This window comes from Cryobacterium sp. Hh11 (genome assembly GCF_004404045.1).
GTDB classification, from domain to species: Bacteria; Actinomycetota; Actinomycetes; order Actinomycetales; family Microbacteriaceae; genus Cryobacterium; species Cryobacterium levicorallinum.
This window is the reverse complement of the sequence record NZ_SOHF01000005.1, coordinates 1-57671: the sequence shown is the minus strand read 5'-3', so window position 1 is coordinate 57671 and position 57671 is coordinate 1. Positions and strand designations below refer to the sequence as shown.

Genomic DNA, 57671 nt, shown 5'->3' with positions numbered 1-57671 from the left:
GTCCCGACGACCAACGATCCGCACGAGTTCGCGATCGTGGTTACCAGCGCGGCCACGCCCACCAAACCACCCAGCGGGCACGCGAGCACAAGCACCACGACGAGTCCGATGAGTTTCTTCATCGCGAGGCCTATTCCAGCGGATGGTCGAGCTTCGACAGCCGCAGCAACGTGCACGACTCTTGGCCCGGGCACACGACGAACACCGTGAACGACACCGGACGCTCCGTGCTCTCGACATCGGTGTCCCACGTACCCGCACGATGCCGCGTTCCCACGACCGTGAGAGCCGAAGTACCCCGCGAAATCTGCCCCGCCGCGGCCTGCTCCAACGCCGTCGCCCACGCGGTTGGCACGGTCACCGACTCCACGTCGAGCCATTGCCGCGTGCCGTAAGAAGCGAGTCGCTGCCACATTTCGGCGCCCGGCAAGTACTCCCGCACGTCGGCGGCCAGCGCAGCCGCTTCCTCCGCATCGGCCACGTCCACCAGCACCTGCGCCCAGTCGGCGAGACCAGCATCCTGCCGCGTGTCCCAATCAAACAGCGCGTGCGCAACGCTGCGAGCAAACAGCTCCGGGCTCGACGTTTCAAGTACCGGCTGCGGCTGGTCGGTTGGCACGACCTCCACAGCGGATGCCGTCGGCGCCGGCCGCTCCGGCGAGCTCGCTTTCCCAGGCCCACGCAGCAGCCCAAACAACCCAATGACTGCCAGCACGATCAGCGCGAAGCCAGCGCCCACGATGGCGATGACAAGACGGCGGCGGCGGCGAAGGAAACGCATGGTGGGGTCCTAACGAATGTGTGAAACGGTGGCGGAGACCGGCGCGACGGCGGGGGAGTCGCGGAGGGTGCGCATCCGCTCGAAGAAGGCGACGGTGCCGGCGAGGGTCGCATCGAATTGGTGCCATTGATCGTCGGTGAGTTCGGCGGCGACCTCGGCGTCGTCGTAGCGCAGCCACCAGTCATGCAGGTCGTTCCAGAGGAAGACGAAAGAACGCGTGGGCAATATCGAGTCGGCCGCAGCCACAGGACGGGCCTTCTTGGCGCGCTTCGCGGTCTTCGCGCGAGCGATTGCGTCCCGGGCCAGCTGCTCGAGGTCGGCGGAACGCCCAGCGGTCGGCACGGCGGGAACCAGCGAGCGAATGGGCGGCGCGGACGCGACGCGGTCAACCTCGGCAGCAACCCGACCGTGCGCCGCCGCCACCGATCCGCCGTTCTGAATCACCGCCAGTTCCTCCCTCGCGCGACTGCGCAGCGTTTCGTCGAGATTCTCGTCGTCCGCCATTCGTTGCAGACGGTCGATGCGTTCCAGCGTTGTGTAGGAGCGCCGCCCGGTTACGAGAAGGGCCGCTTGCGCGCGGACGCGATCAATCGGCTGCGGTTGTGCCACCGTGGCACCACCGTCTGATCTGGGCTTTTCCGTACCGAAGCGTGTGGCGACCTGCCGCCGCTGGGCGTCCTCAGCGAGAAGCATCTTCACCTCGCGATACAGGGCGGCCGCTTCGGTCGGTGCAAAGGCCTTGTGCAGGGCGTTGTCGTCCTGTTCCGCGAGCAGCTGGGCGAGCTGGTCCGAAATGCCCGCGCGAACCCAGACATGGAGCTTGCGTACCCCGAGCTGCCGAAGCGCCGCCAACCGGCGGGCACCACAGATCAGGGTGCCGTCGGGCGTCACCGTGATTGGCTGCAGCAGCCCCTGCCGCTCGATCGAGGCAGCGAGTGCGTCGATGTCGCCGAGGTCAGTGCGATGCCGCGAACCGATCCGGATGGAGTCGATCGACCGCTCCAACTCGATGTGCCCGGGGGTGACGGTCATGCGAACACCCGTGGCGAGTTCAGAACAATGTCGGAGACCAGGTCGTCATCGCCGAGCAGCGCGTGCAACGGCTCGCCGACCAGCAAGCGCAACAGGATGCCACGCCCGGCCGCGGTGTGCGCGTGCAACGGGTTGCCGGATCCCAAAAGTGTCCGCAGCATGCTCATCCAGGCCGGCTGCGACACGTCGAGCAGAGCACGGGCGGCATAGTCGCGCCGCAGGGACTCAAAGGCCGACGGGCGCGACGGGGCATTCGCTAACCGGCTGCACACGTATTCGACGCCATCGCGGGTGCGGTCCACCGGCCAACCGAGCAGGATGAACAGCGAGATCGCACGCTCAACCGCGAGAGACACCTCAACGAGTGGCTCCGGTTCGGCCAATCTGTCAGCCGGATTGACGCTGAACGCGGGGTGATATTCCGGCAGGGCGTGCTCGCGATCGCTTAACCGTTCGGCATCGTGAAACACCGACACCTGGGGCCGGCGCGCCTGATGCACGGAGCAGAGGAGGCCGCGGGCGCGTTCCTCGGCGATGCAGGTCACCTGCACGGCACGGGTGACGATGGCCCAGGGGTCGTCGGCCCGCAGAGTCGAGGGTGCCCGCATCGCGTCGAAGGCGGCCGCGGCGGCCTCCCACGGGTCGAGGTCGTGCTTGCGCGCTAACCCGGCGTAGCGCTGCGCGGTGAACTGCATTAGTTCGGAGGCCTCCGGGTCGTTGCGCCAGTGGGCGCCGCCATCCGCTTGCAATCGTGCGAGCAGACGGCGCAGGCCTTCGGATTCACGAAAAGTCATCGTCGCGGCACCTCCCGTCGGGTTGGTGTGTGTTGCCGTGTTCAACAGGATGCTCATGGTCACGCCCGCCCGAAACTGTCGCGGCGGATCTGTGCACGGTCTCGCACCGCTCCGAACTCGGAGAGGGGAGCCAGCCGGGCGGCCCGATCGCGGATCGCCCGCGCGGCCGTGACGGGTGCCCGTCGAACCTGCCGCACGGCGCTGGCCTGCAGGTCGATGCCGCGGCCGGCGATGCGCCCGGCGCCGAGGTTGAGCAGGTCCGCCGCGCGAATCCAGGTGACGGCGGGTCGGGAGGCCGCCGTGCCCGCTTGCCTGGCGGTCGAGGTGCCGCCTCGCGTGCGCGCTGAGAGGCGTGATCTCTCCTCCAGCACGGCATGCAGCGGATGCCGCTCGCCACCGGCATCGACGCTGGTGGCGCCGTGTGACTTATCGAAGTCGTCTACATCCATCACTTCATCTCCTTTGGGTTGGTGATCTGAACAGGGCCATTTACGACAGGCAGGGCGGATCGGCGCGTCTGGCTCCCGGATCGGCGCGATCAAATGCTTGCGCGCCAACCGTGACCCGGCGGCTCGCCGAGCTGATCGTGGCGAGAATTTCGCGGTCGTCGAGGCCGGCGGCCTGGGCGGACGGGCCGAGCGCAGCCTCGACGTCCGCAGGCGCGAGGCCCGCCTCGACGAGTCGGCAGGCCGCCCAAAACAGGCCGCTGTTGCGCTCGCCCTCCTGCAGGTTGCTCACCCATTGCGCGAGGCGACTCGGCTCCGGAGCCCGAGTGAGGGTTGCCCGCGTACCCATTCGCGGCGGCCGCGGGTCGATGAAGCTGCGCAGCGCAACGGCGTCGACGGGCTGCGCACCGGTCGCCGACAGCGAATACAGCCGATAGCTGGCGCGACCGTTGTCCGTCGTCAGTGTCGAGGGCGGCACGATCACGTAGCCACCGTCCCCGCGAAAGTCGACGTGCGCGTTCGCCGCCTGCCAACATCGCTGCGGACGATCTGCGCTCGCGGCAAAGTACACGTGCATGCCTCCCGACGGGGTGCGCACCCGCGCGAGCTCGCCGTCGACCAGCCCGGCGGCGGTGGCACGCTCGAACGCGGCGAAGCCGTTATCCGTCTTTGTCACATCGATATCTACGACATCGATGCCCGACGTGCTGCCCGTCCGCATCCCGATGTTCGCACCCGGCCACCGCGTCCACCACGCCTGCACCTGGTCGACATCGCGGCTCGCGTCATGAAACCCGGCAGACGTGAGCGGATTCTTACCCTCCGGCACACACGGAAACACCGGAATCCCCGCCCGTACGAATTCAAGAGCAGCATCCGGCACCGACAGCCGATTCGTGGCCACCAGCACCTCAGCGACGCTCATCAGACACTCCGAACGTGGAGCCATGCGTGCCAATTCACAACAATCACCTTCCCGAAGGACTGCCACGCAGGCGTGGCTCGATGACACGAAGGTGCGCCTCGCTTCGCTGGTGCGTTCGGCGAGGTAGCTCCGTGTTGAGCATGCTCAAAACAAATTCTGAGACTGTTTTAGCACCACATTTGAGCATGCGCAACCCTTGATTTGATCATGCTCAAAGAGTAGATTGAGCATTCTCAACGACCTGAGGATCCATCAATCCGAGGAAAGTACATGACCGACGACGAGAGCACGACAGCCGCGGAGGATCTCGCGAAACGCCTCCGCCTGCTGCTCGACGTCGCCGAGGCCGAGACGGGCAGCGAGGCGACGTTCGCTCAGATCGCCGCATTCCTCGAAGGGCGTGGCACGAACCTCTCGCGGTCGCGCTGGACCTACATCATTAACGGCCACCGATATGTTCAAGACCGCGCGCTGTTCGAGGGCCTCGCGGCGTTCTTCAACGTTGACGCAGAATTCCTAGCGGGCTCGGAGGGTGCCGAGATCCCCGCCAAAGTCAGCGCCCAGCTCGACCTCGTGCGGTCGATGCGAGCCGCGCGCGTGAAATCGTATGCGGCTCGCACCCTGGGCGACATCTCACCAAACGCCCTCCAGGCGATCAGCAGATTCCTCGACGCAGAGGTAGCGCAAGCTCAGGAAAGCAAGTCCGGAGGGGAGTGACGAGGCAGTGAACAGCGTAGTGAGCGCGTCCGCGGCGCTCGATCAACTCGCCCTGGGCGAAACTTTCACCTTTGACGAACTCGTCGGTGCCGTGCAGCGAAGCCGGGGGCGTCGCCTGCGCATAGTCGAACTAGTGGGCGTCACGGGTCGCGACGGCTTGTGCGCCGTCTGGTTTGAGGCGGGTGGCGACGATGTCATCCTGCATGCCCAGAGCGATTCGGTGCTGCACGAGCAACAGTTCGTGCTGCATGAATTGGCCCACATGATCCTCGGCCACGAGGTCGACGAGGACTCCGACGTTCCTGACATCCTGCTGCCGGACATTCCCCCCGAGACTCGTCGCCGATTGCTCTGCCGCCAAGACCTCAACACGGTCAAGGAAATTCAGGCCGAGACGCTGGCCGACCACCTCGCTGCAGCAATCAGGGGATCCACGATGCACCGGTCACGGTATCTGGAGGTCTTCGGATGATAGTCGTGCTCGTCGCCGCGTTCATGTGGCTGCTCGTCGCGGCCCTGCTCATCCTGCGGCGGGGTCGCACTGAGCGCAACATCACCTACGCCGCGCTGACCATCGCAATCGCGATGACGCTGAACGCCGATCAGCCGTATCGGATACTCGACAGCTACGCCGGCAGCACCAACCTGGTCACCTTCGTGTCCGACGCAACGCTCATGGTCGGTGTATTCCTCCTCGGCCGAGCAGTGCTCAGAGCCTCCGAGCACCAACCGCGGACGGTACGACTTGCGCTTGGCGGCTTCACACTCGTGGCAGCGGTCGTCGGCGCAGTCGGCACCTTCCTGCTCATCGACCGTGGCATCACAACCACGAACTTCATGCTGGTACTCGGCGAGCAGCCAGCGGCCGCCGCCTATTCGATGACCCAATTCACCTATTACGCAATCGTGCTTTCCGCGATGGCAGCACTCGCGGCGCGACAAGTTCGAACCAGCGAAGGCGCTCAGCGGATGCCGCCAGCCTCGCTGCTCCTCGGCAGTATCTGCGGGGTCGCGCTGAGCGTCGTGGTTATCACGATGGATCTCGCCCATGTGGTGCGCAACTTGAACCTGATGGCCACTGTAGCCATCGCGTATGAGCCCCTGCACCTGCTGACTTTCCTTCTCCTCTGCCTCGGATTCGCTGGCCAACCCGCCGCTGGCGCCGTGCAGGCGCGATCACGCGACCGAAATACTCGCATGCTCGTCCATGACCTCGAGCCGATCTGGGTCGCCGCGACGAAAGCACGTCCGGGAATCAGCCACACCGAACTTTCCGCATTCGATGCCGCCGACCTCGAGACGTTCCTTCATCGCCAGGTCGTCGAGATCCGTGACGCAATGATCGACACTCGAGTGGATTTTGACGTGAGCGACCGCGACCGAGAACTCGTTGAGCGCGCAGAACGACATCTGCTGGGAGTCGGATCGATCGGGGCTGGACCTGTTGCGTCGCCATCTCGACAAGGCCAGCACCAGTGATGAAAGCCGTGTGGGCATTGGTGGGCGTCGTAGTTGGAACCGGTGTGACGCTCGGAGCCCTCGGCTGGGTTATTGCCAGGCGCCTCACGGCCCCGGTAAGCGGGCGAAAGTACGACCTCACCATTCGAGGCGTCGATAACTCGGGGGAGCGCCCCGTCGTCATCCTCGATCGCACGCCCTCCACCTCTGCTCCCGGCGACTACAACCTCATCCTCGAGAACGGCGGCTGGGTCAAACTCGCGCCCAAAGTCGAGGACCGCGGGCCGAGTCTTGTCGGCCGCGAGGTCGTGGGGGAGTCGGGGCCCGGCGTGGCTGCGGGCCTGCGAGCATCCTGGAGCGGCATCTATCTCCAAAGCCCAGCCGACGCCGGCCTCACGTCAATGGACATCGAGATTCAAACCGATGTCGGCCCCGCGCCCGCCTGGCTCATTCCGTCCGAAGGCCCTCCGTCGACCACCTGGGCGATCCACATCCACGGTCTCGGAAGCACGCGCGCCGGAACGCTGCGTGGCGTGCAGGTCGCCTCGGAGGCCGGGTTGACGTCGCTCGTCGTGACCTATCGGAACGACGGCGAAGGTCCCCATGTCGGGTCTGGTAGATCCGAACTCGGTGCCGCCGAGGTCGATGACGTGCGAGCGGCCGTGGAATACGCCCGCGAGAACGGCGCAGGCAGCGTCATCCTCTTCGGGTGGTCGATGGGCGCAGCCATCGCACTGCAGCTTGCCGCCGAGCCCCAGCTTCGCGGAATTGTCACCGGGCTGGTGCTTGAGTCGCCCATCCTCGACTGGGTCGCGACGATCAAGTCGAACTGCGTGCGGGCAGGCCTTCCCGCCTGGGCTGGCGCGCTAGTCGTGCCGTGGCTCAACTCCAGGCCTTTGGCGCGACTAGTAGGTCTCGCCAACCAAATCGAACTGCGCAGCTTCGATTGGATCGCGCGCGCCGACGAACTTACTGTGCCGATGCAAATCCTTCACGGAACTTTCGACACGTCGTCGCCGTTCGCGCTGTCGACTCACGTCAGGGCGCTGCGTTCCGATATCGTCGCCCTCGAAGCATCCGACGCAGATCATACGATGAGCTGGAACTCAGATTCCGCGCGTTGGCGGGCAGTTGTCTTTTCGTGGCTCGCGTTAGAAGCAATTGAGGGTTAGATGCTGAAATGAAAGCGAGCGAGTGACGAAATGAGGCGGCTTACCTAAAGGCGTGGTGATTGAAAGGATTGGCGTGGAATTCTTAGCTGATATTGACGGCCCGACGCTGATGGTGTCTGTCGTGGTAGGGCTGCTGAGCGGAGTACTTGGCGCCATCATAGGTGCGGTCACCCAGCGCCACCTAGCACGTCAGCAGCGGCGGAACAATGCCCAGGATGCCCTGTGGAATTATCATCGCACCATGAATGATCGCTCAGCGAGTTTGTTTGAAGACGCGGACGCCGACGAGTCAGAAGCTGTGTTTGCAAGTACGAATCCATCCGATGTAGCACGGGCTCGTGAGGACGCATATAAGTACCGTGAATTCCTGCCTAAAGACGGGCAATCGCTGATTGCCCGGAACAGGGTCGTCCGGGATGATCTAAACGATCATTCTGCGACTGGCGAGGCATCAGACTGGGCGCAGCGCGCGACTCAACTTGAGAAAGTACTAAAGGAAACGTTCGGTCGTGACAAGAGATGACCGATGATTTTGAGACAAAGTTCTACTCGAAGGTTCCGATTCCGTCCGCCGAATTCTGGATGGGCTATGCGAGAACTACAGAATCCTCCTTGTCTCAGCGAAGGAGGTTTCCATTGACAGACTTGTACTCGTTCACCAGCCAGCCCAACGAATGCGGCGAGTGCACGCTTGGACACACCGTAGCCTCGGTTGGCATTCTCCCAGTGGCCTGCTGCCTGCTTGCTTTGAAGTGGGGCGCGAAAGCGTCTACCGATTCGCCCATGAGATACGCGGCCGCTTCGACGGGAATGTAATCCTTCAGCCCCATCAGGCGGCTTCCTTCCCGTCCCGGTACAGCGACCGTCCAATGAGGTCAATGATCTTCAGGAGCTTGGTGTTGCTGTTCAACGCCTCGGCCACCATCGACTCGAAGTTGGTTCCGGAAGTGATGATCGCATCCGTCACAGTGCCGCTCAGGTCAGGGCTTGAGAGAAATTGCTGCTCGCTGTTGGCAGAGATTTGCGTCGTGATCTTGTCGTTCTCCGCGGCCTTCCCCTTCACCAGCGAGAAGAAGGCCATGGTGTCGACTTCGGTGAAGGTGTCGTCGTCGAACAGCTGATTTAGCTGGTTCACCGCCTCCATGAGCCTCGTCATGGCGGGGTCCATGGGCTTGCCCGACCCCGTCGCCGACAAGGGATCAAGTTCGACATCGTTGGTCAGAGCAATGTCGAGCGCGTCGTGCTTCTTGATGCCGTACCCGATGAGCGCCACTCCGGCGAGGTCGATCGGGCTGCGCCGGTTCTCCTCGCGGATAACCTGCGCGAGCGCACGGTAGTAGATCGAGTGCTTTTCGATCGAGGTGTCCTCGTAGTTGATCACCTGCGAGAGAAAGTCATAGGCGTTCACGAAGGCGGTCAGGTCGCCACGGAACAAGTTCAGCTTGTCGATCTCGAGCCCGTCGCCGGCGAGTACGGCGGCGTCGTATCGTTTGTTGAACCGGTCCTTGCCCGGCGCCACCGCTGCAGAAAGAGCGTTGTTGCCCTTCTTGAAGACCTTGACTGAGGCTGCGGCTTCGACCTCGTGTTCCTCGTAGATGCCGGACGAGTCGAGCTTGGCCTTGATATCATGCACGATATCGGGGTCGGTCACGGACGACAGGCGAGCATCCTTGAAATACGGCTCGAAGGATTCGCGAATGACTTCGGGATCGTTGACGAAGTCGAGCACGAACGTCGTGTCCTTGCCCTTGGCCATTCGGTTCAGGCGCGACAGCGTCTGAACTGCCGTGACGCCGGAGAGCTTCTTGTCGACGTACATCGCCACAAGCAGGGGCTGATCGAAACCCGTCTGAAACTTGTTGGCGACCAGCATCACCTGGAAGCTGTCCGACTTGAACGCCTCCGGCAGAGACCTGCCTTTCAAGAGCGGGTTCATGTTGATCTCGGTGAACGGCTCCGGGTTCAGGTCCGGTTCAAGAACCTCGCCCGAGAACGCGACCAGGGCCCGCACATCCGTGTGACCGGTGCGTTTCAGGTAATCGTCAAAGGCGAGCTTGTAGCGCACGGCTTCCTTCCGGGAGCCGGTGACGACCATCGCTTTCGCCTTGCCGTTGAGGCGCCAACCTACGTTTTCGCGATAGTGCTCGATGATCAGCGCGACCTTTTGGCTGATGTTGAAGTCGTGCAGGCGCACCCACTGCATGAGCTCCTTCACGGCCTGCGTCTTCTCGACCAACGGCCCGTCGGAGTCGTACTCCTGGCCATTGTGGGCCAGCTTGAACGCCACTTTGTATGGCGTGTAGTTGCGCAGAACGTCGAGGATGAAACCCTCTTCGATGGCCTGCTGCATCGTGTACAGGTGAAAAGCCTGCGGCAGCGCCCCGTTCACGGACCGCCCGAAGAGCTCCAGCGTCTTCGCCTTGGGGGTGGCCGTGTAGGCAAAGTAGGAAATGTTCTTGGCGTTCGCGCGCGAGGCCATCTCGGCGGACAGAACCGTCTCCGCGTCGACCTCGCCACCGTCCGCGAGTTCGGCGAGTTCTTGGGCGCCCAAGACCGATTTGAGCTTGTTCGCGGTGGTTCCGGTCTGCGACGAGTGGGCCTCGTCGGCGATGATCGCATAATTGCGTCCGGCCAGTGTCCCGGTCAGTTTGTCGAGCTCGGCCATGACAAATGGGAATGTCTGGATCGTCACGACGATGATCTGGACGTCATGTAGCAGCGCTTCAGCGAGCCGGCTCGCTTTCGATCCGCTCCCGTGTTCGATGCCAACAACTACGCCGGTTTTCGCGTCGATCTGCTTGATTGCATCCTGCAGCTGGGTGTCGAGCACGGTGCGGTCGGTGACGACGATCACCGAGTTGAACACCTTGCTGCCATCGGGCCGGTGCAGCGTCGACAGCTGATGCGCGGTCCAGGCGATCGAGTTCGTCTTGCCCGACCCGGCCGAGTGCTGCACCAAATACCGGTGCCCAGGGCCCTCGACCCGAGCGGCCTCGATGAGCTTGGTGACGGATTCCCACTGCTGAAACCGCGGGAACAGAAGCGTCTCCTTGGCCTCGACTTCGCCGGTGACGAGGTCGATGTTCTTCTCAACCTGCAGGTGCATGAACTGCCCCAGGATGCCGAGCCAGGCATCCTTCTGGAACACCCGCTCCCACAGATACGACGTCGCCGACCCGGTCGGGTTCGGCGGGTTGCCGGCACGGCCCTCGTTGCCTTGGTTGAACGGCAGAAAGAAGGTCTCCGGACCGCGCAGGTGCGTGGTCATGAACACCTCGGAGTTGCTGACGGCGAAGTGCACGAGCGCGCGGTGACCGAACGAAAGCAGCGGCTCGCCCTTGGGGTTGCGGTCGGTGCGGTACTGCGAGATCGCGTCCTGCACGTTCTGGGTGAAGTCGGTCTTCAGCTCCAGCGTCGCCACCGGCAGCCCGTTGACGAAGAACACGAGGTCGATGCTTTTCTTGCTCGAGGCGGAATAGAACACCTGCCGCATCACCCGCAGGCGCATCTTGCCGTAATCAGCGGTGGTCTGAGGGTTCAGTGCGGTGACCGGCTTGAACTGCGCCATGCGAAACGACAGCGGCGTGGCCTTGAATCCGCGGCGCAGCACCGACAGGGTGCCGCCCTGCACCCCGTTGACACTGTCGAAGGGCGCATCGAGTGACTTCACAAGCCGGTCGAGCAGGGCATCACGCGATTTCTGCTGAACGGATGCCGCATCACCCGGCTTCACCGCCCGCGCCATGACCTCGGGCTGAGTGTCTTCGAGCCATCCGAACACATCCTCGGGGAAGAGCGCGCGTTCCTTGTCGTAGCCAGCGCTGGTGGGGGAGTAAAGCCACCCGTTGGCGTGCAGGTGATTGACCAGTTCGTCTTCGAACGGCTTCTCGTTGTGGTCTGCCATCAGAGTCCCCTCACGTCAATCTTTCCAGTGACTGCGGCACTGATCAGGGCCTGGCGGCGCTCCTTGAGCACTGCGATCATTTCGCCGGCCTTGGCGATTAGGGCATCAGTGCGTGTCGATGATTGTGAAAATTGCTCAACCAGATGACGTTGCTCGGCAGGAGCTGGTAAAGACAATGGTAGACGGGCAAAGGTTCCCCAGTTTCGAAAGTCGACGCTTCTCTGGCGGACATTGCCAGCCTGGGTGGTCAAGAATCCGGTTAGGCCTAAGGCGCGCAACAAGAGCGCGATGTAATTGACATCGTTCTCTCCCTCGGCCGAACAGACGTGATAAACAGGTGATGATATGCCCGACGAGTTTGATATCCCCACGGCTCCCGCGAAACCATCGAGTCCATGAAATACAAGATCACCAGGCGAAACGCCCTGATAACCGTGTTCCGTCTCGGAGAACGTAAAGCCCTCGCTTCTCCTAAGTGAACGGAGTGTGACTTGACCATCACGGAAGGCAGTGATTGTCTCAGCCCCCTCGATAGCCGGTCGCTCTAGCTTTCTCAGTACCCTCCCGAGACGACCGACCCAGTGCGCTTTCTGTGGGTGAGTGGAGTGAATTAGAAGAGCTTGATGGCGTTCGCTCAGCGTGTGGACCAGCCGCTCCTGCTTGAGAATCAGCTCGTCAATTTGCCCCGTCTCACGATCCAGATAGTCCGCAATCTTCCGTTGTTCCTCGATTGGCGGTACAGGCTGGATAACGGAGCGAACGAAGCCCCAACTAGCCCTTGGCATCATCGCGCCGTGGGTGGACCCATTGGCGAGGTCGATATATGAGCGGTTCAGAAGCAAATATTTGAGAAACGCTCCCCTATAAGCGGTCGACCGGTACACGTGGAAATCTCCCACGGCAGCACCATCGCGGTCGGCCAACCAGACTTTAGCCAGATACGGACGTAGCTTGCCAAAAAGAAGGTCGCCAGCCCGAAAGGCGATTCCTTCTCCTGCCAGTTCCTGTCCTTCAACGTCGATATATTCACCCGACCATCCTCTAATATTTTCGAGTGCGACTTTGAAGTCTGAGGTGGTTGCCTTTTCGGTAATCAGCTCGAGAGATCGTGAGAACCGAGCTATCCGCCAACGTTTAGGTGTCTTGCCGAACCAAGGAAGGGCAGGGGTAGAGTTGTCCGCGCAGGTGGTGCGATGGGTCATGCCCTCTCCACCTCGTTCAGGAGGACCGCTATTTCGGCGACAAGCTTGTTCAGATCAGAGTCGATTTCCTTGAGCGAGCGTGGGGGCACGTACTTGTAGAAGTGTCGGGTGAAGGGGATCTCATAGCCGATCTTGTCTTTGGAGCGGTCGACCCAGAAGTGTTCGACGTGCGGGGCTAACTCGCGCACGATGTAATCGTCGATCTCGTCGGTGAGCGGCACGTTTTCGGTTTCGCGGAGGTCTGTGTCGGCAATAGGCTTGCCTCTGGCGTCGGTGACGATTGGTGCGGTGTCATCGCGTTCCGAAAGGCCGCTGATGAGCGCCTTGACCTGCGGGGCGGCCACAGCGATGTCGGCGAGAGCGAGTGCGGACTTCAGCCTCCTTGTAAAGGCGGCGCTGTCGCTCGTGGTGGTACCGGCATGCTCGACCAGTGGAAGTAGGGCCACCTCGATAGAGGCTGCGAGAGAAGCGAGCGACTTCGCTGATAGCGCGTGGGCGAGGCGTTCCGGGGTGAGGGCCCAGTTCAGCTGCAGCGGGCGTTCAACGGTGATTGTCGTGTATCCAAAATCGGCGAGGGTGAAAATTTTGGAGGCGTCGGCATCCGCTTCTGAAATGTTGGACGACTTACCGTAGAGGCGCACGATGTGCTGGATCTGCTCGGGGGTAATTTGGCGGCGTTTGGAGCCGAGGCTCTTGCGCATTTTTACCCACTGGTCGGTTGCGTCGATGAGCTGAATTTTGCCGCGGCGGCTGGTGGGTTTGTCGTTGTCGAGGATCCAGATGTAGGTGGCGATGCCGGTGTTATAGAAGAGGTCGGTGGGCAGGGCGATGATGGCATCGAGCAGGTCGTTTTCGATGACGTATTTGCGGATGTTGCTTTCGCCGCTGCCGGCGCCGCCGGTGAAGAGAGGGCTGCCGTTTAGGACGATGCCGACGCGGCCACCGCCTTGCGCTCTCGGGCGCATCTTCTTGACCAGGTGCATGAGGAAGAGCAGAGAGCCGTCGGAGACGCGGGGGAGGCCGGGGCCGAAGCGTCCGTCGTAGCCTTGCAGGTCGAATTCTTTCTGCACGAAGGACTGTTGTTTCTTCCATTCGACGCCGAAGGGCGGGTTAGAAAGGCCGTAGTCGAAGGTCTTACCGTGGTGGCCGTCGTTGGTGAGTGTGTCGCCCCAGATGATGTTCTCGATGGCCTGGCCTTTGATGACCATGTCGGCTTTGGCGATGGCAAAGGATTCGGCGTTGAGTTCCTGGCCGACGAGCGTGAGGGAGGCCTGCGGGAAGTGCTCGCGCACGTAGTCGTCGGCGACGCTGAGCATGCCGCCGGTGCCAGCTGCGGGGTCGTAGACCGTGCGCACGGCGCCGGGCACGGTGAGGGAGCGGGCGGGGTCTTCGTCCAGGTGCTCGGTGAAGAGCAGGCTAACCATGAGGCGCACGACCTCGCGCGGCGTGAAGTGCTCCCCGGCGGTTTCGTTGGAGGACTCCGCGAAGCGGCGAATGAGCTCCTCGAAGATGAGGCCCATCTCGGTGTTGCTGACACGGTCGGGGTGCAGGTCAACGCCGGCGAATCTCTGCACGACGAGGTAGAGCAGGTCGTTTTCGTCTAGACGAGCGACCTGCGCGGCGAAGTCATAGCGATCGAAGATGTCGCGCACGTTGGCGGAGAATCCGTCGATGTAGTTGAGAAGGTTTGCACGTACGTTGGCAGGGTCGCCGCCGAGCTTGTCGACGGTGAACAGGCTCGTGTTGTAAAAGTCGTGCTTCGAGACGCTGGGCAGGAGCTTCTCGACGGGGATGGTGCCGTCCTTACGCTTCTCGAATTCGCCGAGAACGGCGTCTTTGGTGGGTTCGAGCACGGCGTCGAGGCGGCGCAGGATGGTGAAGGGGAGCACGACCTTGCCGTAGTCGGCCTGCTTATAGACGCCGCGAAGCAGATTCGCGATAGACCAGATGAACGCGCCGTTGTTGTTGTCAGCCATGTGATGCGGTGTTTCCCCTCGTGTTACCCAGGTCCAGCCTATTGGGAGGGTGCGACTGTGGCCCACCTGGAAGAGTTCCAGGTGACGGTCGAAACGTACAACTCGCTTGCTTGCAATACGCTTGGGGCGAGAGACAGACGAGGGAGAACGTACGAAATGGCACCTACTCGACGCGAAACTGCCTTATCGCTCGCCGAAGAACTTTTGACCGATATCGAACTCGCGCGCATGCCTCCTCCGGACTTCTTGAAGAAGGCGACTCGTTTGGCTCGACTGCTCGACGACATCGATGCAATGGCTTGGCTTTCATTCGAAATGACGGGGTACCCGTCACCGCTGAACAAGGCTGCCGTAGATGCCGCTGCGAAGTCTGGGCGCAAGGCGCCCAATGATAAGAACGACGGTGGTGCGCGCTGGTACACCACGTCTCTGAGCCAACTTCAGGCGGACGTCGACGCTGGAATGCTGCAAATCCAAGCCGCAGCCGACGCGCCGGTTAGCGTCTCATCTGCGAATCCCGCTCAGTTTGTGATGGCGCCCCCTGGCAACACGCAGGAACGGGGTGCGATTCGCAACCTCGTGGGTGTGCAGCAAGGTGTCATCGGCAAGGTGGTCGGGTCCGTGCATCAATACGTCAGCGAGCGAGAGATAGAGCTGCGGTTCGGTGCCGCAGTCGAAAGCGCATTCGCTGTTGTTCGCAATGACGTTGACGCCCGGATCGCGAAGCTCGCCCCGACGGCCGCAGTGAAGCTGGCTTCGGCGTTCGAGAACGCGTCGTCGAACAACCCGGAAGACTGGGCCAACGCGGCAGCAGCATGCCGCCGGCTGCTCAAGGCAATCGCCGACGAGCTCAGCCCCGCAGGCGAACCTGTCGGCGGTCGCCCCATGACGGATGACAAATACATCAACCGCCTCATCAGCTGGATTGTCAATCAAGGCAAAATTGGTTCGACGCTGAAAGATGTTGTAACTTCCGATCTTGAAGATTTCGGGAAGCGCATCGACGCATTCGACGACGCCGGACACAAGGGTGCGCACGCCGAGGTGACACAGTACGAAGCCTCACGCTTCATTACTGGTGCTTACCTGCTGATTGGCGACATCCTCAGTCTTTGGGCCGAAGTCACCGACGCTCCTAGCGTCCCCGAGGCAGTCGTGGAGCTTGAGGCGATCAAAGCAGATTAGGTGTGAGTCCGTGTCTTGGCGTCACGGGATTGTCTATTTCTCCGTCGCCCGCCCGCCCACTCCGACGGCCCCACTCATACGTTGCATGCTGAACGCGACGAGAACGGATACGGCCGCGAATAGCCGCCCTGACCGCATCTCCCAGACTCCACGCCTCTTGCAGATCGAGGTTGAAGATGACGAATCGCGTTGGATGCGATCTCGTCATGGTCGTTGAACGGTCTACAAGTCGTTCACGGAGGCATCGTCCACGAACCACAAGTGTCGGATTTTCGCGTCGTCACTTCGCGGAGTCGGGGCAGCATCACGAACTTTGAAAGTTGTCGGCACACTGACTGAGTTGCCGAAGATTAGTGCGTGTTGTTTTGGCAGGGACGGAAGGCGACTGAGGACCGCGTCGGAGATGAACGGAGTCATTCTGCGGACATGCTGAAGGTCTTCAGGGTTTTGAATCCTGTGTACGACAAAATTCGAGCACTGAGACAGCACAGTTTTGGACAGTTCACTCGGCCGCTGCGAGGCCAGCGTTATAAAGAGGCCGTATTTGCGACCCTCTTTTGCGACCCTCTCGAAGATCTTGGCGGCGTTCATGGCGAAGTCCGTGGGCGTGTCGGAGACATATCGATGGGCTTCCTCCAAGACTAGATTCACCGGAAGAGCATTCCGGCTGGCTGATCGCCTGAGACGTTCAAATACAAGGCGGGTGACGACGGCAGCCACCACTTCCACTATTTCGTCCTCAACTTCATTCATGTCCAGCACGGTGATCTGGGTTCTTTTGTCGTAGCCCGAGCCCGTTTCTTTCGCCTGGAGCCCGACAAGTATTTCAACAAATGCGCTTGGATTGCGTTCATGAACCGCCAAAGTGCTGGGGTCCGGTCTAAGGAACTGGAACTCCTTGCGGCTTGCGATCGATTTGAAGCGGGTTACTAGAGATGAGGTGTAATCGCGAATGTGGCGGTTCCCATGAGACTCTTCATAGAGAATCGCGAGGTCGAGCGCCTTCCCGAGTAACTCGAACTTGAAGGGGAGATTCCGATAGTCGGGCATTTCCACCTCGTCCTGGAGAAAGGGTTGAAGTGTGTCCGGTAAGTCTTGTGGGCGCACGAAATTGCCGTAGTTGAATTGCATTGGAACTGCCAACGTTTTCCGCGACAGCTTGTCAGTGCTGAACGAGGACATAAGTCCCTGGATCCGGCCGAGACTTGCCGTTGGGCTTTCCGAGCTGGCGAGAATGGCAAGGATGGCGGACGCCAGGATGTGATTCTTGAGCACGGCGAGGTCGGGGTCTGCTGCGGCGAAGAGGCTTGTCAGTCCGAGGGCGGTTCGGAGGATGGGTCGTTGCGTTCTGTCGCTGGCCCGAAGTAGCATTTCCCACTCATCGGACGACATGAACCAGTGTGGTAAACGGAACCTCATTGCGATTTCTTGGCCGTCGATCGGGACGGGATCTGGCAAATGATCGTCGTATCCTGGAACGGATGCGTATAGGCGACCGATGGGTGCGGGGAGCTTCGCGAAGGCCTGCCTGTATTCGCCGTTTGTGTCGAAGAAAATGAATGAGGCGCCTTGGGCTGGATTCGCTGATTGCTTCTCGAAAACAGACTGGACGATAGCCGCTACCGTGCACGACTTGCCGCTGCCAGTGTTGCCAAGAATCGCACTATGGCCACCAAAGAATTCATCGATTTTCACCTTCACCTTGTAGTTGTCGAAAACTACCGAGGTACCTATGTCGAATGCTCTCAGGCGCGTTGGAATTGGTGTCCCCCCGTCTTCGGTTTCTTCTTCAGCCCCGCTGACTTCCAAGATGCGGTCGAGGTCTTCAGTCTGCGTATAGAGGACGTCGGAGTACAAAGGTGGGTAGATGGAAACACCGAACCGAAAGGGCTCGTTGGGCCGAAAGGGCAACGAACCCAGCGGAACGACATCCAGAAACTTGATGGCTCGCAAAGATTGAGCGTCATGGATATCGGTTTGCAACTGCTCGCCTGACGAAAGCTCCCGTTCTCGAAGGCCCACGACTTCGGCAACCACGTACTCAGTCTGCAAGGGGATGAGGACAAAAGACCCAATACGCGCCACGTAATGTTGCCCGTCAAATCCTACGAGAGTGAAGCTATCCGCAGTAGAACTCAGCTCGACAGTGAAGTCATTGGCAGACACGGCAACAACTTTGCCCAAGGCCCGACGATGATCGGCCCTACTCATTCGCAGCTTCCGGAACGGTCGGACGTGCTAGAAGCCGACTGAGGACTCGCTCGACCGCCTCGTCAGAAGCATCTGGGCCTTCGGCAGACATGAATTCATCGACAAAGTTGGCGAAAAAATGGCCCTGCCATACAGCTTTCGGTTCTTCTGTGCCTATAATCCAGATTCGCGGATCATTGAGGGCCCGAAGCTTTGTGATCATGGTGTTGGCGTCGGGGTCCACAAATGCCACTAGCCGAAACGTTGGGATCGTCAACGCTTGAAAGATGATGTTGTTCACGTGCTCATCGCTGAAGCTGTACCCGACAGTGATGAGGACACTCTGGTCGCGGGCGACTCGTGTCTGAAACTCCCTGAACATATCGGAGTAGGGCGCAGCGAAGCTCGCGTTCTGCTTCGCAGGAGTGGGATATATAAGTAGGTGTTCCTTTTGAATCAGTTCAGGGGAGGTCTCTACGACCGGGAACAGGCCGTCTTCCCTTGATTCCCAGCTGACGGAGCCATGCAATTTCGCGAAGTACACGAGACTGTCAACCGAACTCCACTTTCGGCTAGAAATGTCAAGCTGCTGCGAAAGCGAATACCTGAATACGGCCGGGTTGAAGCGACGTTCTACTGAACCCATGAACCCATTGATGTAGGGAATGCCCAAGCGGTCCATCGCTGTTTCGTTGAACAGGTCATAGTTAAGCGTAAAAACCCAAGGTCGCGCTAACGCTCGATCACGTTGCACCAGCCGTCGGTAGAACTGCTGGTAGGTATCGAGAACAGTCCGATCATGCCGGGTGAATGGCCCATTAGTGCACCTGTCCAAGACGTAGCCCTTGACAAGCCCGATAACCTTCTCCACGGTGCTGAGAATGTTCTGCAATGCGGATCTTTTCGACGTCCGAAGGGCGAATTGGTAGCCGTAGAGTACCTCCATCAAGGCCTCCAAATTGTTGGCGAATTTAGGGTCATCTAGGTCAAGGCCAAGCGCGGACTTGAGTCGGGCACGGTCCGTTTTCGTCACTCTAAACTTGCCGTCGGTTGCGCTCAAGAAATCTCGAGCCAGGGGTTGCATGGTCGGAATCCCGACCTCGGTGCCATTTTCGTCGCGCGAGGATGAGCAGCCAGAACCAAAAAGAAATGCCAAGTTCTTAGCATTCATGACATCGGCGACATCCCTCCGCACGGCGGCCAGTTTTTCGATTTCGGTTCGGTCTGGGTCATTGGAAAGGTTATGTGAGCCTTTAAAGAGGCTTATCGTCTTGACCAGGGCGATGTCGGTAAGAGCCAAACGTGAATCCAAAGTTGCCATTCCAAGCCCCCGTCTAAATGCTGGGAGGAGTACGCCCCCAGGCAATATGAGGCTATCTGTGTTTACCTTCGTAGTAGCGCGGCCGCCCCATCTGCCAACCGCTGGCAAGCTTCAATAGAACAAGGCGGCACCCCTTCAGCCACGTCCAGGGCCCGTTGGGCCACGATGCCCTGAATGCGCTCGCAAGGGTCACTAATCACCCTGTTCTATGAGGATCGCTGTGACGTGGACGCGCCAATCGAACTCCTTGTGGATCACTGCGCACCTCCCTTGTGACGGTGAAGGTGGGCGCGGTGACCGTATCCATGCGGGTGATGAGTGCCGGCGACGGGTACAAGTACCTGCTACGCACGGTCGCCGCTGGTGACGGCAAACGACTGCTGTCGACTCCGCTGACGCGCTACTACACCGAGGAAGGCACGCCGCCGGGTCGCTGGATGGGCGGTGGCCTCCGCGACCTTGGCGACGGGCTCATGGTCGAAGGCGACGTCGTCACCGAGGCACAGCTGCAACTGCTCATCGGGTTGGGCCGCGACCCGGTCACTGGTGAACCCCTCGGGCGCGCGTACCCGGTGTATCGCACCGCCGACGGACTCGACCTGGACCGGCCACGCGCCGACGGCGGTGGACCGACCGATCGGGCCGCCGCATCCGCTGTGGAACAACCGGACGCGAAGCGGCGTCGCGCCGTCGCCGGCTATGACTTCACGTTTTCGATTCCGAAGTCGGCGAGCATCCTCTGGGGTGTGGGCGACGCAGCCACACAGGAGCGAATCGCGGCGGCCCACCATGCGGCGGTGGCCGAGGTGCTGGCGTACATGGAGCGTGAGGTCGCGGCGACGCGCACCGGTACGACCGCGCAGGGCGGCGCGGTGGCGCAGGTGGACGTGACCGGCCTGATCGCGACGGCGTTCGATCATTTCGACAGCCGGGCCGGCGACCCGCACCTGCACACGCACGTGGTGATCAGCAATAAGGTGCAGACCGTGCTCGACGGCAAGTGGCGCTCGCTCGACGGCCGGCCGATGCACGAGGCCGTGGTGGCGCTCTCCGAACTGCACGAGAGTCTGTTTGCCGATGAGCTCACGCGATCGCTCGGCGTGCAGTGGCAGCAGCGCGAGCGAGGGCGAGATCGCCACCCAGCCTGGGCTCTGACCGGCGTGCCTGAGGCGCTCGTCGCGGAATTCTCGACCCGGGCGCGGCATATTGATGTCAAAGCGGACCGGTTGATCGAGGCCTACGTGGCCAGTCATGGGCGGCGTCCGAGGCCGGTGACGATCATGAAGCTGCGGGCGCAGGCCACGCTCGCCACGCGGCCGGCGAAGCAGGTGCACTCGCTGGCGGATCTCACGGCGGCGTGGCAAGAGCGCGCTTCTCGGGTGCTCGGGCATGAAGTGTTGACGGTCGCTGGGTCGTCTCCGGTGTTGCTGCGTGCGGAGGACCTGCCGCGCGAGGCTCTGGATGCGCTCGGGGTGAGTGTGATGACGGCCGTCAGTGAGAAGCGCGCCACCTGGCGGCACTGGAATCTCACCGCCGAGGCAGCCCGCCAAACGATGCTGTACCGGTTCGCGTCGGCATCCGATCGGGAAGCCGTCATCGGCCTCATAGTGGATGCTGCCGAGCGCGCGTCCCTGCGCCTCACGCCGCCAGAGCTCGCCGTGAGCCCTGTGGAGTTTCAGCGGGATGACGGGACGTCGGTGTTTCGGCCGAAGCATTCCGTCGTGTTCACGTCGACCGAATTGCTGGACGCGGAGTCTCGGCTGCTCGAGCGAGCCGCGCTTTTGACCGCACCACGGGTGACGCTCGGGTCGGCTGCTGATTCTCGGTTGCCGGGTGGCGGCCGCCTTGCCGATGACCAGCTCGCGGCGCTTTCCTCGGTTGCTGGTTCGGGCCGTGTCATCGATGTGCTCGTGGGGCCGGCTGGCGCGGGCAAGACGACGGCGATGAACGCGCTTCGGCGGGCTTGGGAATCAGAACGCGGTTTGGGCTCAGTCGTCGGGCTTGCTCCCTCGGCTGCCGCGGCGACAGTACTGGCGACGGATCTCGGTATCGCGACCGAGAACTTGGCGAAGTGGTGGCAGACCCATATTGACCAGAGTTCGTCGTTTCGGGCTGGCCAGCTCGTGATCATCGACGAGGCCTCGCTCGCGGGCACGATGCCGCTGGATCGGGTGACCGCGCTGGCTGCCTCGGCCAGCGCGAAGGTGCTGCTGGTCGGCGACTACGCGCAATTGCAATCGGTCGAGGCGGGCGGTGCGTTCTCGCTGCTCGTGCACGATCGAGCGGATGCGCCCGAACTCATCGACGTGCACCGCTTCGTGCACGAGTGGGAGAAGACGGCCTCCCTCGGGCTGCGCCAGGGCCACCCCGAGTCGATCGACGTGTACGCCGTGCACGACCGCCTGCGAGATGGCAGCACCGAGGCGATGGCGGATGCCGCTTACGAGGCGTGGCGGGCGGACATCCGCTCGGGCAAAACGACCGTGCTGATCAGCGACTCGAACGAGGCCGTCGCGGCGCTGAACGTGCGCGCTCGCACCGAACTGATTCTGGAGGGTCGGGTCGACGCGCGGCACGAGGTCGCCCTGCACGACGGAACCCGCGCCGCCGTCGGTGACACGGTCATCACCCGCCGGAACGACCGGCGGCTGTATGCGTCGCGCAGCTGGGTGCGCAACGGCGACCGGTGGGCCGTGATTGGCGTGCACCGGAACGGTTCGGTCGAGGTACGACGGCTCGGTCGGCGGTGGGGGAGCACTGTGGTGCTGCCCGCTTCGTACGTCGCTGAGCACGTCGAGCTGGGCTACGCGGTCACGTCGCACCGGGCGCAGGGAATCACGACCGACACCGCCCACGTCGTGGTCGCGCCGAGCATGCCGCGCGAGAACCTGTACGTGGCGATGACGCGGGGTCGCGAGGCGAACACCGCCTACGTCGGTGTCGACCGGCCCGATGTTGCCCACGTGGGGCCGCGGCCGGGTGACGCGGCGGACGTGACGGCGCGCAGCATCCTCGGTGGCATTTTGCAGCACATCGGCGCCGAGCTGTCGGCGCACGAGACTCTGACGGCCGAGCAGGATGCGTGGGGATCGGTGGCGCAACTCGCGGCGGAGTACGAGACCCTCGCGGCGGCCGCGCAGCACGACCGGTGGGTTGCGTTGGTGCGGGCGAGTGGTCTGTCGCCTGGTCAGGCTTTGCATGTGGTCAATTCTGATGCCTTCGGTCCGTTGACCGCTGAGCTGCGGCGGGCCGAGGCCCACCACTTCGACATCGCGAGCCTGCTGCTGCGGGTGGTCGCGGCTCGTGGGTTCGAGGATGCGCAGGACATCGCGGCAGTGGTGCAATCAAGAGTCGCGGCGGTCGTCTCGCGGGATACCGGGGCGGGTCGCACTCGCCGTTCTCCGCGGCTCGTCGCCGGGCTGATTCCGCGTGCGCTCGGGCCGATGAAGACTGCCATGCACCAGGCGTTGGTCGAGCGCGCCGACCTGATCGAGTCGCGAGCGGCCGCAGTGCTCGACCAGGCGCTGCTCGCGGGGGAGCCGTGGACTCGAGCCCTTGGCGCCACCCCACAGGGGTCGGCCGCCACCGCATGGCACCAGAACGGATGCACGGTCGCGGCTTACCGGGACCGCTACGGCATCGTTGGCGCGAAGCCGCTCGGTGCGGTACCGGAGTCGTCGGTGCAGAAGCTCGATGCCAGTCGCGGTCGTGCTGCGCTTGAAGCCGCCCAACGGCTCGCGGAAGACCATTCATACACTGCTCCCAGACCCAGTGTCTGTGCACGATCAACCCGGCAGGAGCACACACTTTGACATTTGCAGCACGTCGGGGCGGCGTCGCGCCCCGTTTGCGAGCCTGGAAGATTAACGGGGCTGGCTAATATAGGCGTGGGGGCAAGCGCGCGTTTGTCCGGGACTATCATCTGGGGGCAGCGTTGAGTTTCGAGACACTTTTCTCTACGTCAAATGTGACAGCCATTGACCTGTTCACGGATCGTCTCACAGAGCAGGAAGCTTTCGACAAGTCCGTCTCCGCATACTTGAATGATCTTCGGAGTCTCCACAATGGCGAGTGGGACATCACAGATCGAGCCCGACCGCGCCGAAATGTCCTTGCCTATTATGGGCTGGGTGGAATTGGGAAGACGACACTTCTTCGCAGGCTTCGGCTTCGCCTGACGGCGCCGCCGGGCGGTGACGACGTGGGGCACTGGCCTCGTCCCGTATTTTCTAGCGAAGAATTCTGGACAGTGTCTGTAGATATGGACGAGGCGAACTTAGAGGAGATGCTTCTTGCTTTTCGAATTTCCGGTGGGGAATCTGGGAAGAAGTTCGCGGCTTTCGACCTTCTGCTGTCGAAGTACTGGGCGACTTTTCATCCAGAGCAAGACCTCGATGCCTTCTTAGCATCTTCCGGATGGATGCAAAGTCTGTCGAGACGAGTGGGGCTTTCTTCAGTCGTTCAATCGGGGCTCCAAGAAGCTCTCGGTGTACTTATACCGGCAGCAATGCCCGTTGCCATGATCGTAAATGTAGTCTCGACTCTGACCCGTTCGGGGTGGAATAGAGCCCTTTCTAACAACGCACTGCGCGCATGTGAAATACTTCCCGACCTACTTGTCAGTATTGGCGAGGGCAGAGAGCGGCTCTCGCTTGCAGCGTACGGACTGTCTTGGGACCTTGCGGTCATTCAGAGGAAAACGTCGATGCCGATGGTCGTCTTCATCGACACGTTTGAATCGACGTCGCAGGACCTAGAAAAGCGCGTAAACGAGGTCGCATGGCTCATGCCCAACGTCTTATTCGTGGTGGCGTCCAGGAATCGCATATGTTGGGCAGAGGAGAGCTCAAGGATGCCTCGGTTTGGCCCCGCTGTCTGGCCGGGTCTGGCCGAGGGCGCGATATCGGATCCTCGGCAGCATCGGGTCGGATTCATCTCTCCGGCTGACTGTAGGTCATTTCTGCATCGCGCACTCCCGGATCCACTTGACGAAGCTTTGCTGGTTGCAGCAGTCGATGCTTCCGGTGGACTACCGCTCCATCTTGACCTACTAGTACAGCGAGTCGCACAAATCTCGGGGCAACGGTCCGTAAACGAGAACGATCTCACCGCATCCCTGCCAGACTTAGCGGTTCGAATCTTTAAAGATCTGTCTTCTCTTGAGCGACGGGCGCTTCTGGGTGCGTGCATCTTCGACTGTTTCGACGTGGATTTAGCTCAGGCAGCATCTGCGCTCCCCAACGGTGGCCCTGTCATAGCCATCACTCAGAAGGCGCTCGTCGCGACCAATGGAAACGCACTCTTTCCGTACGGAGTCCACGACAATTTACGCCAGACATTCCTTTCGGCTCTGCACTTGGGCGAAGACCAATGGACGGCGAAAGACTGGAATCGTGGGGCAGTAAGGGGCCTTGACGAGTTGATCCATAGGTTCGATAAAGAGGACCTCTCTTCGAAGCAGCGATTGATTGCCAGGACAATTTTTGCTACTGCGGCAACCTTCGGCCTCGCGGATCAAAGACTCGTGATTATTGCTCACACCATCACTCGCGCATCTGGGTGGCCTTCGGACTGGTCGGTCGAGGTTCTCTGTGTCGAGGGAGTCGCGGATACGTGGGTGCAGGCGCTTGCTGTCGGGATCGGCTTGGTTATGACCCGTCAGAATCGCGCGCGGGATGAAGTGGCGAACGACCTCCGTAGAGTCCTTGCAAGTCATCCTGATGCGCCAGAGCTTGACGTACTCCGATATTTCTTGGTCGAGTGCCTTCGAGACACTGGTGATCTCGACGGATCGAGAGAATTGATCAACCAGTTGCGATCCAAAGGTTCGGGACTCGCGCCACGGGCCATTCATGCTGAGATTCACCTACTCCGCAGAGAAGGCAGGTTCGGAACGGCTGCCCAGCTCCTTCGATTGAACCGCGACATACTGCCGCACTACGATCGCTTATTCGCGGACATCTCGTGGGCGCAGGCGAGCTTCGAAGAATCCGCCACCAGCTACCTGCAGGCGGCTGAAGCGAGCATGGCGCGCGGCGACGTCGGGGAGCAGGGCACATGTTTCGCGGGGGCCGCCTTCGCCATCTCATTTGTCGATCCTGTGCGGGCGCGCAATTGGGCGGAAGATAGTAGTAAGTCACTCAAAATCGCTTCCGTCAGTTTTTCCACGCTACAAGCGCGACTCGCACTCGTTCTGGGCTCGGATTGGCGCCATGTCCCTAACGCGATTTCTGAGCTCGGGGATATTGCGGGCGAAGCAAAATTGCTCCGGCATAGTTCAATCGTTGCCTACTCGCATTTTGCTGCCTGTTTGATTAGCGGCTTGCGCGAGACCGTGGTGTACCAGAAACATTTTCGCCTTCTGAGCGAGATTGCCGAGCAAGGCCAATTTCAGTATTTAGTCGAAATACTAAACTCGTGCACCGCCGCCGAGACTGGAAATAAAACCACGAATTCCGCTCCTGCAACCGAGTGGGCCGATGACGAAGTGCTCGCGCGGTGGCGAGGCGTCGTTGAAACGAGGAGAATAAATGGCTGACTACTCGATACTTGAACATTCCGACATATCCGAGCTCGAAGTAGATTTCGGCTGGGCGGTCCAAAGTGTCCAAGCGCTTCCAGGCGGAGCTGCTAATTCGTCGTTCCGCCTAGATATCGTTGACAACAAACAGAGCCGTCAAATAGTCGTTGTGACGATTATGGACAATCACTCGCCTACTACTGCGCTTCGGCTAGCAAACGTTACTCGCCTTGTTAGTGGTGCCGTGCGCACCCCGCCACTCCTGTCGGCCCGCAACGGTGACAATATCGTTTCGGTAGGGGCCAAGCTTATCTGCGTGAAGCCTTTCGTCTCGGGCAGGCACGTGGAGCATTTGTCGGACCTTCAACTCGGGGCCGTTGGCGCTGCTTTGGGTTTAATTCACCTGGTCGCTACACCTTCTTGGGTCCCGGAATTTGGGAGACGAATACCGACCAAGTGGCAGGACCTCCTTGGGGCCAGCGCGCCGACACGCCTACAGTCCTTGCTTCAGCGGGCCGCCGGAATCGTGGAGGCAAGTCAGAATCTGCCCGTGGGGCTCGTCCATGGCGACCTCTTCCTCGACAATCTCCTCTGGGATGAAAGCGGGGACGTTACCGTGCTCGACTGGGAGACTGCGTCGCGCGATATCTTGGTAATCGATCTTGGAGTCACAGTCGTCGCGATGTGTCGAACCGATGGAGCTCTCGATCGGCAAAAACTTGAGCTACTGCTGGGGGGGTATGACGAATCTAGAACGCTCAGCACGGAGGAACGAAGCGCCGTCGTCCCGTTCGCGTTCTATGCAGCTGTCTTGTTGGGCTATCACCGCTACGTCCGGCACAATGTCAGATTTCCTTGCCCGGCAAAAAGCAGACTCTGGGAAGACCTGGCAGACTTTGCGGAGGTACAACTACACACGAAGGAACTTGAGACGTTTGAGAGTCGGCACTAGGTTAGCGGCGATCAAAATGCCCAGGTAGTTATCACCTCAAGGCGCTGCGGTTGTCCCTCCACTGGCTTTGGATTCGAAAGCAACATTTGAAGGGACGCCTGAAGAGCTTGGTTGAGGCGCTGCAGAGCAGCGCCTTTTCGGGACCGTTGGCAGTCTCGTCGCTTCGGTGAATAAACGCTTGATTCTGTGAATCGTTTTGATCGCTAGAATCGACCACATGGGGGATTCTATTGTTGTTGCTGAACCAGAAGTCAAATATTTCGAGTCAACTCTCGACGTGGCCATTGAAGAGATACGACGCCTTCGGGGTGTGCAATCGTCGATCATCACGAGCATGTATTCGCGTGCATCGGTCCTCGTGGGTGCGTCCGGTGTGGCTGCGACGCTGACTGCAAATTCTGACGACAGTATTTGGTTCCTCCTGCCTATTGCTGGTTTCATAATTGCAGCCTTGGCCGGCGCGAGGGTTATGTTTCCGGCAACAGGTATGGCAATGGAGCCCGAGAGAGTCCTTCACACTGCGCGGGGAAACTCTGCCGTACAACTAAAGCATGCGATAGCGACCGGTATCGTCGCGGATTACAAGAGCCAGAAGGTCCCACTCCGTGTTCAGCGCTTTTGGTCAATCGTTGGTTTGATTTCGTTTGTTTTCGCAGCAACGTCTGTTGCTGGACTACAAATCGTTAACTTCTTCACGACATTTTAGATAGGGGTCATCATGGCTGAAGATTTAGAAAGCGTTACGCCAGTTTTCATGGCGGTCGCCCCGGAACACACGAGCATTGGCCACCCCCTGCTAGGACCAGGGTTGCTTCTCGAAAGTCTTAGGAATCCGGGTCGCGCGGTTATGAGGAGGGAAGCTGGCTCTGAATCCCCTAGCGACGAGTGACGCTCGCTCGAGCTTTCCTCTGCCGATTTATGCACCGGACTATCCAGATCGACCAAATCAGGCTGCAGGCATGACGACCGCGGATATGCGCGGCGGGAGAACTGGCCTTCCGCTCATACGTCGATTCTCGGAGTGGCACCTTGGCGACTCTTCGCGTGATTCCGTCTGGTACGTCAGCGTACGCCGCCCCCGGCAAATCGTCCCGGTCTGAGACTCTCAACGGAATTTTCATCTTAAAGTAGGTGGGGCGTCTCCCCTTGCACCGATCAGGGACGCGCGGGGGAGCATCCGCTCTGAATTTGCGAGGCACTTTCACCTGCGGGCATCCAGTTCTACAGTGGTGGTAGGCAATCTCTATAGCGCGCTGCCGCTCGTTGCGACGGCATGACTTTCAGTCCTTCAGGTTCTTGTTGCCGAACAGCTGAAAGGCCGCGCCATGTTCGAACTTGTATTGGCCGCCACGGACCGCAGCTACTTCTTCTTGCGCCGGTTCATGCCGACCGCCATCGTGATCGACGCGATCAACACGCGGCGGGGGCTGAAGTGGGGCGTGCCGGCGATGCTGCTCGCCGGACCCTATGCGTTTTCTGCTCTCTTCTGCCGAGCGCAGGTCGACGCCGGCGGGCCCGGTTGGCTAAACCTGCTCGTGATTCTGTGTCTCTGGAACACTCTGAAGCTTCTTCTGGTCGGGCCGATCAGCCTTGTGAAGTTGATGGCGGTACGCGTTCGTGAAGCCGTGGCACGCCGTCGCACGATCAGGACGCTGCTCGCCGACGGCGTCGAGCATTTCAACGAGCCCATACTCCTTTCGAGGCACGGCTAACGGCACGTCTGGGCCGGCGTACCTCTTGATAACGGCATGATTGGCTCACACACGTCTGCCTCAGGAGGCTTCACTATGACGATTCCGCAGGAGCAGTTCGATGACCTGCTCAGCCGCACCGCGCTCGCCGCGCTGTTTTACTATCCGGAGGTCGCCATCGACGATGACGGACCCAACCTGCAGAACGACATCGCATACTGCCTGGAGCCCGTCGCCGGGATCGCCGACGAGGACGCCGGCCGCCTCCACGTCGCGATCGGGCGTGTGATCACGAATCCGACGGCGCATCGCTCGGAACTCCTTGCGCTGGTCATCGAGCTGGCTCCGGCGCCTGCTGCGTAGCCGCGATTATGAACGACCCATCCGAGGAAGGTGCCGCGGCGCAGAAGTCGCGGACGGAGCATCCGTTTGTTGATGAGGCGGAGAAGCGGCAGCAGTATGTCGCGGCGAACCGCGATCGGATCCGCGATATGAATCGGCTCTGGCGTTCGCAACACCTCGACCGGGCCCGTGAGCTCAATCGGGATTCGATGCGTCGCGCCGCGGCTCGCCGACATCGTGAGGCCGAGGTGCGGTCGCGGGGGAGGGAGCGGGCGAAGCGGTGGCGGGTGGAGCATCCGGAGCGTCGGCGGGAGTATCAGCAGCGGTGGGTGGCGGAGAATCGTGAGAAGGTGCGCGAGTACTACAACCGCTACTACGAGGCTCATCGCGCTGAGGTGAATGCCCGGGCCGCGGCCAGGCGGGATGTGGACCCGGAGCGCACGAAGCAGATCACTCGGCAGTGGGCCGAGCGCAACAAGGAGCGCCGGGCCGAGCTGCAGCGCAACCGTCGCAGTGATCCGGAGATCTACCGGTCGGAGCTGGAGGCCAACGCTGCGGCAAGACGCCTCAAGCGCAGCCTGAGTCGGGCCGGGCTCCCGCCGAAGCGCACTCACGTCGCGACCGCGGCTGAGCGTCGGGCGAACGAGCGTGAGGCTTACTCCTATTTCAATGATCCGTCGCGGCCCGAGCACCTGCGGCAGTTCACGGTGTTCGCCGAGTCGCTCACCGAGCAGATGCTCAAGAACGGTGCTCGCATGCGCGAGTTCGCCGAGGCCTACGTGTCGTCACGCGAGCGCGTCGGGCTGCCGCCGGTGTCGGTGGAGGACATCGTCTATGCCCGAGCTGTCGAGATCGTCGCCGAGCGGATGCGTCGGGTCGACTTCCTGACCAGCCGCGACGTCGCTGCGGCCGTGCGAGCTACGAAAGCCGGGGTCCGACGCGAGGAGCGGCAGCGGCAGTTCGACGGACTCGTAAAGGGCGTCATAGCGGAGGTGCACCGCTATAGGGGCCGATACGTCGTCGCCTCGACGATGGAGAACCAGGCGAGGGTGCAACGCGGTAAACCGCGTGCGTCAGTCGAGAAGCTGGTGGTTCAGCTTGCAATGCAGGAAGTCGTCGAGCGCGTGCCCACGGGCCTGCTGACGATCGAAGATGCCCATAGTGCTGCCCGCGTCGCGACGCTTCGGTCTGGTGTGGTTTTCAGGTCCGGCCAAGGCAGAGCAGTAGATCGCACTCACCTACCGCCACTGGGATAGCACTTCACCATTAGGTCCAGCCAATAAGTGGGTTTAGCCTCCCGATCGTCTCGAACGGGAGATGAGCTGGCGGCCTCGAAGATTCAGGTTTGCACTGCGCGGCACGCCAAATGGAGCGCCAGCCGCGCCTCGGGGTCTGCCATGTCCACACCGAGCAACTCCTGAACCCTTTGAACGCGAGTCGATACGGTGTTGCGATGGAGACCCAGCGCCGTGGCTGTCGCGGCGATCTTGGACTCGTTGTCAAGGTAGGCCGACAGCGTGGACAGCAGTTCGTCGCTGCTCTCCCGCAGCGGCGCGAGGAGTGATTCTGCCGCGGGCACGAATGTGTCGTTGCGTGTCCAGGCGAGGAGTAGCTGTTCAAGCCCGAGTCCATCCACGCGCACGAACCACCCCGTCGCGGATCGGTTGACCGCAATGCGGGCGGCATCGGCTGCTTCGCTCAACGAAGCTGCGAGACCATGTGGTCCGTTTTCCATCGAGCCGACACCGGTCGCAACGTTGAACAGGCGACGAGCACCAACGTGCAATTCACGGAGTGCGGCGATGTGGGTCTCGACCTGCTGCGGCGTCGGCATTTCCGTGAAAGTATGCCAGCCGCTGACACCGCGGCCGCTCGTGGTGGCATGTGCATGAGAAGCAACTGTGCCGAGGTTTCGAGTGACGAAGCGTAGCAGCTGGAGAGTGTCGAGCCGGGTCCGCCCGATGATGCGAAACGCGAGGTGATAGCCGGTTGTGCTCCAACCGCGTTCCAACATGCGGCGCTCGGCATCGCGGTCGGGGGTTCCGCTGAGGTCGAGAAAGTCACTTAGCAAGGCCGAAGAGACCGAAGTGTCGCTCAGTTCGGCTACTTCATCGATGAGGATGCGCGCCGCGACGGCTGGCATGGCTACCTCGGCGGCGACAGCAAGGGCACGGAGCTGAGGGTCGCTGAGGCCATCACCGAAGAAGGCGATGCGTAGACCCTCGCGACTGGGACTGTCTACGCGCACGGATGCCGCGGTGCCGCCACCCTGCACGCGCGTTAGGTCCAGCCACGGGACAAAATCGATGGCAGTGTGCACCGACGGGTCGAGGTTTCCGCCGGCCTCGAGCAGCACCGTCTCAGAGTCGATGAGTGCGATACCGTGGCCCACGCTTGACGACAGGTGTCGCAGGAGGTCGGGCAGGGCCTCGACATGGTGTTCGATGGACTGCGCGACCTTGCGTACATAGCTGAGGGTGAGGGCGTCGTGAGCCTCAAGCAGGTGCCAACACGCCTTGGCGAGCACCATTGGCCTGTCAACCTGAAGCAGGGTGAGGCTGAGGCGCGCAGCGAGGGCGCGAGTACCGGTACCGAACCCGTTGGCTTGCTGCACGGCGAGGGCACGAAAGCCACGGTCGGACGTTCGCCGGATCAAGGCATCCTGCTGCCACGGAGTGCCCGGAGGTGGGGTCGTCAGAACGGCCAGTTGCCCCTCACCCTCTACCGGCAGCTCGGACTCTGTCGCTTCGATGACGACATCGGTCAGCTCCGTGTCGTCCGGGCCCGCGACGATTCTGAGGCCGCCATTCGAAGGATGCGCGAGAAGGGCGCTGAGCCATAGTTGTCCGTTCATACGCCACCGTTCAGTTCAGCCAGTCCGTAGGCCGATGGCATCACGTGTCGCATCCGCTCCGCAGTGCCGGACCACCACTCGGGCCCGGGTAGCCCAATGATGGAGATATTTCGGGCGATACTGAGGTCGGTCACCTGCAGGATGTCGCGTGAGATCGCGTCGAGCACCACGATGATCGTCGGCGTGGATGCTTGAAGCAGACCGTCGGTCATGAATGCGAGCGACTCGGAGCGGGTGATGATGCGGTGTATCTCGCCAGCCTCTCCATCGACCAGAACCGCGCTCACGTGCGGATCGTTGGCATCCAAGTCGATCGCCATGATTCGACCCTGCCCAAGCACCCGACCACCGAGTACCTCGGCCAGCTCTGATAGGGGCGCGTCTGCAGCGGCTTCGAACGCTGTACCGAGGTGAAGGGCCCGGGCGATGCTGCCATGGATGGCATGCTCAGCGAGGTCACCGACAGTGAATCCCGCGAAAACGGCGCCACCGGCGCCACCTGCTTGAATAACGGCAGAGCGAATCACTCGCTCAAGATCGATTGGGCGATCAGTCTGCACGAGCAGCACCCCGCCCACGCCGGTGTCGCACGTCGCGAAGACACCCGGCACCCGGTCCACGAGAAGTGACATCTGGTCGAGATCAGGTACCGCGCGGCCGGTGAGGTCGGCGTCGACCACCCTGTGTTTACTGGCGAACAGGAGTGAGGTGAGGCCGTTGAGTCCACCGCCCTCGAGCGAACAAACAACGGGTATGCGTTCACCGAGCCACCGTTCGGCTGCGTAGATGAGTGGTGCAAAAGGGGCCTCACCTGGCAGGCGCTCGCCGAGGAGCATCGTCGAACCTACGAACGCGGCGCCGAGACACGGTAGCGCCGGGTCGAGATCGGCGAGGTCATAGAGGGTGATGGGCCAGGCAGAAGTATCCGCCAGGGCGAGTTCCAGGATCGTCGTGGTTCCGCCGCCGCCCGAACCGAGCAGTGAGAACCCGCGGGCAATCGCAGGCAACTGCGCACGCTCGAGAATTCTCACCATCCGCCAAGCTTAGGCGCGCGACTCCACCGGCACGAAAGGGTCGGTGAGGCCGAATGCCGTCGGTCCGAACGCGGCGAGTGCTTCTGGCGTGCGCATCATTTCGGGTGTGGAGATTCCGAGAACTCGAACTCGCTGGCCGTAGCGGAGCCCCTCGGTCGTGATTGGCTCGGCGGACTCATGGTCGACGACGCAGATGAGATCGGGGACGATCGCCACAACTTCACCACCGCGCCGCGCGATGAGATTCTCGTTCTGGAAAGAGATTTCAAGCGTCTCTGGATTTGCCTGATCAAGCGCCGAGATCACCGCCCGCCCCTTGGCAAAGCCGTCGGTGGTGCGACGATCGACGTCGGTGACTTTGCCTACGAAAAGCTCCCTCATGTTCGAGTACAGCGTCGGTGCTAGCGTCTCAGCGATAGCGTCGAAGGGCGAGCGGTGTTCCTCACGGGCCAAACGGATGGCGCGGCCAAGATTGAGCGCCATCGATAAAGTTCGTGGAACCGCGGTGCGCTTTACGTCGGCTCCGCTCATCGCATACTCGGCGATGTGGCCAACGCCACCGAGACGGATCGTGATGCCGCGAGCGAGCCATTCCATCTGTCGGTCGTCGTCGCCCGTGTCGATGATTACTCGTTCACCGCGCTCACCGGCGAGGGCCAGGGGTGAACCGTGAACACCGTATACGGCAAAAGTCTCCATCGAAAGTTCAGGGAACGCGCGGCCCATTCCGTCTGCGTCAACGACTGGAAGCCCTGTCTCGGCGGCGACGATGAGCGGGATCATCGAGTTGATTCCACCGCATTCGATTGGCATTGTCGCATCCGCTGTCCTGCCGATGTGTTCTTCCAAGGTGCGTAGAGCGAGCGTGGGTTCTGTTCCGGCCGGGATCTTCTCGATCATCACCGTCGGAGCGCCCATCTGGGCAGTCGGTATGACGAAGAGGTCGTCGGCGATTTCATCGGGGTCGAGGATTGTGATCGAGCGGTCACCGAGTACCTGTTTGACGAGCATTAGGCCGATGTAGGGATCGCCGCCTCCGCCCGTTCCGAGGAGTGTCGCGCCGCGCGCGAGGTCGGGAAGGTCTGCGGCCGTTAGTTGCCAGCTCATGCCATTGCCTCGACAGTCGTGATGGTGCCGTCGAAGCGGTGCGGGGGCACGTCATAGCCGAAGTAGCCGGGACCTACCATGGCGAGTGCCTCGGCCGAGTGCCAGCGTGGGTCGCTGGGGGCGCTGATCACTCGCACTCGCTGACCGTAACGCAAACCTTCCGTCGTGATCGGCTCACCTGAGTCATGCTCGACCACCATGATGAGGTCTGGTGTTGTGACCAGCGTGCGCCCGTCGATTTCGGCGATGAGGTGCTCGTTCTGAAACGACAGGGTGAGTGCGGTGTCGGTTCCTTCAATGCGGGCGCGACCACGAGCGAATCCGGAGGTGGTGTTGCGCTGAACATCGACGACCTTGCCGGCGAAGAGCTCGCGGCCACGGAGCAGACCGACGATTCGCGCGACCGGGTCTGTTTTCTCGTCGCGGGCGGCCGTGATTTCGCGACCGATTTCGACGCACTGCGTGAGTGAGCCGGGTACTAGCGATTCGCGAGCTTGGTCGCCGGACATCGGGAAGCCGGAGATCATGACCGAGCAGCCCATCTCCACGCAGGCGACGCGGGCAATGCGCTCGGTCCAGTTGTTGCTGACGGTCTGGAGCACGCCAACGTTTCCTTTCTCGTCGCTGAAGGCGAGCGGTGACGCGTTGATTCCGTACAGGGTCGGAAGGACCATCTGAAGTTCCGGAAAAGCCCGGCCCATACCGTCGGCGTCGAGAAGCGGGAGTCCGAGCGCCGCCGCCGCTGCGATCGGGATCGTGGAGTTCACGCCTCCGATCTCAGCGCAGGCGATGTGCGTGACCGGGCGGCCGAGGTGCGTGCCGAGAGCGAGTACGGGCGAGATGACCTCGTCGAGACTCGGAAGCTTTTCGACCATTACGGTTGGTGCTCCCATCATCGCAACGGTGAGCACGACTGCGTCGGAGGGTAGCTCATCGAGAGTGACGACGGTAACGTCGCCGAATTTTCGTAGGGCCGCGGTTGCGAGGAGTGCACCGATGTAGGGGTCGCCGCCACCGCCAGTGCCGAGCACTGCGGCGCCGCGGGCGAGGTCCGTGATCTCCGTTGGAGTGATCGCCCAGCTCATCGTGTGCTTCCCATATCAAGGTCGCCGACGGCCTTGGCTCGGATGCGCGTGGCGTTGCCGGGTAGATAGGGGATCGGCACTTCGTCGAAGTCGACGATTACAACTGTCTGTGGCGCAGCGCCGGCGGAAATGGCCTTGTCGACGGCTTCGGCGCGTACCTCGGCGAGAGTTTCCTCGCGCCGTCCAGGTTCGATCGTGTAGACCTTGTCGATTTCGCCGCCGACCTGTGCGATGGATGCGCCGATCGCGTTTGCGACGGCGTAGTTCTCGGGGAGGTGCACGGCACCGAATAGCGGTAATTCGTCTGGCAGCAGGATGGAACCGCCGCCCACTGCGACAACAGGGATGGGCTCGGGGGACGTGCGCATACGATCGACGGCCTCGGTGATGCGGTCCGTGATGCGGTTGAGCACTCGCTGCACGAGCGCTGGCTCGAGGTGAGCGACCTTGGAAGGGTCGCCGATATCGGCGCGTCCGGCTGCCACGGCGATGTCGGTGGCGGTGAGTGTTGAGCCACCGAATACGAGTGCTTCGGTGGTGAGTTTGTAACCGACCGACTCCGGCCCGACCTCGCCGGTTTCGGTATCGACGATGCTTCCACCGCCAATTGCGAGCGAGAGCACGTCAGGCATCCTGAAGTTGGTTCGGATACCCGCGACCTTGACTTCATTTGCAGTTTCGCGCGGGAAGCCATTGATAAGCAGACCGATATCTGTCGTGGTGCCTCCCACGTCAACGACGGCGCAGGATTCCAGCCCACTCGTGAGGGCGGCCCCTCGCATCGAGTTGGTTGGTCCCGAGGCGAACGTCGCCACTGGGTAAAGACGCACGTAGTCCTCGTCCATCAGGGTGCCATCGTTCTGGCTGAGGAAGATCGGCGCTTCGATGCCCTGCTTCCGCACCGCGGCAGAAAGGCCATCGATGATTTCTGCCGCCAACTCACGTAGCGCAGCATTGATGATCGTCGCATTCTCGCGTTCGAGCAGGCCAATACGGCCGATCTCGTGGGAGAGCGAAATAGCAACGTCTGGGCCCATTTCCTCTGCAATGATCGCAGCGGCCTGGACCTCAAGATCGTGGTTGACCGGGCTGAACACGGCAGAGATCGCAACCGAACGGATGCCGTGGGCCTTCATATCTGCTGCATGTTCCCTCAGCTCAGCAGGGTCAAGCGGCGAGATCGGCCGGCCATCGAATTCATAACCGCCGTGTGCGAGGTAGCTGCGGGCGTCGAGTGCGGCGATGAGCGCCTGAGGCCAGTCAACGAGGGGCGGTAGGGCCTTTGTTGCGGGTAGACCAAGTCGGAGTGCTGCGGTCGGTGCGAGTCCCTTGGCCTGAACGAGTGCGTTGATGAAATGTGTTGTGCCAATCATCACAGCGTCGATCTGGTTCCCCTCGAAGTGGTGACCAGCGCGGAGATTTTCGAGAGCCCGGACGATACCGTCCGTGACATCCGGAGTTGTGGAGTGCTTCACGCCAACGAGGGTGCGCGTGCCGTCCATGAGAACTGCGTCGGTGTTTGTTCCGCCAACGTCGATGCCGATGTGCATGTGAGTATGGTGTCGCTTTCGTTTGGAGTGATTAGCGCGTGAGCTCGGGGACAAGCTGTTGCGCCTGGATTGTCAGGACGGAGCCGACGCCACGAACCCAGCCGAGCTTGCCCGCGATGATGTAGAGCACCATGGATGTGAGCAGCGCGAGAATTGGCGGGATGCCCCACGTCACGAAGTAGCCGATCCCGGCGGAGAGGACCCAAATGATGATTGTCGCCGGTACGATTCGCGGCGCCGACGTCGGCAGCGTTCCCGCCTCGCGGGTTGCGTCGAGATCGCCGCGCCACTTCTTCACGACGAAGTACTCAGCCACCATGATGCCTGCGATCGGCGGGAACGCGACGCCCAGGATGATGAGGAAGCCTGTGAACTGCGACAGGATGCCCGCGGCGGCGAGGATCGATCCGACGACGCCCAATACGACGGTGATTGTGACCCGGTTCAGATTCTTGTTGAACGTTGTCGAAATAAAGTTAATCAGTCCGAGGCTCGATGAATAGAGGTTCCAGTCGTTGATCTTGAGCGTGCCGGTGATGACGATGATGAGGCCAACGAATCCGATCGAGGATGTGACGATCGCGACGATGTTGCCGGAGGCAGCCGCGTGAGCGAGCAGTACGCCCGCGAGCCCGATCACGAATTCTCCGAGGCTGACGCCCACAACCGTCTGCTTGATAACGTCGGCCCGTGACCGGTTGAACCGGGTCATGTCGGCTGTGATGATGGCGCCCACGATGAGGCCACCTGCGACGATGCCGGTACCGGTCCATACGCTCATTGTCGGCCCGGGGGCGGGTGACGTGACGAGGCTGATCAAGGAATGATTGCTGAGCTCGCTAATAACCGACCAGCCCACGAGGATAAGGAAGAGCGGCACGGTGATGTTGGCGAGCATTTGCATTCCCTTGAAACCGAATGCAACGATCGCCGTGACGGCGAGTCCGAAGATGAGGCTCCACCCCCAGGCCGGCATGACACCGGGCATAAGCACGTCCAGCGACTCCGCGGAGATGGCGCTCTGGATGCCAAACCAACCAATAAGGCTGATGCCGATCGCGAGCCCGACAAGGGACGCGCCGATCTCACCGAAGCCCGTCCAGCGCGCGAGAAGTGCCGTGTTCAATCCCTCCTTCTGCCCGATGATGCCGACGACACACATGATCACCTCGAGGATGATCGAGCCGAGGACGAGAGCAAGAGCCGCATTGGCGAACGTCATGCTGTAGCCGAGGGTGGCGCCCAAGAGGAACTGTGAGAGCGCGGAGACTTGACCGAATCGTTGAACTGCGATGCCGAACCAAGGTTTCTGAGCACTGGGGGTGACACGGGACAGGGCGAAATCGTCGGCATGTGCAGTGTGAGCCATGATTATCCTTCTGGAAGCCGGAGATGATGTGGGGATCACGCTAATCGCCTGGCCGTCCTCACTCCATGTGCGAAGTGCACGAGAAAGTGATCGAATCCAGCGGATTGCACACTCATATTGGTTGAGTTGACACAGAAAGCGACTTAGCAGCGACAGCGACCGTCTGTGCCTGCTTCGACTGCAATTCTTTGCCCGTTCCACACGGTGAATGACCAGCGTGGGTTCGAGGGGCCTCCGACCGAGGGTGCAAGTGCAGCAGGTTGCCCTGAGCCTCTGCTCTGGGTGAATCCCATCTGGTTATTGCCCAGTTATCCCAGACGGATTCGTTTTCGCTGGGTAACCGATGCTTGCCCATTGCTGCCGCGCGTGGCTACAGTGCTGTAAACGTTATCGTAAACGTTTTCTCAGGATTGTTCGCGTAGTCCAGCAGGCAACGTCATGTGAACACGGCCCCGATCGTTCTAATCGGGGTAGGTCGCATCGCCAAGGATCGCGAGGCAACCTGCGTTGGATCGGTGAAGGGGAACCACAATGGAGTGGAAAAATACAATGGGCCTGCTCGTGACTTCGGGTCTGATCACGGCATCAGTGATAGCGACGGGCGGAACCGCGCAGGGCGCGAATGGGCGGCTGCTTGCCGGTTCGCTGGTTAGTTCCTCCGTCGGGGGGACGATCGACTACACGGTCTATCTGCCCGCCGGATACGACGCCAACGGTACGACCCGGTACCCCTCGCTATATCTGTTACACGGGCGTGGTGATACACAGGCGGCCTGGCAACAAGAGATCGGGGATATAGATGAATTGACGGCGGCAGGAAGCATCCCGCCGATGGTCATCATCATGCCCGAGGCGCCGTGGAGCAACGGTGGAAGCTATTACGTTGACTCGCAGTACACCGGCGCCGCCGGGGGTTCGACTCCCGGAGTGGCCGTCGAAACGGCGTTCACCGGTGATCTCCTTGAACACATCGACTCGAAGTTTCTCACCATACCGGACAGGGCCGCCCGCGCAGTCTGCGGCTACTCCATGGGAGGTGCTGGCGCCTTACGATTTGCCACTGCCCATCAAGACCTGTTTTCGGCTGGAATCATCTTGAGCCCCGCGGTGTACGTCCCATCGACGCCGGTGGACTCCTCGACCAGGGAATTTGGAGCCTACGGCGTTGGCGCCTCCCTCTATGACGAGGACCGGTATCAATCGCTGAACTATCCGGCAACGTTGTCAGACTTCGATCCGGCGTTGCCAGTACACCTGTTCATTGCTGTTGGTGACGACGAGTACGCAAATCCTCTGCCGGAGGATGCTATCCATGACCTCGACCACGAGGCGGCCACACTGTACACCCAGGCAAAACGGGTCGCCGGCATCACTGCCGAGCTTCGCGTCTACAACGGTGGCCACGACTGGGGAGTGTGGAAAAGAGGTTTCCGAGAGGGCGTCGTCGACATCGCCACGCATTTACGCACCTAGGCACCGCCCGCATTCGACGGGCTGCAGTTCGGCTCGGTCGGCGACGACCGCGCCGGAGGCGTTCTGGGACGCCGCGATGGCAGCGTAATCCAAGCGCTCAACGCAGCAGACGCCATGCTCGGCCTGAACGCACAAGGTGGGTTGGACATTGTCGTGCAGAAACTGGATGCGAACGGAGACCAAGTGTGGCTCACCCCCATCGCGTCGGGCTTGAATGAACGCGCCTACGGCATCGTGGACGCTGAAGATGGCGCTGTGATCGTCGCTGGCTTCATGCGCCAAGGACACGATGCAGGCGAAAATGACGACGGTCTGCTGGTGAAGCTGGACGTCAACGGCCGAGAAATCTGGCGCACGACGCTCGGATCCGAGTCGGCACCGGACCGCCTCTACGCCGTCGCGTCCGATGGAGCTGGGGGAGCGTTTGTGACGGGATAAACCTCGGGCGTTCTGGATTCTCCGTCCAGCGGGAGTTTCGCCAATGCCGGCGACAAGGACGCCATCGTTGTTCGCGTTGACGCGAGCGGAAGCGTCGTCTGGGCCCAGCAGGTCGGGAGCTCCGGCGAAGACAAGGGCATCGCGGTGGCCGCTTCGGCAGACGGCGGCGTCTACGTCGGCGGCACAGCGGGAGCCGCCATGTCCGGAGCAGCGAGCGCCGGAGGATACGACGCCTGGGTCGCAAAATTCGATAGCGACGGGCGGCGAATGTGGCTCGACCAGTTTGGCACGGGGCAGAACGACCAGGTCTCAGGACTCGTCATGACTGCATTCGGTGTCGCTGCGACGGGCCTCACACAGGGGGCGTTGGAGGGCCCCTCGGCTGGGGAATCTGACGTTTTTTGTGACTGCGCTCGATACCGACGGTACCGTCGAATGGACAACGCAGGACGGCTCTTCAGGCGATGACCGTGGTGCCGCGATAACGATAGACGATGCGGGGCGGCTCCTGGTCGTCGGCCACACTAACGGGCGCCTCAGCAGCGGACCGGCGGCGGGGGGCACCGATGTGTTCATCATCACACTCGACCCAACGGCAGCATTGTTGACCGGACACAGCTGGGCTCCGTCCAGAGGGACGGCGCCGACGACTATGACGAAGCGAATCTCTTCATTGCGGGCGGGGGATCGATGTGGATTCAGGCCGTGACCTTCGGCAATGTGTCAGGCGCCGTCAACGCTGGGGCGGGAGATGTTTTTCTCACCTCGGTCGGCTTTGATGCGGTCGTAATACCGGCCGTTATCGCCCCGGCAGATGCGGCCGCGGCCGGGTCGGCGGTGGTTAGACCGGCATCAACGGTTGGCGCTCTGGTCGTTTCTGGGGTTGACGTGGCACGGTGGGCCGCCCTGTCGACTCTGCTCCTTGTTGTGGGCGTCGCGATGCGCTGGATGCGGGTTACGAGGCGTCAGTTCGCGGTATAGGAGACGAGATGCTTGCGTCGGTCGCGTCGTGGGTGATAGTGTCCCAGTAAACGTTCTTGTAAACGTTTACTGACTTGGCCACGTAAGCAACCACACGGTTCGAGCGCAAGAGAACACCTTTCAATGAAGATCGGGAAATCAAGTGAATTCTGGCAAATCAACTCTCGTGCGAGTGGCAGAACGCGCCGGGGTATCGATCGCTTCGGTGTCCAGGGTCTTGAACGGTTTGCCGGCCTCCGAGTCGATCGCCGAGCGCGTGCGTGCTGCGGCGGCTGAACTGGGTTACGTACCCAATTCCACGGCTCGTTCCCTCAAAGTTGGACGCACGGAGCAGATCGCCCTCGCCGTCGCTGACGTCGGTAACCCGGTCTACGTGTCCATGATGCACGCAGTGAACGAGGTGGTCGCCTCTGCCGGGTTTCGACTCGTGCTTTCCTCCACGGGGAGTGACCCGGTCGACCAGATCGACCTGCTCAAGAACCTGAACCGAGGGTTCGCCGACGGCCTCATCCTCAGCCCGCTGAGGGTCACCCCCGACCTGATCGAGGAGTTGCGGGCCAGCCGCTTGCCGCTGGTCATCATCGGTTCCCTCCCGGAAGGTGTTGCTGTGGACAACGTTCGGGCCAATTCACGCAAAGGTGTCGGCTTGGCGGTCCAACACCTTCACGAAAACGGTCGGCGCCAGATCGGGTTTCTCAATGGTCCTGTCGATACGGTCCCGGGGACGGCACGGCTCGCGGGGTATCTCAGGGCGATGGCCAAGCTTTCCCTGCCAATTACCAGCGACCTGCAGGTCGAAGCTGACGACTTCACCTACGAGGCCGGTCTCGTGGCAACCACTGCGCTCCTCAACCAGTCCAGTCCAGACGCGATCGTCTGTGCGAATGACCTGTTGGCCGTGGCCGCGATGAAGATCATCGTCGGGCGTGGTCTGCGGGTGCCGCAGGACATCGCGCTGGTCGGAATGGACAACACCAGCATCGCTGAACTCGCCAACCCGGCGCTGACCAGCGTCGACCTCGGGTCGACCAAACGTGCGCGCAAGGCAGCGAAACTCCTGCTGGCACGAATCGCGGATCCGAGCCTTCCGGTGCACAGCGTGGTCGTCGCCCCCGCCCTTGTCATCCGTGAGTCTTCCATCGTGCCCGCATGACCCTCATCAGGTCCCGTTCGTTCAGTAGACGGCCCAAGGGTTCACCGTCTCACCGGGGGAAGAACCGCGATGCCTGGCTACTCGTGTTGCCGGCGCTTATCCCCGTCGTCATCTTCAGCGTTTATCCACTCCTGCAGGGCATCCTGCTCGGGTTCACCGACGCTAAGGCCGGTCTCAACGCGACTACCTCGGTGAACGGTCTCGACAACTACGTTAAATTGCTCAGCTACGAACTCTTCTGGAAGTCGTTCCGCATAGGAATGATCTGGGCGGTCTCGGTCACCGTGCTGCAATTCTTGGCGTCCCTCGGCCTCGCTTCCCTGCTGAACCTCGACATCAAGATGCGCTGGCTCGCCCGCACACTCGTACTCGTGCCCTGGGCGATGCCACCGGTGATCATCGCCATTATGTGGCGTCTCATGCTCAACCCCACGTACGGGCCGATCAACGACATGCTCAGCTCGGTCGGACTCCCCGGTGAAATCAACTGGCTCGGCAACTTCGCCACAGCCCTGCCCGCAGTGATCGTGGTCGCGGTGTGGGCCGGCATGCCCCAGACCACAATAGTCCTCCTGGCCGGGCTTCAATCTATATCAGCGGAATTGCACGAGGCGGCATCCATTGACGGGGCCGGGTCGTGGAAACGATTCATCCATGTGACTCTTCCTGCCCTCAAACCCGTCATCATCGCCATCACCACGCTCGACCTGATCTGGAACTTCAATTCCTTTGCCCTGGTCTTCGTACTGACGGCCGGCGGGCCGGGCGGTGAAACCATGCTGCCTATGCTCTTCGCCTACAACGAAGCGTTCCGATATGGAAACTTCGGCCTCGCCTCAGCAATGGGCAACGTCATGGTGATCGTCATCGCCTTCTTCCTGTTCTTCTACCTTCGCTCACAAATGCGAGAGAGCAAATGAAATCCACCAGAACTCGCTGGCCCGCCCGAACCCTGCAGTACTTGGCCCTGACGGGGTACATCGTCTTTCTTGGCTTTCCACTGTTGTGGCTGCTCCTGGCCTCGTTCAAGACACCGCGGGAGCTCAGCTCACCAACGCAGTCCTTCCTACCGGATTCGTTCGCTCTGGACAACTTTGTCGCGGCCGTTCAGAAAGCCGACCTCTTCACTGCCGCCGGCAACAGCCTGTTCGTTGCCCTGTCGACCACTATCGTCGTCACACTCATGTCGCTTCCGGCGGCGTATGCGCTGGCACGGTTCCGCACCAAACTCCGCGGAGTTGCCACGGGCTGGATCCTGCTGAGCCAGGTATTTCCGTTCATCCTGATCATCATCCCGTTGTTCCTCGTGCTGCGGGAAATCAACCTGCTCAATTCCCATCTAGGCCTGATCATCGTTTACGCGGTGTGGTCGCTGCCTTTTGCGCTCTGGATGTTGCAGGGCTATGTGGCGGGAATCCCGGTGGAACTCGAAGAAGCGGGGGCGATGGATGGCGCGTCTAAATTGCGTGTCCTGCGGTCGATCGTGTTTCCTCTTCTTATGCCCGGGCTCGTCGCCACGAGCATGTTCACTTTCATCTCGTCCTGGAACGAGTTCTTTTTCGCCCTCGTTCTGATTCAGGACCCGGCCCTCCAGACCCTGCCCCTCACCCTCGCCCGGTTCGTCGGGGCGGAAGGCCAGGTGCAGCTCGGTCAACTTGCCGCCGCTTCACTCCTGGCGACCATTCCCAGCCTTGCGTTCTTCGCACTCATCCAGAAGCGCCTCACTTCTGGCCTGTTGAGCGGGGCCGTCAAGGGATAAAGAGCCTACCAATCGTCACCTGTTTCAATGCCGCGCACATTGGTGTGCGCAGCGGTACCTACACACAAGGAGCAAGTCCATGAAGAAAGCCATCACCGTCGGCGTCGGCCTCCTGGCCGTCACCGGCCTCTTGGCCGGTTGCAGCGGAGCCACCGCCGAGCCCGGAAGTCCGATCACCCTTACCTTCCAGAGTCTCGCCTGGCAGGAAACAACCATTGCCGCGACGGAAACTATTGTGGCCGACTGGAATGCCGCGAACCCGAATGTGCAGGTGAACATCACTCAGGGCAGCTGGGACAACGTGCAGGACCAGCTCGTGACCCAGTTCCAGGGCGGCACCGCACCCGACATCATCCACTATGAATCCGCGGCGATCGCGGGCTTCGCAGAGCAGGGCTATCTGGCTGACCTCAGCCCGTACCTGGGGGAAGACCTTAAGAGGGGCATCACCGACGACATTTGGAAGACAGTCACCGCCAGCGATGGCTCAATTGTGGGCCTGCCCACGCTGCTCCAGTCCTACGTTGTCTTCGCTAACGCCGATGCGTTCGCCGCAGCGGGTGTTGAACTCCCCACGGGCGATGAACTGAGCTGGGACGATCTCGCGGCGGTCTCGAGTGAACTGACAGTGGACGGCGGCTACGGTCTTGGCTGGGGATTGAAGTCACCGACCGCCACGGTCATGAATATGGGGCTTGGCTTCGATGGCACCTATTTTGCAACGGCAGATGGTGTTTCGACGATCTCCGTCGGTGACGCCGAACTTGAGGTTCCGGAGCGCATCCATGCGATGGCTTACGACGACAAGTCAATCGAGCCGGTCTCGCTGACTCTCAGCGGTACGGATGCTCTGCCTGGATTTTTCGGCGGCGACTATGCCATGTTCTTCGGCGGCAACTTCTACTCGCAGCAGATGACCGAGTCAGCCCCGGAAGGTTTCAACTGGGTCGTTCTTCCGCCGCTCGCTGGTTCTGCGGGAACCGCTCAGGCTGCTAATCCCCAGACCTTGTCGGTGGCAGCAGAGAGTGACCACATCGAAGAGGCTGCTGCATTCCTCGAATTTTTCGCCGGGGCTGAGAATTTGTCGGCCCTGGGTCAGGGCGACTGGCTTGTACCGACCTCCGCAGATGGTCGGGCAGCGCTTCTGAGCGCCACTGGAGGCGATGGTGGTTGGACGGAGATTCTCAAATCCGGTGAGACCCTCGCGATGGCTCCGTTCCAGTCCGCGGTTGGCTATGTGCAGTGGAAGGACCAGATTGCCACTCCCGCGCTTCAGCAGTACTTCGCGAACGCAATCACCACGGAAGAACTGCGGGCTCAGCTGCAGGACGGGTTCGCCGGAATCGGATGATTCTCGCCTGATTCGTAACAACGGTTCGGGACTTCGGTCCGAACCGAGCGGGACGGTGGCTCGTGTCACCCGTGGGACGAGCCACCGGCATTCACTGGATTGAAACTATTTCGTCACGAGCTTGGAGAATCAGATGGATCTGCTGCAGGACAAGGCCACCGGAGTGCTGGCTGGTGCGGCCGTGGGCGATGCCCTCGGTGGCGCCGCCGAAGGCAATACGCCGGAGGCGATCCAACAGCGATACGGGGGCTACATCGACGGCATCGTCGGTCCGTTCTTTGACGATTGGCGAAATGCACGCCCGATTGCTCCGTACCATAAGGGCGACGGTCACATCACGGATGACACGTTGATGACGACGGCTCTGGTCGACGTGTATGCCACGGTCCGTGATCACCTGGATGCCTTCTCCATCGCCGACCACCTCGTACCGCTTCTCATCGGGGAGAAACGCTGGGTCCCCGAACTGGAATCCGAAGCGTTGCTCCTGCACCGCATTTTCCTGGCCGAGAAATGGCTCGTCGCCCGCTTGCACTACGGTCACATCGATCCGCGCGAGGCCGGCGTCGGGAACATCGTTAACTGCGGCGCCACGATGTACGTCGCCCCGATCGGAATTGCCAACGCGGGCTCACCCGATACCGCCTACGCCGAAGGCATTGACGTCGCCGGCGCGCATCAGTCAAGCTATGGACGGGAAGCTGCCGGAGTATTTGCGGCGTCCGTCGCGGAGGCCATGCGGCCCGGTGCGTCCGTCAGCTCGGTAATCGCTACCGCCTTGCGCCTGGCCAAGGACGGCACCCGCGACGCAATCGAAGCGGTGGTGAACGCAGCGGACGGAATCACCGACTGGCGCGAGGCCATCGGCCCCCTACGGCGGGCGGTCACTCCCTACGACACCGTCGGTGCCGACTATCGCAAACCTGCACGTGATGCCCGCATCCCCAACCGCACCAAATCGATCGAAGAGCTGCCAATCGCCCTGGGCATGCTCGTTGTCGCAGCCGGTGATTACCCCGAAGCGGTGCTCGGCGCTGTCAATTACGGTCGCGATTCGGACTCCATTGCCACCATGGCCGGCGCCATCTGCGGAGCCCTGAACGGCGTCGACAACGTGCCCTTGGAGTGGCGGGAGGCCGTGTCCACGGCCAGCCGTGTCGACCTTGAGGCTCCAGCCGCCACCATGACTGCGGTCAGCCGCGAAATCTGGACCCGAGACCAGCAACGCTCCACACTTCGGGGATCTACGATGAGTGCACTCACCGCACCGGCACCAGCCAGCTTCCAGAGAAGTGCTTCGCGATGACGGTACCGCAAACAACGTCGATTCCCCGAGTTGAGGCCCAAACATCCCGTACTGGAGCCCTCCGGCTGAGTTGGACTCAGCCGGAAGATCTTGTTGCTCACGCCATCAACGCCGCGGGCGAGGAAGGCCGCGACCTCGGCGCCCTTGGCGAACGCTGGTCCGAAGCCGGCGGCTCACTCATTCCGGCGGTAACCGGGGCCACTCCACTGCAGGCCGAGCCGAAGCTTCGCAGTCTGGCTCGGGAGTTAATGTACGAACTCGACTTGGTCGCGCTTCCTGAGGTCATCGCTGCAACAGAACCGGACGATCTCGAGGACATCCGTGCCCTCCTCACCGTCTCGGATGAGGGAGTGATCCCGCCCACGGATGCTATGAACGTCGATCCCACGACAATTCAGGACCGAATACACGGCGCTTGGCTCGGCCGCGCCGCCGGTTGCCTGCTCGGAAAACCGGTTGAGAAAATCCCGCGTGACGGTATTCGCCTGATTGCACAGTCCACTGCAAACTGGCCCATCGCGTCCTATTTCACCGAAGTCGGCTTGGACCCGGCGATTGCCGATCGATTCCCATGGAATCGCCGCAGCCGTTCGACAAGTCTGATCGAGAACATCGACGGGATGCCCGAAGACGACGACCTGAACTTCCCCCTCATCGCCCTCGACCTGCTCGAGCGAGTCGGCAGGAACTTCACGACTCGCGATGTGGCGGAGAGCTGGCTGGCCAATCTGCCGGGCGGCCGAGTATTCACAGCCGAACGCATTACCTACCGAAACTTGCTCAACGGTTACGAGCCAGAAGAAGCGGGGGCAATTCAGAATCCCTTCCGCGAATGGATTGGGGCTCAGATTCGAGCGGATGTTTATGGTTGGGTCAATCCGGGCCGTCCCGGAACAGCGGCAGAACTGGCCTGGCGCGACGCCCGGCTGAGCCACCGCCGAAACGGAGTGTATGGCGCCATGTTCGTTGCGGCGGCCTCCGCTTCGGCGATCGTGTCAGATTCCGTCGACGAGGTTCTCAGTGCCGCGCTCGAAATCATTCCTCCGGACAGCCGGTACGCCACTGCGATCCGCTTCGGAATGGATCTCGGCCGCTCGACGCACGCCACGGAGCGGGCTTTGGATCTGCTGTACGCAGAATATGGACACCTGCACTGGGTTCACGTGCTGAACAACGCGGCACTGCTGGCCTTTTCCCTGGTGCGTGGTGCCGGTGATTTTGAGACCACGATCACCCTTGCCGTCACCGGCGGGTGGGATACCGACTCCACTGGTGCCACTGCCGGTTCCATCACGGGCGCACTGACCGGTGCCCGCGGACTGCCGGGGCGTTGGGTTGATCCGTTGAAAAACCGGCTGGCTACGAGTCTGCCTGCATATGACCAGATCGGCTTCGACGAACTCGCAGCACGAACCGCGACACTTGCCGGCGAAACCACGTCAATTCATTCCCAGGAGATTCGAGGATGACTGCCGTGTTCGACGTCGACGAGGCGAACACCAACGAGTTCAACCCCCTCGTGCCCCGCGGAATCGATCTGCCGACCCTGCTCGACGCCGACGGGATTGACGATGCGGCCGGCGACGTGGTGAAGATCTTCTCCGCACCGACAGACCCAGCTGAGTGGCCCGAGTGGCGGGAACATCTTGCCCACTGGCGGGAATCGGCCCGTACCCGCCTTGCCTACAGCGGCACCGCCTACGACTCACGCGATGCCCTCTGGACACGGTCCTGCTTCAGCGTGGCCCTGGTCTGGCTCTGGGACGAACGACTCTACGACCATGAGACTGGTCACTTCACGATTGCGGCTTTTCTTGCTGGCACGGCTGATCACGGCGGCTTCGACGGCATCGTGTTGTGGCATGCCTATCCGGTCATCGGTATCGATGACCGGAACCAGTTCGACTTCTACCGCGACGTTGAGGGGATCACCGCCCTGGTCTCGGAATTTCATCGACACGGCCTCAAAGTGTTCATCAACTACAACCCGTGGGACACGGGGACTCGACGCGCGTCCGACGACGACCCCGCGGAGCTGGCTCGCTTGGTCAACGAGATGCGCGTGGACGGTGTCTTCTTGGACACCATGAAGGAAGGGGGAACCGACCTGATTGCCGCCCTAGTTTCGGCCGACCCGCCGCAGGTGCTGGAAGGCGAATCACGCATACAGCTGTCCCGGATTGAAGATCACCATCTGAGTTGGGCGCAATGGTTTGCCGACAGTGAAGCACCTGGTGTGCTGAGGGCGCACTGGTACGAGCGACGCCACATGATGCACCACACTCGCCGGTGGAACCGCGACCACAGCTCTGAGCTGCAGTCGAGTTTCATGAACGGCACCGGCATGCTCATCTGGGACACAGTCTTTGGCGTCTGGGTCGGTTGGAACGAGCGCGACAAAGCCACCTTGCGCCGCATGCTCCGTGTGCAGCGTACCCTCACCGACGTTCTCGTCGACGGCGATTGGACGCCCCTGGTTGATGCCGCGTCCCAGGCCCTTGCCGCACGGGTCTATGTCAGCAAGTTCCAAACCCCGACAACAACTCTGTGGACCATCATCAACCGTGAGAAATCTGACTACAACGGGCCAGTGCTGAATGGAGCAGCTCTCGACTCGGCCGCCGAATCCCGGCTGATTGACCTCGGCAGCGGCACAGTCCTAACTGCAGCGAACTCAGCGGTCATCGTGCCCGCGCGGGGCGTTACGGCCATCGTTACGGTCACCGGACCCGATCCCGCATGGCTGACCGTCCTACTCCAGAAGGAATTAGCCGATGCTGCGGATCGCGCGGCCCCGTCCGCTGTCTTCCCCGCTCGCGTGGCCGTGCGGGTCCCCGTGACAGCCTCAACAGGTCCCGTCGTCACGCCCGGCTCCACCGTCCAGGTACCCGCTGGCGAGTGGACACTGAGCGTCCAGTATCGGCGCCGAGAGACGGGCCTCTATCAGGGCGCTCCCTACGTCGATGAATGGAAACCGCTTCCGCCACGACTTCACGACGACCGCCTCGAAGCACTGACCGTGGTGCTGGGCAGAGTCGCTGTGGCGACCACAGAGGTAACGCGGACAGAGTTCGACGCCTTCGTCGCGGCCACCGGCTATCGACCAGTCATACCGAACCGCTTTCTGGAGGTTCCAAGTTCCTCGGTAGGAACCGGCCTCGGCGACGCGCGTCCCGTCACCATGGTCAATCTGGCCGACGCACGCGCCTATGCCGTCTGGTTCGGCGCCCGTCTTCCAACCGAATTTGAATGGCAGGTTGCAGCCGCAGATCCGGCATTTGCGCGGTTACGGCCGCTGGTCTGGAATTGGACCGAAAGCGAGCACAGCGACGGCGTTACCCGCTTCGTGATGCTCAAAGGCGGGAGCTCATACAACCCGGTGGGGTCCGACTGGTATTTTGACGGCGGCCCACGGGCATCTGAGTTCACGGCCAAATATCTGCTGCCCGGCTTGGGGCTGGAACGGTCGGAGAACATTGGCTTTCGACTTTGCTGGGATGTTTCTGGAGAGAACGAATCATGAATGCCCCCCTGACCGGTATCCGCGTTCTGGATATCTCTACTCTGTTCGCGGGCCCCCTCGCCGCTACGTTCCTCGGTGATTTCGGCGCAGATGTGATCAAAATCGAACATCCGACGAAACCGGACGCGGCTCGCGGCCATGGCCCCGCGAAAAACGGCATCAACCTGTGGTGGAAGACCTTGGGGCGCAATAAACGCACGGTGACCCTCAACCTCGGCCGGCCCGATGGCGCCGACCTGCTTCTGCGGCTGGTGGCTGAGGCCGACGTCCTCGTCGAGAATTTTCGGCCTGGCACCCTCGAACGTTGGGGCTTGGGCCCTGAGCGCTTGCTTGCCGCCAACCCGAGACTCGTCATCGCCCGAGTAACCGCATTCGGGCAGGTTGGACCCTACGCGGCCCGGCCCGGGTTCGGATCATTGGCGGAAGCTATGAGCGGGTTCGCTGCCCTAACCGGTGAACCCGATGGCCCGCCAACGTTGCCGCCGTTTGGACTGGCCGATGGCGTCGCTGCGCTTGCAACGAGCTACGCGATCATGGTCGCCCTCCGAGGCGTCGAGATTTCAGGTGCTGGACAAGTCATCGATATGGCGATCATAGAACCGATTCTCATGCTGCTGGGCGCACAGATCACAGCGTTCGATCAGCTGGGAACCGTGCAAGAGCGGACCGGGAATCGTTCCGTGAACAACTCCCCGCGCAATGTCTACCGAACGCAGGACAATACGTGGCTGGCAGTCAGCACAAGCTCTCAGTCAATTGCCGAACGAGTGCTTACGCTCGTGGGAAGACCCGATCTGGTGACCCAACCATGGTTTGTATCGGGTCACGAACGTGCCCAGCATGCCGACGAACTCGACCTGGCTGTGTCCACGTGGATCGCCGCGCGATCAGCCGAGGACGTTATCGCAGCGTTCGAACTCTCGGAGGCGGCAATCGCCCCGGTCTACGACGTGCGCGGTGTCATTGCCGATCCGCAATACCAAGCAATCGGCACAATACAGTCTGTCGAAGACGACGAACTTGGCCAGATAAAGATGCAGAATGTCCTGTTTCGCCTGTCCGAGACTCCAGGGCGCATCCGTTGGCCTGGGCGTGCCCATGGCCGAAACACCGACGAAGTCCTCGCCGAGATCGGGGTCAGCACGGAACAACTCGAACAACTCCGTGTCCGGGGGGTAGTGTGAGCGCCGCGACCACGGATGGCCCGCTCATCCTGACGGGGCTCTACGTGCCGGGCAACCGGCCCGAACGGTTCGCTAAGGCTGTGGCAAGCGGCGCGGACCTCGTCATTCTCGACCTTGAAGACTCCGTGCCGAGCGCAGAGAAGGTCGAAGCCCGACTCAATGTCGTGGAGTGGCTGCGGACGAAAGACAATGATGCCGCCACGGACCGGTCCGGTCCACGCATCCAGGTTCGCGTCACGGCAGGTAGTGACGAGGACTTGGACGCGCTCTTACCGGTCGCCGACCGCTTTGCGCTGCGCTTGCCCAAGGCCGAGAACGCTGCCCAACTGGATTCTGTCGCTGGCTTCTCTCAAGTCACCGCACTGATCGAGACGGCACTTGGTATCGAACGCGCATTCGCCTTGGCTGAACATCCAGTCACGGCCGGCCTTGCACTCGGCGATTCGGATCTTGCGAGCGACCTGGGCGCCTCGTCCCAGCAGGTGATTGACTTTGCGCGCATCCGCCTTGTGGTCGCCTCGCGGGCCGCTGCACTGCCGCCGCCCATGGTGTCGGCATGGCCGGGCATTACAGATCTCGACGGGCTGCTGAGCGACACACGCCGTGGTGCTTCCATGGGATTGATCGGCCGGGTTGCCATTCATCCGGTGCAGCTGCCTGTTATTCGGTCGGCCTTCTTGCCGAACTCGGCCGACATATCATGGGCCAGCGAGGTCATAGAAGCGCTGCTCGCCGGTGGTGTTACCACGCTGCGGTCGGGCGCCATGGTTGATGCTGCGATGCGAGGACGCGCCGAGCGCATCCTCCGGCTCGCCGAGGCAACGCACCCGTAAATATGAGAGGTACGCAGCGATCCTAGTCTTAGTCGGACGGTGGCTCGCAAGCGCCGGGCAAAAATGGCGCCATTTTCATTGGCGGTAACAATGCTTGCTCACTTAAAGGACTGGACGCCCATTCGCGTGGCGCGTGGCGCTGAGGCCTTGACGACATTCGTGCCACCGTTTACGATTTTGCTCATGCTCAATGTAGGGATGGTTGCCGGCGGCATCGGGCAGTGTTCTGGAGATTTGATGCGCGCACGCTTATTCAACGTTTATGGCCTCGAGACACACCAAGATGGGCCGAGGTATTGAGTCAATTACATTGACATTTCACACAAGAAGCTCCTGATCAGACCGAGATAAGTCGAGACAAACCGAGATGTCAGTCCGCAGCTGATTGGTCCAAAAGAGCCCCGGCGCAAACCGTCGGTCCCGGGTTCAAGTCCCGGCCGCCCTACTGTAATTTAGACCTGATCAGGGTTTCTTGTCTTTACCGAAAGGGCAAGACTTGGTGCACTGGTCGTTTATTCACCGTTTATTGCGCAAATCTCCTGGAAACGCGACCTTCGACGTCTGGAATTCCGCGGTACTTAGGTCCGCGGGGGAGCGATTGCAGGCGGTAGGTTTCGGGTTCAATTCCCATTTCCGCGCGCTTAAATTGGTTTGATCAGGACTTGAATTCCCGCGGAAACGCCAGGACTTGATGCACTCAACGTTTATCCAACGTTTATTCCGCGGCGGTTGATTGCTCCCGTCGGCCGTTACTGTGGTGCTCGATCCACTTCGATTCACTTGGGCTGGCCTCGAACATCTGAGAATCATGGACTTTGGATGACTCTTCGGGCTCGGTCTCGCGCACCTGCTACGACGAGCGCTTGCTCAAGTACGGCACCCGCATACGTGAGTTCGCCGAGGCCTCCATGGCGACCAGGGCACGCGTAGGGCTCCCGCCTGCGCCGGTGGAAATACACCGTCCTCGACCTCGTGCGTATGACGCCCGGTCATCGGGCTTAATGTCGGGACAGTTAAACGGACACCGTCGCAATTCCGCCCGGTCGGAACCGCCAGCTTCCCGGGGGAATGCCCGGGGGCCGTCCCCCTTGCGGGCACGGCGATCCATGGTCCGCGCCAGCAATCCGCGCCAAGCAGGCTCGAATGAGGGCTACGGTGTCAGGAAAAGTGTGACGACTCTCAGAGCCCGTATTACCGGCACGGCGATGACCAAACTTCGATCTCGGTCGTGTTTTCAGCACTGACCTAGGGTGGACGTATGGATGCCGACATCAACTTCTACTTCGACCCCGTCTGCCCTTTCGCCTGGATGACCAGCAAGTGGGTGCGACAGGTGCAGGCGCAGCGCGACTACACCGTGGACTGGCGGTTCATCTCGTTACGCCTGATCAACGCCCACGTCGACTATGACGCGCACTTCCCTCCCGAGTACGAAGCAGGACATACCGCCGGGCTCCGGCTTTTGCGGGTAGCCGCCCGCGCGCGCGCCGAGCACGGCCGCGAGGCGATGGCGCCGCTGTACGCAGCCTTCGGGGCCCACATCTTCGACACCGCCCCCGGTCCAGACGATCATCGGAGCGAGGGCGAGGTGCGTGAGCTCCGCGGGACGCGTGCGTTTGCGGAGCCGATCCTCGCCGAGGCGGGCCTACCGCTCGAGCTGGTGGAAGCTCTCGACGACGAATCATGGGACATCGAGATCCAGCAGGAGACGGACGAGGCACTCTCGCTGACGGGAAAAGACGTGGGCACGCCCATCATCCACTTCGAGCCACCCACCGGTGCGGCCTTCTTCGGACCGGTGATCAGCCGCCTGCCGCACGAGGACTCAGCAGTCGAGTTGTGGGACCACGTCGTCGCTCTGGCACGCTTCCCAGGATTTGCCGAACTCAAACGCAGCCTGCGCGAGCAGCCACAGCTGGCCGCGTTCGGAGTCGACGCGAGCACGGTCGGACAGCAAGAAGACTGGCACGGCGGCAGCCGGCGGCAGAAGAAATGACCGCTCCGTTAGGGTATATGCATGAGTGAGACAAGCATCCGCAGCCACCAGGAATCCGTCATCGTCGAGGCGTCGGCCGCGTTTCTCTACGACCTGCTCTCCGACATCACCCGCACCGGCGAGTGGAGCCCCGTCTGCACGTCGTGTTGGTGGGACGACGAGGCCGAGGCTGGTCGAGTCGGTGCCTGGTTCACCGGGCACAACGAGCTCCCGCATCGGACCTGGGAGACCCGGTCTGAGGTTGTGACGGCAGAGCACTGTCGCGAGTTCGCCTGGGTGGTGGGCGGCAGCTTCGTCCGCTGGGGCTTCAGCTTCGCCGCCGCGGAGACCGGGACGATACTCACCGAGTCTTGGGAGTTCCTGCCGGACGGGATCGCCATGTTCGAGGACAAGTTCGGCGAAGACGCCCATGCTCAAATCCTCGACCGCACCCAGCAAGCCCTCGATGGCATCCCGAAAACCCTCGCCGCGATCAAACGGATCGCCGAGGTCTCCAGCGACGCGGGGGCACAGCCCCAGTCATGACCGGACCGCCCGGGGAGGGCTGTCTCTGCAACGGTGTTTCCAACACTTCTACGACCCGCCTAAACTCCCACTGGCCTCATCGACCTTGACAAGTTCCGTCCCGGCACCGCCAGTAACCGAGTAGACGACGACCATTCTAAGGTGTCCCGGTCGCCGTCCGGCTAATGGGACCGAGGAGCTGGACGTTTGCGAAGGGTGAGCGATGTCTTCAGCGAAGCCTGCGGTCAGTAGGATTTACCCATGCAACTGGGTGTGGGCACGAGAGCCTCCGTGACGTTGGAGCCTGTTCGATATGAGTTCGCGAACTCTGCCGGCGATGAGTGGGATGACAACTGGCTGGTCATCAGCGGGGACGTATCGGCACCGGACACGGAGTGGCAATTTTCTGTTCCGTGTTTGACGACCTTCGAAGCGAAACAGATTTCGGCCTGGCTGCGGAGCGTGGCCGATGGAAGCATCCCCGTCAGCATCATTGGAGACGCGGGAGTTGTGCCGTCGCTCGAATTCACGGAACCGAATCTTGCGTTCAGCGTTGAAAGTTATAAGTACGAGTCGACGTCGGTTAGGGTGCACTTTGCACTTGAAACCAGGCCTGTTGGCCAGAGCAGTGACGACCGGGCCCAATTCTGGGTCGTGGTCGCAGTGACGGCCGTCGACCTTGACTCGGCGGCCGACGAATGGGACAAGGCACTGTCAGTCTTTCCGGACCGCTAGGCGTTCCGCCTCTGGTAAGCGCGCTAACGGCAATGATAACGAGGGAGGATCCTACTTTGACGGTTGTCTCGGCTGATCACCCCGTGTGGACGATTTCCCACAAATCTCCGAGAGTCACGTTGAGCTGCTCTTCACTCGGGCAGTCGTCGCACAACGATTGAAACTTGCTGCGCTCAGCTTCACTCGCGCCGTGCTGATCGAGGTAGCGCTGCCGTAGCGGGCCATCAGTGACGCCGACGGGACGACGGTCCATCAATCTGCGCGGTGCGTGATCGTGGAGGATCAACTGTTCTTCGAGCTCCGGCCGCAGCGCCAGCGCGAGCTCAAGCTGACTCGTTGTCGCCGCCCAATGCCTGACTGTGGACTCCCGTACTGCCTCTTCGGGGTCATCGATCAAGGCCAGGAATACGTCAGCCGGCAACACAAATGGGTAGGCGCCAAGCTGCCACCTCACAAAGACGTCGTCGGACCCCGCGGCCGCGCGAAGCACATCATCAGGAAGCGGAACCGGAGGCACGAACGTCCTGCGGTACTCAGCATCTTGCGCCTCAATCAGCGCCAGCTCAATGTCATCATCGTCTGCCATTCGTCAATGATGCTTCCTGACGTTCATTAGCACCAGCCCCGGACGCGCACCACGGGCGGACGTAGCGCAGAGGGTTCCCGTTGCCGGACTAGATAGTCCGGCAACGGGAATTCAATCGGTGCCCTTCTCAAAGGCTAGATTCGAACTGACGTTGGATAGTGCGGTAAACGGTCGATCGCGCGACGTTGAAGAGTTCCGCAAGTTCCGCGCTGGAGTGAAGGCCAGCGTTGTGGACTTCGATCAAGTGTTTCTGCTGTGGTACCGACAGTTTGGGCTGTTTACCGCGAAGATGCCCTTTCGCTTTGGCTACCTGCATTCCTTCGCGCGTTCTGGCGCGGATCAGGTCCGACTCGAATTCGGCGACCATCGCCAGGACGTTGAAGAGGAGGCGCCCGACCGGGTCGTTCGGGTCATGCACCGATCCACCGATACTCAGCTTCACATCTTTGGCCGTCAGCTCGTCAATGATGTCTTTCGCATCCCTAAGTGAGCGTGCGAGTCTGTCGAGTTTGGCGACGACGAGGGTATCTCCAGCACGGCAGGCGGCCAACGCTTCGCGAAGCCCGGGTCGAGCTCGGTTCGTTCCGGTCAGACCATGATCGGTGTAGATCAGCGACGATCTAACGCCCAGTCGTTCCAGGGCGTTTTGTTGGGCGGTGAGATCCTGTTCCTCTGTGGAAACGCGTGCGTATCCAATTAGTAATCCATCCATGGCGAAACTGTTCCGCTTTGCGGTGAGCGGGTCAATAATCGTCGCACTCGGGGTCCCGCTTACGGTCACTTCTTACCGCTATTTATCCACCCAGCTGTGGACCCATGCCGTCGTGACGAATCTTCTTTAAAAAATTTGCAAATAGGTTATCTGTGCCGGCCGCGGCAACTAGACACTGGCCTTGGAAGGCTGATTTGCCTGAGCAGGGCGAACCGCGTTCAGCCTGCCGAGACAGACCCCCGGGCTTGGATGCGTCGCCGCCCGACGGCTATCAGTTCGTCCCTGCTGCTTCACCGATTTGCTTAGCCACGACGTAGCCTTATCGCTAGCGGGGATTCGAAAAACTTTTATCAGGTAAGGCTGTCTTCCGAAAACTAAACGGTGGAATCAGGGGTATTGTCTGGCACCAGCCCGAGCCACCGCACCGAGTTGGCCTTCTCGACTAGTCCGTCTGCCCAGCCCTCCTGTCGTAACACGGTGGGTCCTTCCGGCTCTAATATCTCGCTCGTGTAAGCGGCGCGGGCCAGTTTCGCTGCGTCCTCAGTACCGAAAAGCACGGCGTAGCTGTCCAGGTTCCAGATTCTTCCTAGCAGCGCACCTCCGTCTTTCGCCGTGTAGAGAACGACCGCACGACCGTCAGCGGCCTGTCCGCCAGCCACCCAATCTTTCTCCGGAGCTATTCGTGGTGTCTGCTGCAACTGCTGCCGGATGGTGTGCAGGAACAGCTCAACGTCAACGGTCATGTTGTGCGTCGATCCCCTTGGGTGCGTACGACCAAGTTGTCGTCACTGTTGAAGTTTCAGAGGTTCGAGACGCCGAAGCCGGCTTTTCCGCGCCAATAGCCCGATCCACCCAGGCTGGGCAGGAAAGCGCGCCGTCGGGATTGACGCAGTAGGCCGTAGTGATTCCCACGACGGCATTCAGGGTGACCCCGTAATAGCTGGCGTAAATGGCCTCCTTATTAATCACCCGCACCTCCCGCTCATCCGTCACAACGCAGGTGTCGGTGCACGTGATCTCTTGGGCGTAAGCGACGTATAGACGGTCTTCGCCCTGCTGCACTCCGCCATTGGGAGCTTTGAGAACGAACCCGATGGTGTGTTTGCTATGGATGTTGTGCCGTTGCTGAATCTTTGTCCAACCGAACCCGACACTGCCGTTGTACGTTCCTTCACGTAAAACGACGGTCCGTCCCGCGGCGTCAGTCTCAGTACCAACGACTTCCGCTCCTTGGGATTCTGCGGACGCGCTCTGCGCACCAAAAGGAAATGACGCAAGTGTGCCCGCGATAATAGCAACAGCAACAGCAACAGCGATCCCCGTCCGTCCCGTGATTCGACGTTTCCCGTTTATATTCACTTAGTCCCCCATTACTCGAAAACCTCACGGTACACCCCGAACAGAGGCGGAATGAACCGTCCCTGATTTCCTGCCGCTTTCTTTCTGGTGAAAGGATTCGGATATGCCCAAGAAACACCCAACAGAGGTTCGCGAACGAGCGGTCCGTATGACTCTTGATCGTTTGAAGGA

49 protein-coding genes (1 of these 49 running past the window's edge) are annotated in these 57671 nt (G+C 61.3%); 28 read left to right on the top strand and 21 right to left on the bottom strand.

The annotated features are described in order from the left end of the window. The 6 genes in view from E3T46_RS01085 to E3T46_RS01060 are tightly spaced (at most 37 nt apart) and all read right to left on the bottom strand, a layout consistent with a single transcriptional unit that may run on beyond the window. Positions 1-122, bottom strand: partial view of a M23 family metallopeptidase gene (locus E3T46_RS01085; protein ID WP_134577135.1) — the 5' end (the start) only. It extends 994 nt beyond the left edge of the window; only the first 122 of its 1116 coding nucleotides appear in the window; it begins with the start codon at positions 120-122; the stop codon falls past the left edge of the window. 8 nt (positions 123-130) lie between these two features. Then, complete coding sequence (locus E3T46_RS01080; protein WP_134577134.1) at positions 131-781, bottom strand: hypothetical protein; 651 nt, start codon at positions 779-781, stop codon at positions 131-133. Between the two features lie 9 nt (positions 782-790). After that, positions 791-1813: a ParB/RepB/Spo0J family partition protein gene (locus tag E3T46_RS01075; RefSeq protein ID WP_134577133.1), complete on the bottom strand. Its 1023-nt coding sequence runs from the start codon at positions 1811-1813 to the stop codon at positions 791-793. After that, positions 1810-2664 carry a hypothetical protein gene (locus E3T46_RS01070; RefSeq protein ID WP_241980393.1) on the bottom strand — a complete coding sequence of 285 codons (855 nt, stop codon included), beginning with the start codon at positions 2662-2664 and terminating at the stop codon, positions 1810-1812. Before E3T46_RS01070 ends, E3T46_RS01075 begins: the two co-directional genes overlap by 4 nt. A gap of 2 nt (positions 2665-2666) precedes the next feature. Next, the gene (locus E3T46_RS01065) at positions 2667-3059 is read right to left on the bottom strand and encodes a hypothetical protein (RefSeq protein ID WP_134577132.1); all 393 of its coding nucleotides are present in this window, start codon (positions 3057-3059) and stop codon (positions 2667-2669) included. A 37-nt stretch (positions 3060-3096) separates the two neighbouring features. Next, a complete protein-coding gene (locus E3T46_RS01060; RefSeq protein ID WP_166790143.1) occupies positions 3097-3978 on the bottom strand; it encodes a bifunctional DNA primase/polymerase in 882 nt (293 codons plus the stop codon). Between the two features lie 270 nt (positions 3979-4248). Here E3T46_RS01060 and E3T46_RS01055 point away from each other — a divergent pair, with 270 nt between their 5' ends. The 5 genes from E3T46_RS01055 to E3T46_RS01035 all read left to right on the top strand — a co-directional run bounded on the left by E3T46_RS01055 (position 4249) and on the right by E3T46_RS01035 (position 7848). Then, a complete protein-coding gene (locus tag E3T46_RS01055; RefSeq protein ID WP_134577130.1) occupies positions 4249-4695 on the top strand; it encodes a hypothetical protein in 447 nt (148 codons plus the stop codon). Positions 4696-4702: 7 nt separating this feature from the next. Beyond that, on the top strand, positions 4703-5167 hold the full coding sequence (locus tag E3T46_RS01050) for a hypothetical protein (protein ID WP_134577129.1): 465 nt from the start codon (positions 4703-4705) through the stop codon (positions 5165-5167). Then, on the top strand, positions 5164-6174 hold the full coding sequence (locus E3T46_RS01045) for a DUF6545 domain-containing protein (RefSeq protein ID WP_134577128.1): 1011 nt from the start codon (positions 5164-5166) through the stop codon (positions 6172-6174). The genes E3T46_RS01050 and E3T46_RS01045 overlap by 4 nt, the downstream gene beginning before the upstream one ends. Beyond that, positions 6174-7325 carry an alpha/beta fold hydrolase gene (locus tag E3T46_RS01040; RefSeq protein WP_134577208.1) on the top strand — a complete coding sequence of 384 codons (1152 nt, stop codon included), beginning with the start codon at positions 6174-6176 and terminating at the stop codon, positions 7323-7325. The genes E3T46_RS01045 and E3T46_RS01040 overlap by 1 nt, the downstream gene beginning before the upstream one ends. Before the next feature lie 73 nt (positions 7326-7398). After that, positions 7399-7848, top strand: a complete 450-nt coding sequence (locus E3T46_RS01035) for a hypothetical protein (protein ID WP_134577127.1) — start codon at positions 7399-7401, stop codon at positions 7846-7848. Between the two features lie 306 nt (positions 7849-8154). On the opposite strand, the gene E3T46_RS01030 is transcribed toward E3T46_RS01035, so the two are convergent. The 3 genes from E3T46_RS01030 to E3T46_RS01020 are packed head-to-tail and all read right to left on the bottom strand — an operon-like array spanning position 8155 to position 14407. After that, entirely contained in the window at positions 8155-11229 is a 3075-nt protein-coding gene (locus tag E3T46_RS01030) for a type I restriction endonuclease (protein ID WP_134577126.1), read from the bottom strand. Then, positions 11229-12431, bottom strand: a complete 1203-nt coding sequence (locus E3T46_RS01025) for a restriction endonuclease subunit S (protein ID WP_134577125.1) — start codon at positions 12429-12431, stop codon at positions 11229-11231. The genes E3T46_RS01030 and E3T46_RS01025 overlap by 1 nt, the downstream gene beginning before the upstream one ends. Then, a complete protein-coding gene (locus E3T46_RS01020) occupies positions 12428-14407 on the bottom strand; it encodes a class I SAM-dependent DNA methyltransferase (RefSeq protein WP_134577124.1) in 1980 nt (659 codons plus the stop codon). Before E3T46_RS01020 ends, E3T46_RS01025 begins: the two co-directional genes overlap by 4 nt. Positions 14408-14464: 57 nt before the next feature. Between E3T46_RS01020 and E3T46_RS01015 the strand changes: the two genes are divergently transcribed. Beyond that, positions 14465-15592, top strand: coding sequence for a hypothetical protein (locus tag E3T46_RS01015; RefSeq protein ID WP_134577123.1), 1128 nt, complete (start codon positions 14465-14467; stop codon positions 15590-15592). Between the two features lie 222 nt (positions 15593-15814). Here the strand turns inward: E3T46_RS01015 and E3T46_RS01010 are convergent, their stop codons facing one another. Together E3T46_RS01010 and E3T46_RS01005 are read right to left on the bottom strand one after the other, a co-directional pair. Beyond that, positions 15815-17758, bottom strand: coding sequence for a DUF87 domain-containing protein (locus E3T46_RS01010; protein ID WP_241980392.1), 1944 nt, complete (start codon positions 17756-17758; stop codon positions 15815-15817). A 37-nt stretch (positions 17759-17795) separates the two neighbouring features. Continuing rightward, a complete protein-coding gene (locus tag E3T46_RS01005; RefSeq protein WP_134577121.1) occupies positions 17796-19103 on the bottom strand; it encodes an SIR2 family protein in 1308 nt (435 codons plus the stop codon). 305 nt (positions 19104-19408) lie between these two features. On the opposite strand from E3T46_RS01005, the gene mobF reads away from it, so the two are divergent. The 7 genes from mobF (at position 19409) to E3T46_RS00970 (ending at position 29864) form a co-directional block, all read left to right on the top strand. Next, entirely contained in the window at positions 19409-22915 is a 3507-nt protein-coding gene (gene mobF, locus E3T46_RS01000) for a MobF family relaxase (RefSeq protein WP_134577207.1), read from the top strand. Between the two features lie 437 nt (positions 22916-23352). Beyond that, positions 23353-25641 (top strand): hypothetical protein, encoded by a 2289-nt coding sequence (locus E3T46_RS00995; protein WP_134577120.1) that lies wholly within the window; start codon positions 23353-23355, stop codon positions 25639-25641. Further along, a complete protein-coding gene (locus E3T46_RS00990; protein ID WP_134577119.1) occupies positions 25634-26575 on the top strand; it encodes a phosphotransferase in 942 nt (313 codons plus the stop codon). The genes E3T46_RS00995 and E3T46_RS00990 overlap by 8 nt, the downstream gene beginning before the upstream one ends. Before the next feature lie 217 nt (positions 26576-26792). Continuing rightward, positions 26793-27281: a hypothetical protein gene (locus E3T46_RS00985; protein WP_134577118.1), complete on the top strand. Its 489-nt coding sequence runs from the start codon at positions 26793-26795 to the stop codon at positions 27279-27281. A gap of 634 nt (positions 27282-27915) precedes the next feature. Further along, entirely contained in the window at positions 27916-28287 is a 372-nt protein-coding gene (locus tag E3T46_RS00980; RefSeq protein ID WP_174845360.1) for a sulfate permease, read from the top strand. 75 nt (positions 28288-28362) lie between these two features. Then, entirely contained in the window at positions 28363-28629 is a 267-nt protein-coding gene (locus tag E3T46_RS00975) for a hypothetical protein (RefSeq protein ID WP_134577117.1), read from the top strand. An 8-nt stretch (positions 28630-28637) separates the two neighbouring features. Beyond that, positions 28638-29864 (top strand): hypothetical protein, encoded by a 1227-nt coding sequence (locus E3T46_RS00970; protein ID WP_134577116.1) that lies wholly within the window; start codon positions 28638-28640, stop codon positions 29862-29864. Positions 29865-29947: 83 nt separating this feature from the next. On the opposite strand, the gene E3T46_RS00965 is transcribed toward E3T46_RS00970, so the two are convergent. Genes E3T46_RS00965 through E3T46_RS00940 form a run of 6 tightly spaced genes read right to left on the bottom strand, consistent with a single transcriptional unit; the run spans position 29948 to position 37607 of the window. Next, the gene (locus tag E3T46_RS00965; RefSeq protein WP_134577115.1) at positions 29948-31462 is read right to left on the bottom strand and encodes a helix-turn-helix domain-containing protein; all 1515 of its coding nucleotides are present in this window, start codon (positions 31460-31462) and stop codon (positions 29948-29950) included. Beyond that, positions 31459-32496: a DUF917 family protein gene (locus E3T46_RS00960; protein ID WP_174845359.1), complete on the bottom strand. Its 1038-nt coding sequence runs from the start codon at positions 32494-32496 to the stop codon at positions 31459-31461. The genes E3T46_RS00965 and E3T46_RS00960 overlap by 4 nt, the downstream gene beginning before the upstream one ends. Positions 32497-32505: 9 nt before the next feature. Next, positions 32506-33603 carry a DUF917 domain-containing protein gene (locus E3T46_RS00955; RefSeq protein ID WP_134577114.1) on the bottom strand — a complete coding sequence of 366 codons (1098 nt, stop codon included), beginning with the start codon at positions 33601-33603 and terminating at the stop codon, positions 32506-32508. Next, positions 33600-34688 (bottom strand): DUF917 domain-containing protein, encoded by a 1089-nt coding sequence (locus E3T46_RS00950; protein ID WP_134577113.1) that lies wholly within the window; start codon positions 34686-34688, stop codon positions 33600-33602. Before E3T46_RS00950 ends, E3T46_RS00955 begins: the two co-directional genes overlap by 4 nt. Then, the gene (locus E3T46_RS00945; RefSeq protein ID WP_134577112.1) at positions 34685-36238 is read right to left on the bottom strand and encodes a hydantoinase/oxoprolinase family protein; all 1554 of its coding nucleotides are present in this window, start codon (positions 36236-36238) and stop codon (positions 34685-34687) included. Before E3T46_RS00945 ends, E3T46_RS00950 begins: the two co-directional genes overlap by 4 nt. Positions 36239-36269: 31 nt before the next feature. Then, on the bottom strand, positions 36270-37607 hold the full coding sequence (locus tag E3T46_RS00940) for a cytosine permease (RefSeq protein ID WP_134577111.1): 1338 nt from the start codon (positions 37605-37607) through the stop codon (positions 36270-36272). A 549-nt stretch (positions 37608-38156) separates the two neighbouring features. On the opposite strand from E3T46_RS00940, the gene E3T46_RS00935 reads away from it, so the two are divergent. The 15 genes from E3T46_RS00935 (at position 38157) to E3T46_RS00860 (ending at position 54843) form a co-directional block, all read left to right on the top strand. Then, positions 38157-39080, top strand: coding sequence for an alpha/beta hydrolase-fold protein (locus E3T46_RS00935; protein ID WP_166790142.1), 924 nt, complete (start codon positions 38157-38159; stop codon positions 39078-39080). A 114-nt stretch (positions 39081-39194) separates the two neighbouring features. Next, positions 39195-39518 (top strand): hypothetical protein, encoded by a 324-nt coding sequence (locus E3T46_RS00930; RefSeq protein ID WP_134577109.1) that lies wholly within the window; start codon positions 39195-39197, stop codon positions 39516-39518. Positions 39519-40223: 705 nt separating this feature from the next. Then, a complete protein-coding gene (locus tag E3T46_RS00920; protein ID WP_134577108.1) occupies positions 40224-40499 on the top strand; it encodes a hypothetical protein in 276 nt (91 codons plus the stop codon). 172 nt (positions 40500-40671) lie between these two features. Beyond that, positions 40672-41652 carry a LacI family DNA-binding transcriptional regulator gene (locus tag E3T46_RS00915; RefSeq protein ID WP_241980391.1) on the top strand — a complete coding sequence of 327 codons (981 nt, stop codon included), beginning with the start codon at positions 40672-40674 and terminating at the stop codon, positions 41650-41652. Further along, positions 41649-42572: a sugar ABC transporter permease gene (locus E3T46_RS00910; RefSeq protein ID WP_134577106.1), complete on the top strand. Its 924-nt coding sequence runs from the start codon at positions 41649-41651 to the stop codon at positions 42570-42572. Before E3T46_RS00915 ends, E3T46_RS00910 begins: the two co-directional genes overlap by 4 nt. Continuing rightward, the gene (locus E3T46_RS00905) at positions 42569-43411 is read left to right on the top strand and encodes a carbohydrate ABC transporter permease (RefSeq protein ID WP_134577105.1); all 843 of its coding nucleotides are present in this window, start codon (positions 42569-42571) and stop codon (positions 43409-43411) included. Before E3T46_RS00910 ends, E3T46_RS00905 begins: the two co-directional genes overlap by 4 nt. A gap of 79 nt (positions 43412-43490) precedes the next feature. Then, positions 43491-44762: an extracellular solute-binding protein gene (locus E3T46_RS00900; RefSeq protein WP_134577104.1), complete on the top strand. Its 1272-nt coding sequence runs from the start codon at positions 43491-43493 to the stop codon at positions 44760-44762. Positions 44763-44895: 133 nt separating this feature from the next. After that, positions 44896-46068, top strand: coding sequence for an ADP-ribosylglycohydrolase family protein (locus E3T46_RS00895; protein WP_134577103.1), 1173 nt, complete (start codon positions 44896-44898; stop codon positions 46066-46068). Continuing rightward, the gene (locus E3T46_RS00890; protein WP_134577102.1) at positions 46065-47537 is read left to right on the top strand and encodes an ADP-ribosylglycohydrolase family protein; all 1473 of its coding nucleotides are present in this window, start codon (positions 46065-46067) and stop codon (positions 47535-47537) included. Before E3T46_RS00895 ends, E3T46_RS00890 begins: the two co-directional genes overlap by 4 nt. Then, positions 47534-49591, top strand: a complete 2058-nt coding sequence (locus E3T46_RS00885) for an SUMF1/EgtB/PvdO family nonheme iron enzyme (RefSeq protein WP_134577101.1) — start codon at positions 47534-47536, stop codon at positions 49589-49591. Before E3T46_RS00890 ends, E3T46_RS00885 begins: the two co-directional genes overlap by 4 nt. Beyond that, positions 49588-50775, top strand: a complete 1188-nt coding sequence (locus tag E3T46_RS00880) for a CoA transferase (protein ID WP_134577100.1) — start codon at positions 49588-49590, stop codon at positions 50773-50775. Before E3T46_RS00885 ends, E3T46_RS00880 begins: the two co-directional genes overlap by 4 nt. Beyond that, complete coding sequence (locus E3T46_RS00875; RefSeq protein WP_166790140.1) at positions 50772-51608, top strand: CoA ester lyase; 837 nt, start codon at positions 50772-50774, stop codon at positions 51606-51608. Before E3T46_RS00880 ends, E3T46_RS00875 begins: the two co-directional genes overlap by 4 nt. Before the next feature lie 1258 nt (positions 51609-52866). Beyond that, a complete protein-coding gene (locus E3T46_RS00870; RefSeq protein WP_134577098.1) occupies positions 52867-53604 on the top strand; it encodes a hypothetical protein in 738 nt (245 codons plus the stop codon). A gap of 21 nt (positions 53605-53625) precedes the next feature. Continuing rightward, a complete protein-coding gene (locus E3T46_RS00865) occupies positions 53626-54129 on the top strand; it encodes an SRPBCC family protein (protein WP_134577097.1) in 504 nt (167 codons plus the stop codon). Positions 54130-54369: 240 nt separating this feature from the next. Then, entirely contained in the window at positions 54370-54843 is a 474-nt protein-coding gene (locus tag E3T46_RS00860; RefSeq protein WP_134471271.1) for a hypothetical protein, read from the top strand. 76 nt (positions 54844-54919) lie between these two features. Here E3T46_RS00860 and E3T46_RS00855 read toward each other — a convergent pair whose 3' ends face one another. The 4 genes from E3T46_RS00855 to E3T46_RS00840 all read right to left on the bottom strand — a co-directional run bounded on the left by E3T46_RS00855 (position 54920) and on the right by E3T46_RS00840 (position 57500). Continuing rightward, entirely contained in the window at positions 54920-55429 is a 510-nt protein-coding gene (locus tag E3T46_RS00855; protein ID WP_134443207.1) for a hypothetical protein, read from the bottom strand. A 127-nt stretch (positions 55430-55556) separates the two neighbouring features. Then, positions 55557-56141, bottom strand: a complete 585-nt coding sequence (locus E3T46_RS00850; protein ID WP_134577096.1) for a recombinase family protein — start codon at positions 56139-56141, stop codon at positions 55557-55559. Positions 56142-56515: 374 nt separating this feature from the next. Further along, on the bottom strand, positions 56516-56884 hold the full coding sequence (locus E3T46_RS00845; RefSeq protein ID WP_134442905.1) for a hypothetical protein: 369 nt from the start codon (positions 56882-56884) through the stop codon (positions 56516-56518). After that, a complete protein-coding gene (locus E3T46_RS00840) occupies positions 56874-57500 on the bottom strand; it encodes a hypothetical protein (protein ID WP_134577095.1) in 627 nt (208 codons plus the stop codon). Before E3T46_RS00840 ends, E3T46_RS00845 begins: the two co-directional genes overlap by 11 nt. Positions 57501-57671 lie beyond the last annotated feature (171 nt).

Bases quoted from the DNA above. Each gene is read 5' to 3' on its own strand.
- E3T46_RS01080 (WP_134577134.1), bottom strand. From the start codon at position 781: ATGCGTTTCCTTCGCCGCCGCCGCCGTCTTGTCATCGCCATCGTGGGC.
- E3T46_RS01075 (WP_134577133.1), bottom strand. From the start codon at position 1,813: ATGACCGTCACCCCCGGGCACATCGAGTTGGAGCGGTCGATCGACTCC.
- E3T46_RS01070 (WP_241980393.1), bottom strand. From the start codon at position 2,664: ATGAGCATCCTGTTGAACACGGCAACACACACCAACCCGACGGGAGGT.
- E3T46_RS01060 (WP_166790143.1), bottom strand. From the start codon at position 3,978: ATGAGCGTCGCTGAGGTGCTGGTGGCCACGAATCGGCTGTCGGTGCCG.
- E3T46_RS01055 (WP_134577130.1), top strand. From the start codon at position 4,249: ATGACCGACGACGAGAGCACGACAGCCGCGGAGGATCTCGCGAAACGC.
- E3T46_RS01045 (WP_134577128.1), top strand. From the start codon at position 5,164: ATGATAGTCGTGCTCGTCGCCGCGTTCATGTGGCTGCTCGTCGCGGCC.
- E3T46_RS01040 (WP_134577208.1), top strand. From the start codon at position 6,174: ATGAAAGCCGTGTGGGCATTGGTGGGCGTCGTAGTTGGAACCGGTGTG.
- E3T46_RS01030 (WP_134577126.1), bottom strand. From the start codon at position 11,229: ATGGCAGACCACAACGAGAAGCCGTTCGAAGACGAACTGGTCAATCAC.
- E3T46_RS01025 (WP_134577125.1), bottom strand. From the start codon at position 12,431: ATGACCCATCGCACCACCTGCGCGGACAACTCTACCCCTGCCCTTCCT.
- E3T46_RS01020 (WP_134577124.1), bottom strand. From the start codon at position 14,407: ATGGCTGACAACAACAACGGCGCGTTCATCTGGTCTATCGCGAATCTG.
- E3T46_RS01005 (WP_134577121.1), bottom strand. From the start codon at position 19,103: ATGGCAACTTTGGATTCACGTTTGGCTCTTACCGACATCGCCCTGGTC.
- mobF (WP_134577207.1), top strand. From the start codon at position 19,409: ATGCGGGTGATGAGTGCCGGCGACGGGTACAAGTACCTGCTACGCACG.
- E3T46_RS00990 (WP_134577119.1), top strand. From the start codon at position 25,634: ATGGCTGACTACTCGATACTTGAACATTCCGACATATCCGAGCTCGAA.
- E3T46_RS00985 (WP_134577118.1), top strand. From the start codon at position 26,793: ATGGGGGATTCTATTGTTGTTGCTGAACCAGAAGTCAAATATTTCGAG.
- E3T46_RS00975 (WP_134577117.1), top strand. From the start codon at position 28,363: ATGACGATTCCGCAGGAGCAGTTCGATGACCTGCTCAGCCGCACCGCG.
- E3T46_RS00970 (WP_134577116.1), top strand. From the start codon at position 28,638: ATGAACGACCCATCCGAGGAAGGTGCCGCGGCGCAGAAGTCGCGGACG.
- E3T46_RS00965 (WP_134577115.1), bottom strand. From the start codon at position 31,462: ATGAACGGACAACTATGGCTCAGCGCCCTTCTCGCGCATCCTTCGAAT.
- E3T46_RS00960 (WP_174845359.1), bottom strand. From the start codon at position 32,496: ATGGTGAGAATTCTCGAGCGTGCGCAGTTGCCTGCGATTGCCCGCGGG.
- E3T46_RS00955 (WP_134577114.1), bottom strand. From the start codon at position 33,603: ATGAGCTGGCAACTAACGGCCGCAGACCTTCCCGACCTCGCGCGCGGC.
- E3T46_RS00950 (WP_134577113.1), bottom strand. From the start codon at position 34,688: ATGAGCTGGGCGATCACTCCAACGGAGATCACGGACCTCGCCCGCGGC.
- E3T46_RS00945 (WP_134577112.1), bottom strand. From the start codon at position 36,238: ATGCACATCGGCATCGACGTTGGCGGAACAAACACCGACGCAGTTCTC.
- E3T46_RS00940 (WP_134577111.1), bottom strand. From the start codon at position 37,607: ATGGCTCACACTGCACATGCCGACGATTTCGCCCTGTCCCGTGTCACC.
- E3T46_RS00935 (WP_166790142.1), top strand. From the start codon at position 38,157: ATGGGCCTGCTCGTGACTTCGGGTCTGATCACGGCATCAGTGATAGCG.
- E3T46_RS00930 (WP_134577109.1), top strand. From the start codon at position 39,195: ATGCTCGGCCTGAACGCACAAGGTGGGTTGGACATTGTCGTGCAGAAA.
- E3T46_RS00910 (WP_134577106.1), top strand. From the start codon at position 41,649: ATGACCCTCATCAGGTCCCGTTCGTTCAGTAGACGGCCCAAGGGTTCA.
- E3T46_RS00905 (WP_134577105.1), top strand. From the start codon at position 42,569: ATGAAATCCACCAGAACTCGCTGGCCCGCCCGAACCCTGCAGTACTTG.
- E3T46_RS00900 (WP_134577104.1), top strand. From the start codon at position 43,491: ATGAAGAAAGCCATCACCGTCGGCGTCGGCCTCCTGGCCGTCACCGGC.
- E3T46_RS00895 (WP_134577103.1), top strand. From the start codon at position 44,896: ATGGATCTGCTGCAGGACAAGGCCACCGGAGTGCTGGCTGGTGCGGCC.
- E3T46_RS00890 (WP_134577102.1), top strand. From the start codon at position 46,065: ATGACGGTACCGCAAACAACGTCGATTCCCCGAGTTGAGGCCCAAACA.
- E3T46_RS00885 (WP_134577101.1), top strand. From the start codon at position 47,534: ATGACTGCCGTGTTCGACGTCGACGAGGCGAACACCAACGAGTTCAAC.
- E3T46_RS00880 (WP_134577100.1), top strand. From the start codon at position 49,588: ATGAATGCCCCCCTGACCGGTATCCGCGTTCTGGATATCTCTACTCTG.
- E3T46_RS00870 (WP_134577098.1), top strand. From the start codon at position 52,867: ATGGATGCCGACATCAACTTCTACTTCGACCCCGTCTGCCCTTTCGCC.
- E3T46_RS00865 (WP_134577097.1), top strand. From the start codon at position 53,626: ATGAGTGAGACAAGCATCCGCAGCCACCAGGAATCCGTCATCGTCGAG.
- E3T46_RS00860 (WP_134471271.1), top strand. From the start codon at position 54,370: ATGCAACTGGGTGTGGGCACGAGAGCCTCCGTGACGTTGGAGCCTGTT.
- E3T46_RS00855 (WP_134443207.1), bottom strand. From the start codon at position 55,429: ATGGCAGACGATGATGACATTGAGCTGGCGCTGATTGAGGCGCAAGAT.
- E3T46_RS00850 (WP_134577096.1), bottom strand. From the start codon at position 56,141: ATGGATGGATTACTAATTGGATACGCACGCGTTTCCACAGAGGAACAG.
- E3T46_RS00845 (WP_134442905.1), bottom strand. From the start codon at position 56,884: ATGACCGTTGACGTTGAGCTGTTCCTGCACACCATCCGGCAGCAGTTG.